This window comes from Bradyrhizobium sp. UNPA324 (assembly GCF_006658635.1).
GTDB lineage: Bacteria > Pseudomonadota > Alphaproteobacteria > Rhizobiales > Xanthobacteraceae > Bradyrhizobium > Bradyrhizobium nanningense.
Genome location: NZ_LFJD01000004.1, coordinates 6,087,772 through 6,145,280, shown reverse-complemented (window position 1 = coordinate 6,145,280; position 57,509 = coordinate 6,087,772). Strand labels below are relative to the sequence as shown.

The following is a 57,509-nucleotide window of genomic DNA, read 5'->3' as shown; positions in this document are numbered from 1 at the left end:
CGATCGGCCGGCTAGTGGCGGTCGCCTCACCCTTCCCAGAGGACCAGCGAATCTCCCCCGGACCGAGGTCTATGGATTTCAGCCGATTTGATGCCGCCCTACGTGTTCGTCGCAAGTCCCCTGCCATCTGCCAAGGAGGCTCATCGTCCAAAGCCCGCGCCGTTGCGCAGCCCCATGTCGCGCGCCGGATGGGCCTGCGCCGCGCTGATGCTGGGCAGCGCCTTGGCTGGCTGCGCGGTCGGCCCGGATTATGCCGGCCCGCCCAGGCTCGCCTTGCCCTCGCACTGGAGCACCAGCACCGCCCCGCATCGGGACGCCGGCAGGCTTGATCGCTGGTGGCTGCGCTTGCGCGATCCCCTGCTCAACCGACTGATCGAAGAGGCCGTCGAAGCCAATCCCGACGTCGCGAAGGCAAAAGCCGTCGTGCGCGAGGCGCGCGCCACGCTGCAACAGACGGCGGCAGGTCTGTTTCCGTCAGTGAGCGGCACGGCCTCGGTGACGAACAACAAGACCAGCGCCGGCTCCTCGTCCGTCCTCGTCGACAGCGCGCCCTACTCGCTTCACCAGGCCAGCTTCGATTCGAGCTGGGAGCTCGACCTGTTCGGCGGCACGCAGCGGGGCATCGAGGCGGCGCTGCGCAGCACGCAATCCGCCGAGGAGGATCTGCGCAACAGCCTCGTCACGCTGATCGGCGACGTCGCCGCCTATTACGTGGAGGCGCGCGGCTATCAGGCGCGGATCGCGCTGGCGCAGCGGACCGCGGTCTCGCAGCGCGACACCGAAAAGCTCACCCGCAGCAAATACGAAGCCGGCAGCGGCAACGCGGTCGATCTCGCCAAAGCCACTGCGCAAGCCGCGAGCACGGAAGCCAACGTTCCGACCTATCAGGCGGCGCTCGCGGCCGACATTCACCGGCTCGCAATCCTGCTCGGGCGGCCGCCCGACGGCGTCGCCTCGTTGCTAGCACGGTCCGCGCCCGTGCCGGCGCCGCGCATGCCCCTGCCCACGGGACTGCCCGCCGATCTCCTGATGAGCCGCCCCGATGTTGCAAGTGCCGAGCGCAAGCTGGCGCAGGCGACCGCCAAGATCGGCCAAGCGGAGGCCGACCGCTATCCGGCGGTGTCATTGACCGGTTCGGTCGGCACCTCCGCGATACGTGCCGGCGATCTCGCCAAATATTCGAGCCTGAGCTGGTCGGTGGGGCCCTCGATCACCGTGCCGGTGTTCGACGCGGGCAAGCGCCTGGCCACCGTCAGGATTGCGGAGGCGCAACGCGACCAGGCGTTCGCCACATTCCATTCGACCCTGCTCACCGCACTCGAAGACGTCGAGAACGCCCTGGTCTCGCTCTCGCGCGAACGCGTGCGTGCCACCAAGCTGTCGGAAGCGACCAAGAACTACCGCGAAGCCGCCCGGCTGTCGCGCTCGCTGTTCGAGACCGGCAGCGCCAGCTTCATCGACGTCCTGGACGCCGAACGTTCGCTTTATTCCGCCGAGGATTCGCTGATCCAGAGCAAGGTGTCGGCGGCCAAGGATTACGTTGCGCTGGCAAAGGCGCTCGGCGGCGGCTGGTCCGATCCGGTCGACGTGTCGAGGCCGATCATCGTGGACACCAACACGGGACCTCACTTGCGAGAGGCGCAGAAGTGACCGAGATCATCACCGCCAAACGCCTGAAGATCGCCGCGGCGATTATTGCCGTCGTGGCCACCGGCGTGGTCGCGGCCACGCGCTTTCCGGGAACGTCGAGCAAGGCGCAGTCCTACATCACGGCGCCGGTCGCCGTCAGCGATCTGCGCGAGGAGGTGCTCGCAAGCGGCACGCTGAAGCCGGCCCGACTGACCGCGGTCGGCGCACAGGTGTCGGGCCGGATCACCGCCCTCAACGTCCGCGTCGGCGATGCGGTCAAGGCCGGCGACGTCATCGCCCAGATCGACCCCGTCACCAAGCAGAACGATCTGCGCAACTCCGAGGCGTCGCTGAAGAACTACCGTGCGCAGAAAGTCGAGAAGGAGGCCACCCTGGTTCTGGCCGAGGCGAACCTCGCGCGCCAGCAGGCGACATTGGCGCAACGCGCCACCTCGCGCAGCGATTTCGACAGCGCCGATGCGACCGTGCGGCAGACCCGCGCCCAGATCGCCGCCCTCGAAGCCTTGATCGCGGGGGCGGAAGCCAGCGTCGAGACCGCGCGCGTGAACCTCGATTATACCCGCATTACCGCGCCGATCGACGGCACGGTGCTTGCCACCGTGGTGCAGGAAGGGCAGACGGTCAACGCGGTCCAGTCCGCGCCGACCATCGTCGTGCTCGGCCAACTCGAGACCATGACGGTACGGGCGGAGATCTCCGAGGCCGACATCGTCAAGGTCAAGCCGGGGCAATCGCTCTACTTCACCATCCTCGGCGACCAGGACCATCGCTATGAAGCCCGGCTGGAACAGATCGAGCCGGCACCCGAGTCGATCAAGAGCGACGCCAGCTTCTCCTCGACCACCACCAGCTCGACGTCGAGCACGAGTTCGTCGAGCTCGACCAGCACGGCGATCTATTACATCGGCGTCTTCAACGTCCCGAACAAGCAGCTTTCGCTACGAACCTACATGACCGCCGAGGTTCACATCGTCACTGGCGAAGCGAAACGCGTGAAGGTGGTTCCCGCCCTCGCCGTCATGCGCAAATCGGATGGCCGCAGCACCGTCCGCATCCTCGACGCGTCGGGTGACGTGCGCGAGCGCGAGGTCAAGACCGGCCTCAATGACCGCACTACAGTCGAGATCAGGTCCGGCCTTGACGAGGGCGAGCGGGTCGTCACCGGAGAGGCCAACGAGCAGACCGCATCGCGCGGCATGCCAGATGGGCCGCCCGGAGGTCCCTGACATGGTCGATCCGATCATCGCACTCGAAAACGTTCGGCGGGAGTTCGCGGCCGGCGACGTCAGCGTGATCGCGCTCGACGATGTCTCGCTGAGCATCCAGCCCGGCGAGATGGTGGCGATCATCGGCTCGTCCGGATCGGGCAAATCGACGCTGCTCAATGTCCTCGGGTGTCTCGACCGCCCGACATCCGGCGCCTATCGCGTCGCCGGCCAGAACGTCTCCGAGCTCGATGCTGATGCGCTGGCAGCGCTGCGCCGCGAGCATTTCGGTTTCATCTTCCAGCGCTATCATCTGCTCGGCGACCTCTCGGCCGGCGAGAATGTCGAGATCCCCGCGATCTATGCCGGGATGAAGGCCCGCGATCGCCGCGCGCGCGCCGAGCAGTTGCTCGCAAGACTCGGCGTCAACGAGCGGCGCGGCCATCGCCCGAACCAGCTTTCGGGCGGCCAGCAGCAACGTGTCTCGATCGCACGTGCGCTGATCAACGGCGCCGAGGTCATCCTCGCGGACGAGCCCACCGGCGCGCTCGACCGGCGCAGCGGCGAGGAGGTCCTGAAGATCCTGAAGGAGTTGCACCGCGAGGGGCGGACGATCATCATCGTCACCCACGATGCCGACGTCGCCGCACGGGCCGAGCGCATCATCGAGCTGCGGGACGGTAACATCGTCTCCGATCGCCGCACCGGGACGACGGACGCTCCGGAGCCGCCTGTCGCCGTATCCCGGAAGCCGTGGGACGACGTCCCCGGCTGGTCCGGCGCCTTGCGGCGCCTGCGCGAGGCCTCGCGGATGGCGCTGGTGGCGATGGCCGCGCACCGGCTGCGCGCCTTCCTCACCATGCTCGGCATCATCATCGGCATCGCTGCGGTGTCGTCCGTGGTGGCGCTCGGCAACGCGTCCCAGCGCAAGGTGCTGTCCGACATTTCGAGCCTCGGCACCAACACGATCGAGGTGTTTCCAGGCAAGGATTTCGGCGACGCGCGGGCGAGCAAGATCAAGACGCTGGTGCTGGACGACGCCCGCGCGCTCGACCGGCAGGCCTTCATTGCAGGGGTCACCCCGACGGTTTCGACCAGCACGACGGTGCGATATCGCGGCAACGAGTCCAACGTGCTGGTGAACGGCGTCGGTCAGAGCTATTTCCAGGTCAAGGGTGCCAAGCTCGCGAAGGGCCGCCTGTTCGACACCGACGCGATCCGCAACATCGAGCGGCAGGCCGTCATCGACGACAATACCCGCAAGACGTTCTTCGCCGACGACCAGACCTCCGGGATCGGGCGCGTGATCTGGCTCGGCAAGGTGCCGTGCCGCATCGTCGGCGTGATCGCCCAGCAGCAGGGCGGCTTCGGCTCGAACCAGAACCTGTCGGTCTACCTGCCTTACACCACCGTGCAGGCCCAGTTCACGGGCGATCGTTCGCTGCGCAGTATCCTGCTGCGGATCAGCGACGATGTCTCGACCAATCTGGCGCAGGACGCGGTGACGACGTTGCTGACGCAGCGGCATAACACCAGGGATTTCGTCATCCTCAACACCGACGACATCCGCCGCACCATCACCAGCACGACGCAGACGCTGGCATTCCTGGTGGCGGCGATCGCGGTGATCTCGCTGGTCGTCGGCGGTATTGGCGTCATGAACATCATGCTGGTCTCCGTGTCGGAACGGATCAGCGAGATCGGCGTGCGCATGGCGGTTGGCGCCAGACGCAGCGACATCCTCCAGCAGTTCCTGGTGGAGGCGACCCTGATTTCGTCCATCGGCGGCATCGCCGGCATTCTTGTCGCGGTGCTGCTCGGCTTCGCCATCAACCTGGCCGTGCCGGGGTTCGAGGTCAGCTATTCGACGTTCTCGATCGGGGCTGCGTTCCTGACCTCGACCGGGATCGGGGTCGCCTTCGGCTTCTTCCCCGCCCGCCGCGCCGCGTTCCTCGACCCCGTGGTGGCGCTGAGCCGCGACTGACCCTAGGATTGCCATGACCATCGTGCTTCGTACGGGAAATTCGTCCGCAAATCGACCAACGATCGGCGCCCCCGATGCGATTTCAATCATGACCAACGGCAGCCCGAACGTCCTGATCGTCGAGGACGACAAGCCGACCCGCGAACTCATCTCGCGTTATCTGCACGATCACAACTTCTCGGTCGACGCGGTCGCGAACGGCAAAGAGATGGACCGCCATCTCTCCCACGAACGGGTCGACCTGATCGTCCTCGACCTGATGCTGCCGGGGGAGGACGGCCTCAGCCTCTGCCGCCGCCTGCGGATGGACGCCACGACACCAGTCATCATCCTCACCGCGAAGGGCGAGGATCTCGACCGGATCCTCGGTCTCGAGATGGGCGCCGACGACTATCTGGCAAAGCCGTTCAACCCGCGCGAGCTTCTCGCCAGGATCAATGCGGTGCTGCGCCGGCGATCGAGCGGCCTCGCCGCCGGCTCCGCCCCTGCGCGTCTCAAATTCCAGGGCTGGACCATCGATCTCCGCCTGCGCGAGTTGCGCGACCCGCAGGGCGCGCAGGTGCCGCTGACCAGTGCCGAGTTCGATCTGCTGCAGGCCTTCTGCGAGCGGGCAGGACGCGTTCTCACCCGCGACAACCTGCTGAGCATGACGCGCGGTCGTCCCGGCGGAGGCTTTGGCCGCAGCATCGACGTGCTGGTCAGCCGGCTGCGCCGCAAGCTCGACCGGACGGAAGGCACTTCCGTGATCAAGACCGTCCGCATCGGCGGTTACGTCTTCACGCCGGTGGTGGAGGAAGCATGAGCCGCGCCGCCGATATCGTCGCGCTGTTCAGCTTCAGGCGGATCAGCGGCCAGATCGCCGCCTTGATCCTGGGATCGCTGATTCTGATCCATGTCCTGATTGCCGGGTATTTTCTCCTCAACCAGCCAAAGCTGCTGGCGGACACGCCGCTGGAGCAGATCGAACTGATCGTGCGGATCGTCGCCAACACGCCGAAAGCCGAGCGCGCGCTCGTCCTCGACAGCGTCAGCCGAACCTTTCCAGCGCTCAAGCTCCAATTGCGAGGAGGCGGCTCGGCCTCCCCCACGCCGCAGTCGATGCGAACATCCCTGACCATCCCTTCCGCGCTCGGGGTCAGGGCCGAGCTCGTTCGCGGCAGCGGCGCGGGCGACGAGCGCGTCTGGTTCTACCTTCCGGGCGACGAGGTGCTCGAAGCCACGATCGGATCGCCCAAGATGCCGGCCTTCGTCAGCGGCCTCTGGACCTCGACGCTGCTGTTCCTCGTGGCGAGCCTGACGCTGCTCGGCGTCTGGGCCGGCCGCGCGCTCTCCTCGCCCTTGTCGGCCTTCGCGCGCGCGGCGGAGGACTTCAGCCTGAGCCGGTCCTCCGCGCCGCTGCCCGAGACCGGACCGGAGGAGATCAGGTCCGCGGCGAGAGCGCTCAACCGGATGCGCGATCGCATCACCACGCTGATGAACGACAGAACCCGCATGCTGGCGGCCATCAGCCATGATCTGCGCACGCCGATCACGCGTCTGCGGCTGCGTTCGGAATATATCGAGGATCCGGCACAACGCACGCAGACCGTGCGCGACCTCGACCAGATGCAGTCGATGCTGGAATCGGTGCTGTCGCTCCTGCGCAGCGAAAGCCCGGTCAAGCCGACGCTGGTGGACGTCGCGGCGCTGCTGCAAATGGTTTGCGAGCAGTTTTCGGATTCAGGATTTGCCGTGACCTATTCCGGCCCCGACAAGGCCGCCTTCATCCTGCGGCCCGACGAAATCACCCGCGCGGTCACCAACCTCGTCGAGAACGCAACGCGCTTCGGAACCCAAATCGACGTCGCGCTGCTGACGGTCGAGGACCGGCTCGTCATCGACGTCTCCGACGACGGGCCCGGCATTCCCGACGAAAGCAAGGCGGCGATGCTGGAGCCCTTTGTGCGTGGCGAGGAAGCCCGCACCATGGACGAGACGGCCGGATTTGGTCTCGGCCTCTCGATCGCGCAGGCGATCGTGACCGCGCATGACGGAACGCTCGAGCTGCTCGACAATGCGCCAAAGGGCCTGCGCGTCCGCTTGCGGCTTGCGCGGGCTGCCCGCGACAATGCAGAATCGCCTCGGACATAAAGCTGCGGCATTTGTCGGGCTTGTCGGCCGTCCTGCCCTGCTTCCCCCGGAGATTCCATGTCTTCTGCCGACCGGCCCTCGACCCGCCTTGCGACCCGGCTTGCCTTCCTCGTCGCGGGCTTCGGCATCGCGTGCTGGGCGCCGCTGGTGCCGTTCGCGAAGGCGCGGCTCGGCGTCGATGACGGCGTGCTCGGACTGCTCCTGCTCAGCCTCGGTATCGGCTCCGTCGTCGCGATGCTGCTGACGGGAATCGTGAGCGCGCGCTACGGCAGCAGGCCGATCATCCTAGCGGGCGGGTTCGGTCTGGCGCTGGTCCTGCCCCTGCTCGCGATCGCAAGCTCGCCCGCAACGCTGGCGCTGGCACTGTTCGCATTCGGCGCGGCGCTCGGCTCGATCGACGTCGCCATGAACATCCATGCCGTGGAGGTGGAGCGCGCCGCGAGACGCCCGCTGATGTCCGGCTTCCACGCGCTGTTCAGCATCGGGGGCTTTGCCGGATCCGCGCTGATGACGGCGCTGCTCTCGCTGCAATTCGGCACGCTCGCCTGCACGCTGATCTGCTCCGCCCTGATGCTGATCGCGATGCTCGTGACTTGGCCGCTCCTGCTCCGCAACGTGCAGGCGCAGGACGGTCCGCTGTTCGTGCTGCCGCACGGATCGGTGCTGCTGCTCGCCCTGCTCGGCGCCATCACCTTCCTGGTCGAGGGCGCGATGCTCGATTGGGGCGCGCTGCTCGTGATCGGCGCGGGTCTCGTCACCGAGGCGCAGGGCGGAGCCGGCTACATCGTGTTCTCGATCGCGATGACCGCGGGCCGGCTCGGCGGCGACGCCGTCGTTGCGCGCATCGGGGACCGCGCGACATTGCTGTGGGGCAGCCTAATTGCGATCGCGGGTTTTGCGGTCCTGCTCACGGCGCCGGTTGCGGCAGTCGCCATCGCCGGATTCCTGCTGATCGGGCTCGGCGCGTCCAACCTCGTGCCGGTGCTTTTCCGCCGGGCGGCCCGGCAAACAATGATGCCGACGGGCCTCGCGGTCGCGGCGATCACGACCGCAGGCTATGCAGGAATCCTGATTGGCCCTGCCGGCGTCGGCTTTGTCGCACGTCTTGCCGGATTGCCAACGGCGTTCTGGCTGCTCGCTGCGCTGATGGGCCTCGTCACGCTGTCGGCGCGCATCGTCACAAGGAAGGCGCCTCAGACCATGGCGACCTAACCCTTTCCGTCTCAAGGGGTATTTCTCTGGCCGCAGCCGGCCCAAGCCATCCACGCAGGTCTGTCAGCCATGCGGCTTTCGGCCAGTTTACCGGACGCCTCGTTCTGCTAGACCAGAATAAAATACCTTTTGACTCCCGTCGCGGGGGCAATGGCACGTGCCAGCTCACAACACTCAAGACTCGGTCATTTCATTCGGGCCATTTCGGCTGTTTCCAAAGTCCCGGCTCCTGGAGAAGGAGGGGGAGCCGCTTCATGTCGGCGGCCGCGCGCTCGATATTCTCATCCTGCTTGCCGGGCGCGCCGGGGAAGTCGTCGACAAGCGAGAGCTGGTCAAGCGCATCTGGGCCGACGTGAATGTCGACGAGGGCAGCCTGCGCTTTCATGTCGCAGCGTTGCGCAAGGTGCTCGGCGATACCGGCAAGTCGGCCCGCTATGTCCTCAACGTGCCGGGCCGTGGCTATTGCTTCGTCGCCCCGTTCGCTCAAGCGGCGCCGCAGGTCGCGCCAGCCTCCGTCGAAATCGCCCCTCCCCGCTCCCTGCCCGCTCCACTCGCGAAGATGATCGGCCGCGAGGAGATCGTCGAGAAGATCTCGCACGACCTGACGCTCCATCGCTTCATGACCGTGGTCGGTCCAGGCGGCATCGGCAAGACCGCCGTCGCCGTCACGGTCGGGCATCGCCGCTCGGCGGATTTCGGCGGCCGCGTCTTCTTCGTCGATTTCGGTCCGCTACGCGACGCCAGCCATGTCACGACCACCATCGCCTCCGTCCTCGGACTGACCGTCAGCTCGGAGGATCCGACCCCGGCGTTCCTGACATTTCTGAAGACCGGACCGGCCCTGCTGATCTTCGACAGTTGCGAGCATGTGCTGGACACGCTGGCTCCGATCGTGGAGCGCCTCGTTCGCGAGGCACCGCAGCTTCGTGTTCTCGCAACCAGCCGCGAGTCGTTCCGCAGCGAAGGCGAACGGATTTTCCGGCTGTTTCCGCTGGATTGTCCGCCCGAGCGCGAGGACCTCGACGTCGCCGAGGTCCTCGCCTATCCCGCCGCCCAGCTCTTCGTCGAGCGCATCGCGCAGAGCTCCGGACCGTTCCAGCTCAGCGCCGAAGAGGCACCACTCGTCGCCAACATCTGCCGGCGCCTCGACGGCATTGCGCTGGCGATCGAGCTCGCGGCGGGCCGTGTCAATGCCTATGGCATCGCCGGCACGGCCTCCCTGCTCGACAGCCGCTTTTCGCTGCAATGGCGCGGGCGGCGCACGGCCGTTCCGCGGCACCAGACGCTCGCCGCCGCCCTCGACTGGAGCTACGACCTGCTGCCTCCGGCGGAAAGCGCCACCTTGCGACGATTGTCGGTGTTCGCCGGGCCGTTCGCGCCCGAGGCCGCCGCCGCGGTCGCGTCCGGCGACGGTCTTGGCACCTCGGAGACGCTGGCGGCGATCGACAGCCTGGTCGCCAAATCGCTGATCTCGCCATCCGGTTCGCGGACGCTGCGCTATCGCCTGCTCGACACCACGCGCACCTACGCACTCGGCAAGCTGCGTGAGCTCGGTGAAGTCGGGCAGTTCGCGCGGCGCCATGCCGAGCATTTTTGCGACTTCTTCGAGCGCGCGGGGGCCGACAATTCGACGCCGCTTCCCGAATGGCTGAGCACCTATGGTGGCGAGCTGGACAATGTGCGCGCAGCGCTGGACTGGGCCTTCACGCCCGACGGCGATGCGAGGCTCGGCATCGCGCTGACGGCGACTGCGGTGACGCTGTGGGTGCGTCTTTCGCTGTTCGCCGAATGCCGCGAGCGCTGTAAAGCGGCGCTGGCGGCACTCGGAGACGACCGCGACGACGACCGCATCCGCATGCAGTTGCTCTCGGCACTCGGCTGGTCGCTGATGTATGGCGAGGGCCGCGCGCGCGAGGCGCGCCCGATCCTCGAGACGACGCTCGAGCTCGCCGAGAGCCTCGACGACAAGGATTTCCGGCTGCGCGCGCTCTGGGGCTTGTGCATCGACCAGTTCAACAACGGGCAATTCGGCAAGGCCCGCGCGCTCGCCGACCGTTTTGCCAACGCCGCGGCGAATTCATCGGATCAGACCGATCTCATGCTGGGCGACCGGTTGATGGCCGTCGCGCTGCATTATCTGGGGGACCAGAACGAGGCGCGCCAGCGGATCGACCGGGTGAACGCCTCGCTGCATGTGTTGGTCGAGAAGCCCAAAATCTTCCCGCTCGATCTCAGGATATCGACGCAATATTTCCGGGCCCGGATCCTGTGGCTGCAGGGCTTCGCCGATCAGGCCCAGGCGCTCGCCGCCAACAACATCGAGGAAGGCCGTGCCAACGGCCATGCGCTGACATTCTGCAGCGTGCTGGGACAGGCCGCCTGCCCGATCGCATTCTGGTCCGGCGATTTCGATGCCGCCGAGCGCCACGGCACCGAGCTGCTCGAGCACACCGAACGCCATGCGATCCGGCTGTGGGGCCTCTGGGCACGGACATTCAACGCCGCAGTCATGGCCAGGCGCGGCGACGTCGCGACGGGCCTGCCGTTGCTGCGCGAAGAGCTCAATCGCGCCGGCGACGCGCGCTTCCTGCCGCGCTTTCTCCCGCTGCTCGGCGAGCTCGCCGCGTGCTTCCTGGAGGCCGGCCAGGTGGACCGTGGCCTCGACGTGATCGAGGACGCCCTCGCCCGCTGCAACGACCGGCAGGAACTCTGGTATCTGCCGGAGCTGATCCGCATCAAGGGAGAATTGATGCTCAGAAGCGCGCGGCATTCGGGGGACGCCGAGGCGCGCTTTCGCGAGGCGATCGACATTGCCGTCCGGCAGGGCGCCCGCTTCTGGCAGCTGCGCTGTGCAACTAGTCTCTCGCGGCTCTTGATCGGCGCAGGCCAGCGCGCGGACGCCCTGGCGGTTCTGAAGGATGCCACCGGATCCTTCGCCGAAGGATCCGATATCTCCGATATGCGCATGGCCCGCGAGCTGATAGCGCAATTGCGCGGCTGACAGGCCGCGACCCGATCTACCCTCCCACCGCGGCCGCGCGGCGCGGCAGCTTCCAGCCGGGCCGGATGAAGTGGCAGGTGTAGCCGTCCGGATAGCGTTCGAGATAGTCCTGATGCTCAGGCTCGGCCTCCCAGAATTCGCGAGCGGGGGCGAGCTCCGTCACCACCTTGCCCGGCCAAAGGCCCGACGCCTCGACGTCGGCGATGGTGTCTTCGGCGATCCGCTTCTGCTCTTCGCTGGTATAGAAGATCGCGGAGCGATAGCTCGTGCCGAGATCATTGCCCTGGCGATTGAGCGTGGTGGGATCGTGGATCTGGAAGAAGAACTCCAGCATGGTCCGGAAGCTGGTCCTTGCGGGATCGAACATGATCTCGATCGCCTCGGCGTGTCCTTCGTGATTGCGATAGGTCGCGTTCTTGACGTGCCCTCCGGTGTAGCCGACGCGGGTGGAGATCACGCCCGGCTGCTTGCGGATCAGATCCTGCATGCCCCAGAAGCAGCCCCCGGCCAAAACTGCGCGCTCTGTCGTCATCTGATGTGCTCCCAGTTCATTAAGCGGCCCGCCCTCAACCTGCCGCTCGCGATCACAGGGCGGGAGCTCGGTATTGTCATTGATGTCCGCTCGCTACCAAAGCCCGGACGGCCTCAGTGTTCCCGATCTCGACCGGATCGGCAACGCGCGAGGCCGGCAGCCGGATCAATTCTGCGTCGGCTGTGCCAGTTTCGCAAATCGTCCTGGCTTCGCCCGGAATTGAGAGCATCCTCAATGAGGTAACGTCACGGGCCCGCTCGCAAGTCCTAACAACTTCTAACACGCCAAGCCCCGTACGCCCCGCCATGGTGAAGGCACTGGACGGTGGATATGGCGGGACATGGCGCTTCTTGATGATGTGATCGATGCCAGCGGCGGAATGGCCCGCTGGAATAGCTTGAACCGGTTCACGCTTCACCTTTCCGTTGGCGGGTCGCTGTTATCCACTGCCGGACATGCCAGCGAGTTCAAGGACGTGACCGCGGAGGGCACGATCCGGACGCAGTCGGTCCGCTTCACCGGCATTACCGGCGGCGCGTACTCCGGCTCCTTTCAGCCGGACGCGGTCACCATCGAGAGCCTCGATGGTGAAGTCCTGCGAACCTGGCGGAGCCCGAGCCTCACATTCCGCGAACTCAGCTCGCCTGCCCTTGCGGACGAACTGCAGCTCGTTTTCTTCTGCGGCGCGGCGATCTGGAACTACCTGACAAACCCGTTCCTGCTCGCCCATCAGGACGTCATGGTGGAAGAGCTGCCGCCTTGGCGAGAGGGTACCGAAACGTGGCGGCGCCTGCGGGCGCGATTCCCCTCGCACATCGTCACGCTCGCGCCCGAACAGATCTTCTATTTCGACGAGAGCGCCCTGCAGCGGCGCACGGATCACGAGTTGTTCGGGATGAAGATCGCGCACTCCTCCTGGGCCCATGACAGTTTTGGCGGCATCGTCGTGCCAACGCTTCGACGCATCCAGACCTTGCGGCCAGATGGAACCGTGATCGCCAAACCCGTGCTCATGGATGTCGAGATTTTCGATGCCGTCTTCGAATAGCGCGATGACTTCGAGGGTGGATCGGTGTTGCGAGCAGCCACCGCGCGCTGCTGCGGCGAGCTGCCGCATCCGACGCAGTCGCACAAAATCTAACAGAACCTCATCACCCCTAACGGGCGTCCTGGCCGGCTCACGCCTATCGTCCGACCATGGAAAGCATTGGTTTGCGCGTTTGCCGGGCGTCGCAAACCGCGGCAAAGCCAGGAGAGGATGAGCGATGTCGAACAATTTGCAGACGGCGCATACCGACGGTCCGGCCGGCGCGCGGGATCACGAGGTGCTTCGCCCAACACCGGTCATCGCCCGTGAAAGCCAACGTGCGGGAATGGCGTTGTCGCGCGTCAGGGTCAATGCCTTGCCGAAATGGCGGCTGCGGCGCGTCGAGCAATATATCGCGGATCATTTCGGCCGTTGCATCAGCCTGGCGGAGCTCGCCAATGTCGCCGGCCTGTCCAGGATGCATTTTGCGGCACAGTTCCGCGCCGCGACCGGCTACCGTCCTCGCGAATATCTGCTCCGTCGCCGGACCGAGCATGCGAAGACGCTGCTCGCGACCACAGAGCGTCCATTGGCGGAGATCGCGCTGGCCGTCGGCTTCAGCACACAGGCGCATTTTTCGACCGTCTTCAAGCGCATCAGCGGCGAGTCCCCGGCGCGCTGGCGCCTCGCCAGCAAGGGCGAACGGCGCGCGGTCGGGGCGCCTCCACCGCACCGTCCTTCTCCGGAGAGAAACTGGATCGCCAGCGCTGCCGCATGATCGATCTGCCCGGCTCGCGCCCTCCTCCTCCCGGCCCTGCGAGCCTCTCGGGGCCGTCCTGCGCCCACACAGGACGGCCCCTTCTTCCTAGCGCGCGATGCGCGTTGTCGCGTCAGATCCAGCCCTACATGTCCCCGGTCAAGCCGCAGCGCGCGAGCGTTGCGGCGCAGAGCCGGGACCCAGAAGGCGACTGCATCCAGTGCGGAGAGATGGACCCCGGCTCTGCAGCGCAGCGCTGCGCTGCGTCCGGGGCAAGGCGCAATACTGCCGCTCCCTACGCCGGATCGAACGTGCGGATCGGCGGCAGATTGCCGGTGAACTTCTCCACCTCGATCGTCGTCAGCTGACCGGTGCAGCCCTGCGCCAGGGACGAGGTGCCGACGTCGCGGGTGAGCACGTTGGGATTGCCGTGAACGCAGAGCGGCGCCTCGTCTTCGGGATCCATCGGATCGTACCAGGCGCCGGTCGGAAGCTGCACGACGCCAGGCGCGATGCCGTCGGTGACGTGGACCGCGGCAAGGCAGGCGCCGCGCGCGTTGAACAGGCGGATGATGTCGCCATCCCTGATGCCGCGCGCGTCCGCATCAACCGGGTTCATTCGCGCGACCTCGCGGCCGCGATGCTTGGCGGCAAGCGAATGGCCGCCGAAATCGAGCTGGCTGTGCAGGCGCGTCACCGGCTGGTTGGCGACGAGGAAGCAGGGCGAGCCCGGCTTCGGCATGTCGGTCTTCTCCAGCCAGACCGGATGTCCCGGACAATCCGCATCGCCATGGGCCGCGATCTTGGCCGAGAAAATCTCGATGCGCCCGCTCGGCGTCGGCAGGGCGTGGTTGACGGGATCCTCACGGAAGCGACGCAGCCGGCCGCCGTCATCGGGCTGCTGCGGCACAACCAGGCTGCCGCGCGCCCAGAATTCGTCGAAACTCGGGGCCTCCAGACCACGCTTCGCGAGCGAGGCGCGGGTCGGCTCGTAGAGATGCTCCAGCCATTGCCGCGACGTGCGTCCCTCGGTGAAGGGCTCGCGAGCCCCTAAGCGCTCGGCGAGATCGGCGAAGATATCGTAATCGTCGCGTGCAAGCCCGAACGGTTCGGCGATCTGGTGCATGGCGACCATGAGGGGATCGTTGGTGGAATAGCCGATGTCCTCACGCTCGAGCGTCATTGTCGCGGGCAGTACGATGTCGGCATGCCGCGCCGTGGCGGTCCAGGCCAGCTCGTGCACGACGAACGTGTCGAGTTGCGCAAAGGCCTTGCGCAGGCGGTTGATGTCCTGGTGATGATGGAAGGGATTGCCGCCGGCCCAATAGACCAGGCGGATGTCCGGATAGGTGCGCGTCTCGCCATTGTAGCGATAGGTCGTGCCGGGACCCAGCAGCATGTCGGCGATGCGCGCCACCGGAATGAAATCGGCGACGCCGTTGCGGCCCTGCCCGAGCGTCGGCCCCGGCACGTCGTTGACGCGGCGGCCGTAATAGCCGATCGCACCTAACGAATAGGCGTAGCCGCCGCCGGGAAGGCCGATCTGGCCGAGGGCTGCCGCCAGCACCATGCCCATCCACACCGGTTGCTCGCCATGCTCGGCGCGCTGCAGCGAATGCGAGACGGTGATCAGCGCGCGCTTTCCGGCGAGCCGTCGCGCCAGCTTTCGAATGGTCCCGGCATCAACGCCTGAGATCGCGGCGGCCCAGTCGGCGTGCTTGGGCTGGCCATCGCTTTCGCCCATGAGATAGCGCAGGAAGACCGGCCAGCCCTCGGTGTAGCGATCGAGGAAGGCCTGGTCGTGCAGACCTTCGCTGACCAGCGTGTGGACGATGCCGAGCATCAGCGCGGTGTCGGTGCCGGGCACGCAGCTCATCCATTCCGCGCCGGCTTCCACCGGCAGGTCGTCACGCAGCGGGCTGACCAGGACGAATTCGCAGCCTCGCCGGCGCGCCGTCGCCATGGCGCAGCGCTCGACGTGCTTGCTGATCGAGCCGCCGGCCACCATGGAGTTCTTCAGCGCCATGCCGCCGAAGGCCAGCACGATCTCGGTCTCGGCCGCGATCTGCTCCCAGGTGACGTTGCGCTTGGTGATGTCCTCGTAGCCCGCCAGAATCTGCGGCAGCAGCACCGAGGACGCCCCCGAAGAGTAGGTATTCACCGAGCGCACGTAGCCGCCCATCGCGATGTTGAGGAAGCGATGCACCTGGCTCTGGGCGTGATGAAAACGCCCCGCGCTCGACCAGCCATAGGACCCACCGAACACGGCGCCCGGCCCGCGCGTATCGCGGATGCGGCCGAGCTCGTCGCCGAGCAAGTCGAGCGCCTTCTCCCAGCTGACCGGGACGAACTCGTCGCGGCCGCGGCGATTGTCGGGGCCCGGCCCGCGCTCGAGCCAGCCGCGGCGGATCGCCGGCTGAGCGATGCGGGCCTGGTGGCGCAGCGCGCCGGGGAAATTGTCGATGATGCCGTTCGGATCGGGATCGCCCGCATAGGCCCTGACCTCGAGGCCAGCCGCGCCCTGACGCGCCGAAAACACGCCCCAATGCGAGGTGTGCGGCCTGAAGCCGTCGGACAGGTCAAGACCGGGGTCCGGGAAGCCAATCGTATCGTCCATCGTGTGTTCCTTGTTCCGGCACGTGGCGGCAGTATACCGATCTGCGCCGGGATGTCGCCGAGATCAGCGCCGACAGAAACGCCGGGCTGTCGTGCGCACGCAAGGGATGGCAACCATCGCCGGATCAGGCGGCGATTCGCAGACAAAGCGCTAGAAATGTGCGATATGCCGCTCTCTCATAGCGACAACGGACCCCTCATGATCAAACGCGATTTGCCGTACGAAGGTCTGCTTCACGAAGTGGTCGAGCACAATGGCGTGCTTTACATCGGAGGCATCGTCCCGGAGGACACCAGCCTCGATATGTCGGGCCAGGCCAAGGACGTGCTCACCCAATTGACGCAGCTGTTGAAGACCCTCGGATCCGATCCAGCCAACGTCTTGCAGGTGACGATCTACATGATAGATCTGAAGGAGAAGGCAGAGTTCAACGCGGTCTGGAAAGCGCACTTCGCAGAAGTTGATCTGCCGGCTCGCGCCGCAATCGGCGTGGCCGATCTCGGTCCGGGCGTCAAGCTCGAGATGACCGCCATTGCTGCCATGCAATAGTGCGACCAAAGGATTCGCTGCTTGCTGCGTCGACGACGCGAGAGGGTCTCATCATCTCCAATCGCCGTTGCCTTCGCAGTCAGTCATCGCGCGATGACACAATGCATGGTCACGGGGCGCGCCCGACTTTGGAACGGCATCATCCACGCGCGCAGCAATCGACCAGCAGCTGCCAGATCCGCTGCACCTCGCCCTTCTGGCGCCCCTCCGGCACCTTCTCGCCGCCGGACTGACCATATCCGGCGATGGTGTGCGCTTGGCGCGGCACGATCCATCGTTCCGAGATCGGGTCGTACCATTTTCCGATGTTCACCTCAGTCACGATCAACTCACAGATTCGACAACGGTTGGCGATGCGCCTGCCGCGGCTTCATTCGAGCCATTCGGCGACGCACCAGTCAGTTTACCAATCATGAGCTCGCGCGATCGTTCCGCTTCCCTGCATCATCCCGGTCGGGCCGGATGAAGCGTGCGCGGATGCCGCTCGTGCAGCAGCCGAGCGAGCTCCTCGCGCTCGGTCTCGCGTCCCTTCATGGCAGTCTCGAACAGCGCTTCCTGGATGTCGCGAGGCATGTCGCCCCACACGTCCATCGCGGCCCGTCCGAGCAGGCCCGCAAGATGATCGATTCCATCGTTCATTCGGCTCTCCTGGTCTGCACACGGGAATGGAACAGCTGCGGCCGCGCAGCGTTCCACTGCCATCATTGTGAAAAGGAGGCGTCGTTTATGGGATTCTTCACCAAGGATATCAAATCGATGGAAGACCTGCTGCTGCACGGCCTGCAGGACATCTATTACGCGGAGCAGCAGATCCTGAAAGCGCTGCCCAAGATGATCGACAAGGCGACCAACCGGGATCTCGCCGCCGGCCTGAAAGCGCATCTGGACGAGACCAATAAGCAGGTCGAACGGCTCAACAAGGTGTTCGCCAAGCTCGGCAAGGAGCCCAGCGGCACGCAATGTCCTGCCATCGACGGCCTCATCGAGGAAACCGACGCGACCGCCGGCGAGATCGAGGACAAGGCCGTGCTCGATGCCGCGATCGTGGCCAACGCGCAGGCTGTGGAGCACTATGAAATGTGCCGCTACGGCACGCTGATCGCCTGGGCCGAAGAGCTCGGCCACGACGACATCGTGCGCTTCCTCACCACCAATTTGAACGAAGAGAAGGCCGCCAACACCAAGCTGAACACCGTGGCGCTTCGCAAGGGCGTCAACGCCAAGGCCTCCAACGCCGCCTGATCGATCTGCCGACCAAGACTGGCGGCCCGGCCTCCGGCGCTGCCACGATCCTCGTGCTAGTGCAGAATGCGAAGCATCGTCCCTGCGCGCCGCAGGGCTGTCGCGTATGGAGCGATCACGCCTGTGGCCATCCTTCGAGACGCCCGCCGTTGGCGGGCCCTCAGGATGAGGACTGAGTGGCGTGGCGCTCGTTTCGACAAGTCACGAATGCTGCTTAGCCTCATCCTGAGGAGGCCGCAAAGCGGTCGTCTCGAAGGAGAGGCGCGCGCTCGGATCTCACCACGCTCTAGGCACGTTCGATCAGATGAACGGCTTGCCGCCGGTGACGGCGAGCGTAGCCCCCGAGGTGTAGCTCGAGCGCGGATCGGCCAGCATGACATAGGCGGTTGCAAGTTCGGCCGGCTGGCCGGCGCGCTGCATCGGGACCTGCTTGCCGAAGTTCTTGACCCTTTCCTCCGACATGGTCGAGGGTATGAGCGGCGTCCAGATCGGACCGGGGGCAACGGCGTTGACCCGAATGCCCTTCTCGGCCAGCATCTGCGCAAGCCCGCCGGTAAAATTCTGGATGGCCCCTTTGGTCGTGGCGTAAGCCAGCAGGCTCGGGTTTGGCATGTCCGAGTTCACCGACGCCGTGTTGATGATCGCAGCGCCCGGCCGCATATGAGGGACCGCGGCCTTGGTCAGATAGAACATGGCGTGGATGTTGGTCTCGAACGTGCGCTGCCATTCCTCGTCGCTGATGTCCCCGATGTCCTTGAACGTGGCCTGATGCGCCGCATTGTTGACGAGGATATCGATGCCGCCGAACTCTTCGACGGTGCGACGCACGATGGACCGGCAGTGATCGGGATTACTGATGTCGCCGGGAATGAGGACGACCTTGCGTCCCTCCCGCTCCACCAGCGCCTTGACCTCGGCTGCATCCTCGTCCTCGTTCAAATAAGAGACGACGATGTCGGCACCTTCACGCGCATAGGCGATCGCGACCGCACGGCCGATGCCGCTGTCGCCTCCGGTGATCAGCGCCCTTTTTCCGGCCAGGCGCCCGGCGCCCTTGTAACTCTCCTCGCCGTGATCCGGCCGAGGCTGCATCGCCCGCGTCGAACCGGGCATCGGTTGCTGCTGCGGCGGAAAGGGAGGCTTTGGATAATCGGTCATGGACAACTCCCGGGAAGCTCGCTGCGCTAACGGAGCGCCGCCGAAACTGTTCCTGGGATTGTCCGGACACTGCCGTAACTCTATCCGGGTTAGACGGCCCCGATCTGCGACACCGAGCCTTGCGCATCGCCTGATCGGGCCTGGCGATAGAGGTGACCTGGCTCGGCCCACAGGAACCCATTCGAGAACGGCACACCAGGATAGGCCGCCGCAAGTCGGTGATTGCCGCTATCGACATCGTCACGACCGTCGAGCACGTCGCGAAAGGTCCTGACGATGGCGACCATGTCGCAATCCTGTGGCGACAGGCGCAGCGAGCCGACATTGCTCTCGCGCAATAGGCCGATCTCGCCCAGCAGATTGGCGCAGGTGTGAGACAGGGTCTGCACGCCGTTGACGGTGAGGAAATCCTGCTGCTCCAGCGTGTTCAGCAGCAGACCATCCGGATCCTTCTCACAGACGAAGCGGCAATTGTCTTTGGCCAGCTTGTGAAGGCGCGCATGATAACAACGGGCCGAGATGGCGAGCGGCACTCTGCCGAACGCGAACACCTCGGTCGTGACGATGGGAACAGCCTTCGCGATCGCCGCCACCGAGGTCAGCGGCAGCTCCGGAGGTAGACAGATTCGCCGCGCCCCCTGTGCGACGTGAAAGGCCGCGCTCGCCTCGTTGTAGATGTTGACGAAGGGCCCGATGGCGTGCGGCCGGCCTGCGAGCGCCCTGAGACAGGTCAGATCATTCACCTCGACCAGCACGCCTTCGGCTGCTGCGAGCTCTTCGGTCTGGCGGCGTTCGCGCCGCAGCGAGACCAGGATCAGCGAGCCCAGCAGCACCTGCTTGCCCGCCCTCTGCAGTCGTTCGACGACGGCCGGGATGTGGTCTGCGAAGAACGGCGATCGTTTCGAGCAGACGATCTCGCCGACGGATACGACGTCGACCGGCGCTTCGTCGGCGATACGGAAATAGAAGTCGCGCCAGCGTTCCGGCGCCCAATTGTACAGAACTGGACCGAGGCTGAGTTGCATCTTCCGGACCTCACACATTCGAAACGATTAACGCCAGGTCTTGCGATAGGCGCCGAGCGTGGAGGCCTGCCCTTCGGTGAACGGCTTCAGGCTCGCAATGTCCGCCTCGCTCCCGCTCTCGAGCGCCGCGAGCGCATGACGGAAATGGCGCACGACGCTTTCGACATAGGCGCGGCCGCGCTGACGGCCCTCGATCTTGAGCGCGGTGACTCCGGCATCGCGCAAACCCCTAAGCAGCGTCGTGGCGTCCAGGCTGACGGGGTCCTCGAAAATGTAGCCGGCGCCCTGCGCGGTCGAGAAGCGGCCCTTGCACAGCGTCGGATAGCCGGCGGGCTCGCTCACCCCGAACCGGTTGATAGTGAAGCCGCCCAGACTGGACTTCGTCCCCTCCGCCGTCTGTTCGTAGGTCACATGGCTCGGAGGGGAGCAGACGCCTTGCATGTTCGGCGATTTGCCGGTCGCATAGGACGACAGCGAACAGCGCCCCTCGGCCATCACGCAGAGGCCGCCGAACACGAAGACCTCGGTCTCGCAGGCCGACTCCCGGGTGATCTCGGCGATTTCAGGCACGCTGAGGACGCGCGGCAGCACGACGCGCCGCGCCCCGAAATTTTCGGCATAGAAGGCGATGGCATCCGGATTCGCGGCCGCGGCCTGAACCGAGACGTGCAAACGCTGGCTCGGATGGCGCCGCGCCGTGTAATCCATCAATCCGATGTCGGCAAGGATCAGCGCATCGGCTCCGGCATTCACGGCATCGTCCACCGCACGATGCCAGATGTCGACGGCGGAGGCGCGCGGAAAGGTGTTGATGGCCACCAGGATCTTCGCGCCGCGGTCATGCGCCAGCGCGATCCCCTTGCGCAGTTCGTCGCGGCTGAAATTCAGCCCGGGAAAGTTGCGCGCGTTGGTCTCATCGTTGAAGCCGCAATAGATCGCGTCGGCGCCGGCATCAATGGCGCTCTTCAGCGCCGCCGGCGTCCCGGCGGGACAGATCAGTTCCATCATCTCGATTGCTCGCCTTGCCCCGATGAGCCGATCACGTGTCCACGCGCGGCCTCGAAGGCGCGCCTCGCCGGCGCGCCCAGCGGGCCGAACAGCGAGGACAGTTCAGTGGCAAGATCGAGCTGGGCGTCGTCGATCGTATTGCGCAGCGCCAGCACCGCCTCGACATCGCCCTCGATGACGAGCTCGCGCGAGAACATCAAGGCATCGCCATCGACCCTGCCTTCGAGCAGAGCCAGGAGATTGGCGAGCGAGGCCGAGATCCGCGCGTCCAGCCCTGGCGTCAGCTCGCGCACGACGGACACGCGCGGCGGCTTCGCCTCGACCACGAAGGCAAACGGTAGATCAATCGGCTTGATACCGAACCGCGCGCGCGCGTGCGCGCCCAGCCGGTCGAATATGGCAGGGTTGCGCCGGTGGATCCGCTGCAGGACACCGCCGAGAACGAGCTGCAACGGCAGCAGAGGCAGAGGACGCATGGCAAGTGCGACAAGCGGCGGAATCGTCGGCAATGGGCCGGGCGATACGGCGGACGGATCATTCATGGCGACACATCTGGACGGATTGCACACCGCTGTATTTGAGCCGGAACAATGAAGACCAAAAACAGGCCGGCTAGCTGTGATTTTTTGGGAGCCTATCCAGTTGCAACGTGATGTGCCGCGCTTTCGCGACTTGACCGACTTTCTGCGCTTCATCGAAAGCCGGGGGCAGTTGCGACGCATTCGCGAGAAGGTCTCCGTCGTCCACGAGATCACGGAAATCCATCGGCGTGTGCTTGAGGCACACGGACCGGCATTATTGTTCGAGCAGCCCGTCAGAGCCGATGGCCGTCCCTCGGAGATGCCGCTCCTCACCAATCTGTTCGGAACGATCGAGCGGATCGCATGGGGAATGGGGATCGCACCCGATCGCCTCGGAGAGCTTGGCGAGCTCATGGCCGAGCTCCGCGCGCCGCGACCGCCGAACAGCATCAGGGACGCCTTCGACAAGCTCCCGCTCGCCCGCGCCGCGCTGGCGACGCGCCCGCGCACGCGCGCGGCGGCACCGGTGCAGGATTGCGTCACGATGGGGCCGGACATCGATCTCGCGAGATTGCCGGTCCAGATCTGCTGGCCCGGCGAACCGGCGCCGCTGATCACCTGGCCACTCGTGATCACCGTGCCGCCGGACTCCGCGACGGCCGACCAGGAGGAAAACGTCGGCGTCTACCGCATGCAGGTGCTCGGTCGCGACCGCGCCATCATCCGCTGGCTCGCGCATCGTGGCGGCGCCAAGCATCATCAGCAATGGAAGGCGATCGGGCGCGAAATGCCGGTCGCGATCGTCATCGGAGCCGATCCAGCCACCACCCTGGCCGCGGTGCTGCCGCTGCCCGAGACAATGTCGGAGCTGCGCTTCGCCGGAATTCTGCGCGGCGAACGGCCCGACCTCGCGCCCTGCCTCACCGTCCCGCTCGCGATCCCGGCGGAGGCCGAAATCGTCATCGAGGGCTTCGTCTCCGCGACCGAAACCGCGCCCGAGGGTCCGTATGGCGATCACACCGGGTACTATAATTCCGTCGAGCAATTCCCCGTGATGCGCGTGACGGCGATCACCAACAGGCGGCAGCCCGTCTACCTCTCGACCTTCACAGGCCGGCCGCCGGACGAGCCGTCGCGGATCGGCGAGGCGCTCAACCGTCTGTTCGTGCCGCTGATCCGACAGCAATTCCCCGAGGTGACCGACTGCTGGCTGCCGCCGGAGGCCTGCTCCTACCGCATCGCGGTCGCGGCGATCAAGAAGCGCTATCCCGGACAGGCGCGGCGGCTGATGCTGGGCCTGTGGTCGATGCTGCCGCAGTTCAGCTACACCAAACTCCTGATCGTGGTCGACGACGACATCGACGTCCGCGATTGGCAGGCCGTGATGTGGGCCGTCTCGACGCGCAGCGACTCTTCGCGCGACCTCGTGACCCTCACCGACACGCCGATCGACTATCTCGACTTCGCCTCGCCGAAATCGGGACTCGGCGGCAAGCTCGGCATCGACGCCACCACAAAGATTCCGCCGGAGACGGATCGCGAATGGGGCGTTCCGCTGACGATGGATCCCGCCGTGGTCGCACGTGTCGATGCGATGTGGTCAAGCCTCGGCCTTTCCGGCATGCCCGCACGCGCACCGGTCCTCACATGAGCGGGCGGCAAGGCATCATCGTCGGCATCAGCGGCGCCTCGGGCGCCGCGATCGGCATGCGCATCGTCGAAGTGCTGGCCGACAATCCGCACTACGCGGTGCACCTCGTGGTCTCGCCTGCGGCTGAGCGTACACTGAGCGAAGAAGTGGGGAGCGACGCGCTCGCGCGGCTGCGCGCGCTCGCCTTCCGCCACCATCTTCATTCGGACATCGGCGCCGCGATCGCCAGCGGCTCGTATCCGGTCGCGGGCATGATCGTGGCGCCGTGCTCGATCCGTACGCTCTCGGCCATCGCCTGGGGGCAGCTCGACAACCTCCTGACGCGCGCGGCCGACGTACAGCTCAAGGAGCGACGCCGGCTGGTGTTGCTGGTCCGCGAGAGCCCGCTGCATCTCGGCCATTTGCGCAGCATGCTGCAGGCGACCGAGATCGGCGCCATCATTGCCCCGCCGATGCCGGCCTTCTATCTGAGGCCACAGTCGCTGGATGAGGTGATCGACCAGATCGCCGCCCGGGCGATCAACCTGCTCGACCTGACGAAGCTTCGCGCACCCGCAAAGGTCTGGTCCGGCCAGGGCTCTGAGGGCGGTTAAAGCAATGATGGATGAGACTTGATCGCCGCAACGACGGAGGTGCGCTCCCTCTCCCGCTTGCGGGAGAGGGCTAGGAGAGGGTGTATCCTCAGTGGGACAATCCCCAAGAGGAGAAAGCCCTCTCCCGGCGCGCGGGACGATGCTTCGCATCGCCCGGAGCGCGCCGACCTCTCCCGCAAGCGGGAGAGGTGAACACCCCGCGGCATCGATTCAACCTGAAGCCATGCTGCTTTAGCCGCCGAGGCGTCGGTCACCGCGCTCGCCCGGATCAATTCACCTCGGCAAAGCCGAGCGACGACCTGACGCCCGGCGAGATCATCGAGGGCTGCCAGGGCGGCTCGAACGTCATGGTGACGTCGACCGATTCCACGCCTGGAACGAGGCACGCGCTGTTGGCGACCCCCTCCTTCAGAAAGGACGCGGCGGGGCAACCGCGTGTCGTCGCCGTCATGGTGATGTGCGCGGCGCCGTCGTCGACCGACACATCATAGATGAAGCCGAGGTCGACGATGTTGTGCCCGAGTTCCGGGTCGATCACGACCTTCAGCGCCTGCCTTATCTGGTCCACGAGATCACCATCGTCGATCGTCATTCGCGCACCCTCACCGTCAGTTGATAGGCATCCTTCTGCGACGTGAAGCCGCCGCGCCAGTGATGGCCGCGTTTGGTCAACTCCGGAAACAGGAAGACCGGCTCACGACTGAGTAAGGCGCAGAGTGTCTGCCCAGGCGCGAGCCGCTCCAAGGCAGCCAGAATGCGAACCATCGGCTCGGGCGGATCGAGGTCGCGGTTGTCCAGATGCAGCACCGGCTCCGGCCAATCGCCGTCGCTCAAGGCAGCGGAGGTCGGCTCAGCGGCTTCGACCGAACCATCGTTCGGCATGAAGCGGATTTCCCATTCGCCGCCTTCGAGCTCGGCTTCCCGATGGGCAAAGCCCCTTCGCGCCATGACGTCGAACAGAGGGACCGGCTTGAAGGGGGCGTACAGCCGCAGCCCCTCCCCGGGCACGAGCCGCTCGAGCGCGGCCATGATGATCGAGAACGGCTCGCCGCCTGCACGCAGGATCGGCCGGACGTCGACGTCGATGAATTCGGTCATTGCAGTCTCCTTTCAGTTCCGCGAGATCAGGAGATGGGGCGCAGCTGCTCCCGTAGGCAGGCGTAGCGGCTCCGCCACATCCGCAAGCCGCCGGGCCCTGATGAACTCCTCGCTCAGACCGAGCGTCGCAACCATCACGACCGCGACAGCGACGCGGAAGCCGAGGGGCGCCTCGATCAGGAGCATCAACGTTGCCGCCCAGCTTCCGGCAAAGAACAGCACGAACCACTTCAACGCGCGGCGCTCGGCAACGAGATCCTGTACGCGGGGCGTCGGCACTCTGCCCATCACCGGACCGTAAGTCTCGAGCCAGGTCAGGAACGGGACGATCTTGTAGAGATTGGCGAGCACGAGGCCAGTGAGCCAACCGAACGCGACGAGAAAGACCAGCGCCCCGACATGGGACGGGAACGAGCCGGTCGCGACAAACGCGGCGCCAAGGATTGCGGCGGCGACGAGGCTCGCCAGCGCAACGAGGCTCATGCGCGTGTTCAGCTCGAGCGCGCGACGTTTGCGGGTTCTGTACAAGCCGAGCACGTCACGGCCGTAGGCAGCCAGCGACAGCAGCGCCGCGGCGGCTGCGAGCAGAAGCGCGAGATTGAGCCCCGTCATGCGCCAGAGTGCGAGCACGCCACCAACAAGTCCGATCGCCAGCGCGATGATGCCGGCAAGCCAGGCGAGCCGGCCGAGCCGCACATCGCCGTCGGGCGCGAGCATGAACATGGCGAGCAGGCGATAGCTGACGCCCATGGCCGTGAATGTCAGCCAGCCGCCAAGGCCCGCAATCGCGTGGATCGGAACGCCCGAGACCAGCAGGTCCGGCCATTGCGCACCGACACCGGTTCCGGACAGCACCAGCGAGAACATGCCGCCGAATGCCGCCGTGACACAGATGCAGGCAAGCCCGCCCGCGACGAACCGAGCAGGCCCCGGCAGTGGGCGGGCCGACCAGAGCGTCATGCCGAGATTGGCAACGACCAGGGCGAAACCGGCAATCAGCAGGCCAGCTCCGACGGGAAGCAGCCAGGGCGGCCCGCTGATGTGCCCGCCCAAACCCAGAAAGCCTGCGAGCAGGACAGTCAGCCCCAGCGTCAGCAGCGCAAGAGCCGGCAGCGTCCAGCGCTCCGCATAGAGCGACCTTGCGGCCAGCACCGGCACGAACTGGAACAGCGCGCCGCACAGCACCGTGCTCAACCAGCCGATGCTAATCAAGTGAACGATGACGAGCGTGTCCGGGCCGCCGATGTCGTGATTCGGAAAACCGAATCCTGCGACGATCAGCACTTCCGCGAGCAGCAGCCACGCGATTGCGACCGCGAAGTAACTCATGGCCCATCTACAGAGGCTGGTTCCGATCACGGCCTGCTTCCCATCGCCTGCGCACGACATCCCATGTCTGCACTCGAGAACGGTAAGCGGCTGCAGTCACAGCCACTTTGTCGAGGCGCAAACTCCGGCGCCATTCACGACAATGGGAAACGAACGATGCCGGGGAGCGCGGAAGGGCTATCATATGTGGCATTTGCGCGAGCTGAGCGCGAGCCTCGTCCTTCGAGACGACCGCTTTCAGCGGTCTCCTCAGGATGAGGCTCAGCGGCATCGGTGCTCGCCAGAACTAGTGCAGCGCACGCGGTCCTCATCCTGAGGGCCCGCCAACGGCGGGCGTCTCGAAGGATGGCCGCAAGGAAAACGCTCCATATGCAACACCTCGGGTAGCGTGGGAGGATTGATTCAGCGCAAGAGCACGGCCCGCGGCGCTGATATTCAAGACGTTCAATCAGCAGGGAATGGTCGGATGACGCTGAAGAATTGGTGCGTGGTTCTCGCGATTTCGGTGGGCGCGATCACATCCGCGATTGCTCAGTCCGACTTTCCGCCGTCCGCGAGCGCGAAACAGGAGGCGCCTCGCCTCGTCGAGGTCATGGGCATGGCGCAGCTTGAGCATCTCAAGCTATGGTATGCAGGCAAGGCGAAGAACTGGGACCTCGCCGCTTACGAGTTGCGGCAGTTGACCAACAGCCTGGCCGAAGCAGCCATTTTCTACCCGGCGGTTCCCGTCAGCAACGTGACCACGATGAAGGAGCCACTGCTGTCGATCGCCGACGCGATCGCGGCGGGCGACGATCGCAAGTTCGCCGCTTCCATGCGCGTCCTGACCGACGGCTGCAACGCCTGTCACAGCTCGATGGGCCGCGGCTTCATTGCCATCGGCGTTCCGACCGGCGGGCAGCCCCCCGCCAATCAGATATTTTCGCCGCCGGGAAACAGCCGGAAGCATTGATGCGGCCAGGCCGCTCGGGATGATCGTTGCTTTCAGTGTCTGCCTCGTGACAGCGTGATCATGACAACCGGGGACTGGATTGCGTTGCATCAATCCGGAAGTCGAGCAGCCCCGTACCTTGGCCTCGCCCAAGTGTCAGCGACCGCCGAGCCCATCCATGATCGAACAATCGAGCCCAGCCAAGGCTTTGGCCGCGACGTTCTGGCAAATGCCAAAGGACGACCTCTACCGCGCGCTCGACTCCGGCCCGGACGGCCTGTCGCACATCGAAGCCGACCGACGGCTGGCGATCGTCGGCGCAAACCGCGTCGACGCCTCCCAAGGCCGGTCAGCCCTGCGCAAGCTCGGCCAACGTCTCTGGAATCCGCTGATTGCCATGCTGCTGGCGGCGGCGCTCGTATCCGGGTTGAGCGGCGACATCGGCAGCTTTGCCATCATCGCAACCGTGCTGTCCCTGTCCATCACGCTCGATATCGTCCAGGAGCATCGCGCCGAGCTCACCGCCGAAGCGTTGCGGGAATCGGTCGCCATCCAGGCTGACGTTGTCAGGGACGGCAAGGATGCGACGATTTCGGTGACGGCTCTCGTCCCGGGAGACGTCGTGAAGCTCCGTATCGGCGATTTGATACCGGCCGACGGCATCGTCCTCGATGCGCAGGATCTGCAGGTCAATGAAGCCCTGATGACGGGCGAGCCCTTTCCGGCCTTCAAGACGGACGGCCCCTGCTCCGCTTCATTGCCGGCGGACGCCACGAACGCCCTGTTCGCGGGAACCAGTACCGTCGGCGGAAGTGGCAGGATGTTGGTCGTGACGACTGGGGGCCGGACGCGCTTTGGCGCGATCGCCTCGGCAATGGCCGCCAGCGCGCCACCAACGGCTCTCGAACAAGGCGTCCGCAGGCTCGGATTTCTGATCCTTCGACTGACCCTTTTTCTCACTCTCTTTGTGCTGATGGCTCATCTCGTCGCACAACATAACGCAATGGAATCCTTCCTCTTCGCGGTCGCGCTCGCTGTCGGCTTGACGCCGGAACTGCTGCCGATGGTGATGACGGTGACCCTCGCCCGAGGCGCCCTGCGCATGGCGAAGCGAAAAGTCATCGTCAAGCGGTTGTCCGCGATTCACGATCTGGGCGCGATGGACACGCTTTGTGTCGATAAGACCGGCACGCTTACGGAGGCCAGGATCACACTGGAGGCGCATGTCGATCCCCAGGATCGGAGCTGCGATCGCGTCCTGAGCTTGGCGCGCCTGAACAGCACGTTCCAGGCCGGCGTCAGAAGCCCTCTCGACGACGCGATCCTGTCGGCGAACCATAACGGCCTCGACGGCTGGGTTCGGCTGGCGGAAGTCCCGTTCGACTTCGAGCGGCGGTGCTTGTCCGTCCTGGCCCAACGCAACGGCGAACACACGCTCATCGCCAAGGGCGCCCCGGAATCCGTCCTGTCGCGCTGCGTGGCCGTGGAGATCGATGGTCTGGCTCATCCGCTCGACTCCGCCTGGCAACAGAAGATGGCCGACATCCAGGCGCGCTACGCCCGCGACGGATTCCGGCTCCTTGCCGTCGCCATCAGGTCCATTCCGGCCGGGCAGCAGACCATTTCCGTCAGCGACGAGACCAATTTGACCATGATCGGCTTTTGCGTCTTCGCCGATCCGCCCAAGCAGGATGCCGCCTCGGCCATCGAGGCTCTCGGCTCACTCGGAGTGACGATGAGGATTCTCTCGGGTGATCATGGCGCCGTGGTCGCGCACGTTGCGCAATCTGTCGGTCTCAGGTCGGACCGGATCATGACCGGCGCCCAGATCTCTGAACTCACCGATGCCGCGCTCATCGCCCGGGTCGATGACATCGATCTGTTTGCCCGGATCGATCCAGATCAGAAGCGGCGGATCATTGCCGCGCTCCGACACCGCAATCACGTCGTCGGTTTCATGGGAGACGGCGTCAATGACGCCCCGGCGCTCCACGCCGCGCATGTCGGCATATCCGTCACGGGCGCGACCGAGGTCGCCCGCGCGGCCGCCGACATGATCTTGCTGGCGCCCGACCTTTCCGTGCTTGCGGCCGGCGTGCGCGAAGGCCGCAGGACGTTTGCCAACATCCTGAAATATGTTCGAATGGGAACGAGCTCGAATTTCGGCAACATGCTTTCGATGGCCCTGGCCTCGGTCGTTCTTCCATTCCTGCCGCTGCTGCCACTGCAGATCTTGCTGAACAATCTGATCTACGATCTCTCCGAAATCGGTATCCCCTTCGATGACGTCGATCGCGAAGACATTGCGCGGCCCGAATCCTGGGACATGGCAGGCATCCTTCGCTTCACCATCATCATGGGAATGGTGTCGTCCCTGTTCGACGCGATTACCTTCGCCGTTCTCCTCAAGCTGTTCGATGCGGATGCCGCACTCTTTCAAACCGGCTGGTTCGTGGAATCGATCGCGACCCAGATTCTGGTGATCTTCGTGATCCGGTCTCGCAAATGGCCATGGCGGGCGAACCGCCCGCACAACATCTTGATCGCCACGTCCTTCGGCGCCCTGCTTGCCGGCGTGGCGCTTGCGCTCGGCCCGTGGAGAGCCGCGTTCGGCTTTACCGCGTTGTCTCCGGGACTGCTTGCGATGATCGTCGCCATCGCCGCGGCCTATCTGGTCTCGGCGACCATCGCGAAGCGGCTGGCGATTTCAGATCGGTGAGGTCTATCAAAGACTAGGTTCACCGAGCGCGCTGGCCAATGGTCAGGTCGCGTCTGGATAAATCTGCTCGCGGTGGACTTCGCGCCCGCTCTCGTCGATGACGACGATCCGGAGGTCGGGATGGCCTTTCGGTGTCTCTCGACGCGCCTGCTCGGCGAGATTCTTGCTGTGCGCGATGGCGGCGCCATCGCTCACAAGCTCCAGTCCGGATCTGTCCCGGAGGGGTACGCCGTCCTTCATGTCGAAATAGTATGTGGGCATGAACTCTTTCCCGCGTTCCACGCGGCTCTTTGACGTCATCCATCCCCAAGGAGGCTTGCCAAGGCGCGGGAGGAACCGCGGCCACTTGGGGAACTGCATTCTAATAAACAGGCGGGTCAAAATCTTGAGCCGGATCAAATGAAGGAACTTGGTTCAAGGGCCCGGCTTCAACCCATCCTTGCGATATCATGACAGCGACTTCATGCTATTGCACGCCATCCGATGTCGGCGATCTTCTCCCCGTCCGCCTCTGCGGCGGTAACATTCAACAGGTCTCCGCAGGCGACGCCCTGGGAGTCCGCCAGGTCGGTATATCGCTGAAGTAATCGAGCAAACTGAGCGCCACCAGCACCCACCGCTGTCACGCGGCAACCGGCTCGCCTTCTCCGCTGCGCTTGCCGAGCAATGGCGCAAACTGCTCGGACGTGACCGTCTCATTTGCGATCAACAGGTCAACTCCGGCATCGAGGTCCGCTCGCCTTTGCCGCAGGATGTCGCGGGCGCGGCGATCACCCTCCTCGATCAGGTTGCGTACGGCGAGATCGATCTCACGGCCGGTTGCCTCGGCAGCCCCGGCGATCTTGTCCTGGGCCGCCCCGAGAAACGCCTGCGGCTTAGGTGCATAGGTGCGTTGCCCCACCGTCTCGTCCATGCCGTACTTGGTCACCATTTCGATGGCGACTTCGGTCGCACGTTGAAGATCATCGGCGGCGCCCGTCGAGATCGCCCCGTCAAAGATCAGACGCTCCGATGCCCGTCCGCCCATCAGCACCGCGATGCGGTTCTTCAGCTCCTCGACCGTCAGCAGGAACCTGTCCTCGGTCGGTCGCTGGATGGTATACCCCAGCGCACCGATCCCGCGCGGAATGATCGAGACCTTCTGCACGGGGTCGACGCCGGGCAGGCTGGCCGCGACGAGCGCATGGCCCATCTCATGATAGGCAACCCTGCGCCGTTCGTCCTTGCTCAGCACCCTGCTCTTCTTCTCGATGCCGGCCACGATCCGCTCGATCGCCGTGGCGAAATCATCGAACGTGACCTCGTCTCGGCTCCGTCTCGTCGCCGCGATCGCCGCTTCGTTGATGAGGTTTGCAAGGTCAGCCCCGGTAAATCCGGTCGTGAGACCCGCCACCTTGTCGAGATCGACGTCGTTACGCATCCGAATCTTGGGGGCGTGCACCTTGAGAATCGCAACGCGCCCCCTCTTGTCGGGCCGGTCAACCAGGACCTGCCGGTCAAACCGGCCTGCGCGCAGCAGCGCGGGATCCAGGATCTCCGGCCGGTTGGTGGCCGCCAGCAGAATGACGCCGGCGCTCGGGTCGAAGCCGTCAAGCTCGGACAGGAGCTGGTTGAGGGTCTGCTCCTTCTCGTCGTAGCCCCCGAATGACAGCGGCCCGCGGCTGCGTCCCAGCGCGTCGAGCTCGTCGACAAAGATGATGCAGGGTGCGGCCTTGCGGGCCTGCTCAAACAGATCCCGAACCCGCGCTGCGCCGACACCCACGAACATCTCCACGAATTCCGAGCCGGAGATCGAGAAGAATGGAACGCCGGCCTCTCCTGCCACCGCGCGGGCCAGCAGGGTCTTTCCCGTTCCCGGCGGTCCGACGAGCAGGATACCCTTAGGGACGTGCGCCCCCAAGCGACCATAGCTCTTGGGATCCCTGAGGAACGACACCACTTCCTGGAGCTCGAACTTCGCCTCGTCCACGCCCGCGACATCGGCGAAGGTGACCTTGATGTCCTTTTCGACATACACTTTTGCGCGGGATTTGCCGATCGCCATCAGCCCGCCCAGGCCCTGGCCGCCTCCCATACTGCGGCCGATCCAGAGCCAGATCACGAAGAAGGCGATGACCGGAAAGATCCAGGACAGCAAGGTCTGCAACACGCCATTGCCGGGGACGCCGGTCACGCTCGCGCCCTTTGCCGCGAGCTTCTCAGCCAGAGCCATATCAACCCGCGCGGTCACGAACGCGGACTTTCCGCTCGGAAGCGGCTCCTTCAATTTTCCTTGAATCGTATCCGAGCCGACGGACACCTGGGCAATCTTGTCCTGTGCGAGCAACTGCTCGAACTGGCTGTAGGGAATGGTTTCGACTGAATTGTACGTCGAGAGCCCGAACTGCAGCATGGCCAGCAGCATGCCACCCGCCAGGATGGCAGCCATTGCGATGCCGTGCTTCCGTGAAACTTGATCGGACTCCACTCTGCTTCTCCCATCACCGTCGAGCGCAATGTGAACGGTAATGGGAAGCCGGCGGCCTCAGCTTGATTCAGCTCAATGTCGCAAGCACCTCGCCAGCGTGCCAAGCGCCGGAAACTGCTCGAAGAAGCTCGCTTCCCGCACGCTGGGTCGAGCTGGCGTTTCCAGCCGTGATTCATCCATTGGAGCCAACAGAGCCTTTATTCGGCAGCCAATGCTGGTCGCAATTCCGGCTTCTCGCGCGAAAAGTCATGTTGAAACGTCGGGTTGGGGCCATCGTCACTGAAGCTGAACGCCCGTTTGCGCCGACAGCCGCCGTTCCTCCCAAGCAAGAGCTTCCAGCAGGCCCCATTTTGCATGCTGCAATTCGCCGCAGTACGCCGTCAGCGAACCGCAGTGGAATGCCGACGTTCATCGAGGCTAAGTCGCGCCCCACAACTCAGGTCCCAGGATGTGGGAGCAAATGAGACTTCTCACCAAAGACTCCACTAAAACGCGCAACAGCACCTGATCACCCCACTCCCACTCGATTGTTCAAGCGACCGGAACACGCTGATTGGCAACGACAAGTCGGCGACGTCGACGCTCAAATGCCGATAGCTGGTCCGTCAAAATCCTTGCTCTTAAATCCGCAGGAAAATTTCGACGCTTTGGAGCGTCCATGGTTTCAGTAACTATCGCCGCAGACTGACTGAGCCAACTCCAGCGAGCGCTTGTCCTTGTCAGTACCCTGCTCAATGGCGCGCGATAGGCACAGGATCTCCGCCGCGCCATATGATTCTCAGGCTACGCATGCGCGCCATCGATTACGGGAACCATATCTGTGGTGGTCGGTTGGATTGCCGCTGGGCTGGCCTCTGCAGAGCAGGTCCGCTCTCCGGCCTGAGTTCTAGTGCCGAGTATCCGTCGGGAGAAAATCCCATGATGGACCACGCAACCAGTGTCGGTAATCTCTTGCTAACAGCGTTGCCGCCAGCGGATCTTGCTTTGCTTGCGCCTCATCTGCGGAAAGTTGTGATCGAACGCGATTCCGTGCTCGTCCGAGCGGGCGATCGGATCGAACATCTCTGTTTCCCGCTCAGCGGCGCGATCGCCGCTATCACGGAGCTGCCTAACGGGCAGACAGTTGCCACGGCGATAATCGGGCACGAGGGGGCCGTGGGCTTGACGTCATCGTTAGGCGCACCCGCCTCGCCCGCGACGGCGGTCGTTCGCATATCAGGGACCGCGCTGCAGATCTCTCGCGCGCAATTTCTGGCAGCGCAACATCGCAGCCCTGCAATCGCATCCATGGTGCAGGTCTTCATGATGTCGTTGTTGATCCAACTCCAGCAGGTGGCTGCTTGCAATGCACTGCATTCTGTCGAGGCCCGCCTAGCGCGTACGCTGCTTCACCTTCACGATCGAGCGAATGGCGGCGATGCGCTCCCGCTGACCCAGGAAACATTATCGGAATTACTGGGCGTCCGGCGCACCACAGTCACTCATGTCGTAAGCACACTGCGCGCATCAAGAGCGCTGAAATCCCATCGGCGCGGTCAGCTCGAGATTGATCGGCCGCGGCTCGAAGCGTTGGCATGCGAGTGCTACAAAGTCATGAGTCGCGAAATTGATCGGATAGTTTCACGGGGCGCGACCGGACTAGTTCATGGGGCGCCGGCGCGGGGCGCCTTCCCCTTGCCTAGCAGCCGAAGAGCCGGCACCAGCTCATAGAGCCAGTTTGTTTTTGCGAACCCAATCGTGCGTACCTTTGCAATTCCGCAACAGGTGCGCAAGATACCGTCGTTACGATCGCCCAATCCTGCGCGGAAGCGAGCTCAAGAACTTTGCAAGCTTTGGACTGGCTCTGGGCCGAAGCCAAACTATGGACATCAAGCCCGTCATCCATTCGCCTTGCGGCGCTCGTTACAACAACCGGACCTATTGAGACCACGCAGCGCAGGCACGAGCTTTGCCTCTGCGAAGCTACAACGACCGCTCACGGACCGAGCTGGGTTATGCGACCTACCCGCCTCGCGCAGCTCGCGCTGACGATTCTTCCTCTCGACTTACCCGCAGCTTCTCAAGCTCCGCCAGTTGGGAGACAAGCGCTTCGAGACGCTCTCGAAGCAGAGCCCTGGGATCGCCGGCTTGAACGGGGCTATTCATGACGCGCCTCCTGATCCGTTTGGCACTCCGGATCAGGAGCCCAGCCTTGCCTCGCCGTACAGCCGCCCAGGGACGCATACACTGCTGAGAAAGACTCCTACCGGCCCGATCCGGTTACACTGGAAATCCGAGTACTAGCTCCGGGGCAGTCGGCCTTGCGCCTTTCCTCGTTCTCTTCGTCGGCGCAATCGACCCCACCATCGGCGCTGGGAATTCCAGAGCCGCCACCGGTTGCGAAAGGCCCTTTGGCATTGCCTCCACCACCGGATCCGCCGCCACCACCGGATCCGCCATCACCGCCGGATGTCGCTGCGACGCGAGATGATCCAGCGGAGCCGCCGCCAGGCGCTCCCCCACCTCCTGATGACCCGCCGCTGGAACTTCCGCCGCTGGAACTCCCCGGCCCCGCCGCGGACGGCCGATCGTTCTCGAAGATCGACGGCCCCCGCTCGTTCTGCGTCACTCCACGCAGGCCGCCCGAACTTGCAATGGCTCTTGAGGTCAGAGACGTGGATAGAAGCACGGTCATCACTGGGGGTGTCACGGCCGCAAATCTTCCGCAGGTCTTTAAAAACGCTCGCCGGTCATCGTCTTCGTTGCCGTCCCGGGTCACGATTCGCACTCCTCGATTTAAAAATTCAATCCATGATATTATATATTAAACACCATTTCAACCAGTAATTTTCTTTACCTAAATGACGTTGCTGAACGTGCGCCGCAGTCAGATCGCCGGTAATTTCCGGGCTCGCCCCTCGACTTCCGGGCACTCCTGTCGCTCGCGCGCGATTTCGGGTTGCGCTCAGCATTTAATATAGTTATTCTGCATTTAATGCAATTGAACGCAGCTTCGACTATAATGGATCATTGCGATGCCGCTGCAATTCCACCGGTCCCTGGGCGAGATGGAGATCTGGAGCGCGAGCAGCGCCGGCTTCTCGTTCGTGATCAGTTTTGGAAGCCCCGGAGGTCCGGGCTTTCACGGCCGCACCGGCTACCTGGCGAGCTGGCGTCCGCTCTACAAGAACCAGGCCGCAATCAAGATTGGCGGTTCGCCCTTTCGAACGTTAGCCGAGGCCGAGGGGGCCTGCCGCAGCACAATTGAGCATCTGGCGCCGCGATAGCCCGCCGCTTGGCGCACGCTCCGGAAGCGCGAGCCGCCCCGTTACTCCCCGAGCAGATCCTGCTGTAACAGATCGGGAGGCTTCGGCTCACGTAACGCTGCATGCAGCTCGCTTCGCGAAATCGCCAATGCCGCAAGCAGTGTGCGATTGCTGATATCCAGCTTCTGGAAGATGTGATGGAGGTGGACCTTGATCGTACCATCGGCAAGGTTCAACCGACGCCCGATCGCTTTATTCGATAGACCCTCCGACACGAGCCGCACGATCTGACGCTCCCGGTCCGTGAGTTGTGTCAGGGCCTGGTCACCGGCGCGGGGCTCCTCGCTGGCCTGCCCGGCGCTCGGCGAGACCGCTGTTTGGCCCTGCGCAGCCTCCCGCAGGGTCGCGACCAGCATCTCCGGAATTGCGTCTTTCGGAAGGACGATGCAGGCGCCGTCCAAGGCCAGCCGTTGTAAGTCACGGTCGCGCGTGGTCCCGGCGAAGAAGATTATCGGCATCCCTGGATTTACAGCGTTTGCAGGAGCAAGAATCTGCTGTCGACTGACGTCTGGCAGTGCAGCATCGACAAGCGCGACGTCCGGCACAAGGAATTGGATTGCCTCGATGCAGCTTGCACCATCGCTGCACGACGCAACGACCGTAAAATCACGATGCATCGCAAGAACGCTCCTGATGCCTTGCAAGACGATCGGATGTCGATCCGCAATGACAATTCTGATGCGGCGCATGTTGCCCCTGCCTATTGCTGACACCCCCGTGCAGCCGTTTAATCCAAGACTCTCTTTTCAAATACGCGAGGAAAACCAGTCCGCTCGACTATAACGCCGCGCCGTCAAGTCTTGGACTGTCCGGCAACGTCGCGCTACCGTAACTTGGGCAGCGAATGCGCGCAGCACCGTAAGAATGCGGTGCTTCCCGCAAAATTGAGGTCCGGAAATCCCGAATGCAAGAACCGCGCCTTAGTCGACTTTGGGCAGATTAGATCGAGAGATTCGCTCAGAAAATGTCATCGCCGTGCCGATTGGTCGCCTAGCATTATGGTCACATCCAATTAACCTCGTTCGCGTCGTTATTACGAATGATATATTGGGACCTTCACGATTCAAATCTAACATTCGACGCAGTTTTAGCAAAAGCGAGGCGATTGGGAGACCCCTCGCTTCTGAAAGGGAGAAAAGTAATACTATTCATCAAAGCAAAGCTGGGCAAATAACTCCGAAAATAGCTGCTGCGTCTGTTCGCAGCTCGTCTAGCACCGATGAAAGCTGCTCACCCACGTTGGAGGTGTATCTTCCTCAATTCAGCACCTTCAATGAACGGGTCGCAGGAGGCATCGTTGGCAATGAGTAGGTGTTCACATGTATTCTTCGGCTGTATTGCGTCAAACTCATCAAGCCCTCATCGTTCAATTTACTGAATTGCAGAACCTACGTAGCCGCGTGTTGAAGGCCGAGCAGCGATTGCTCGCGCCTAGGCGACCACGAGCCCACAGGCGGAGGGCGCTTGGGAGGCGGCCACTTGTTCGAATGTACGGGCTCAGCCCGTAACTCCGACCACCACGTTGCAGATCGCTGCAGGCGCGCGAGTGGATCTTGCTTGCCGGACCCCGGTTTGACCTGATAATCCCCCTCCTGTTTCGGTTCGGAGGTAATTGGGGACGGCTTCCATGGAGAACGAGGATTGGGCATCCATGCCCACAGCCGAGCTGTGGCGACTCTACGATGAGGTCACGACCGTTCTTGGTCGGCGGATGACCGCGGAGAAGGCCAAGCTTGAAGAGCGGCTGCGCAAGATTGAGGGGACGGCCGCTGCGACCGAGGACCAGGAACGTCCTCGCCGCCCCTACCCCCCCGTGCTGCCGAAATATAAGAACCCGAAGAATCCCTCCGAGACTTGGTCCGGTCGCGGCAAGCAGCCCCGATGGCTGAAAGCTCAACTTCGAGCCGGGAAGAAGCTAAATGATCTCCTTATCGATCGATCGTCCGCACCAAGGCGCCGCCGGGCCGGCTGAACCCCGGCCCCGCTGCGGCGGCCTATATACCTGCGGCTGCCCGTTGGACCGCAGAATTAGCGGTCACGATCCTCTTTCCCGTTAGGGCTGCCGTCACCGCCGTCATTGCCGAAACCATTGTTGCCGCGCACAATGCGGCCGCCTGAACTGGCTATCGCGGCTGAGGTCAGCGAGGTGGAGAGCAACAGCGTCATGGTCGGCGGGGTAACGGCGGCAAATTTTCCGCAGCTCTTCAAGAATTCACGACGATCATCGCCTTCATCGAGATGGGTCATTGGCTCGTCCTGCTAATCCAGCCCTCGTTCAAGGTAATGCTGCAATTGCCACCCTTCAAATTAAATATGATAATTTCGGACTTTTAATTTTGCGGCACCAGATTTCGACCGGGGGTGGAACAGCAGATTCATTGTTGTCGCGCCAAACTGCAGGAACCTGCAAGTTCGTTGAGCTATTTATTTTGACATTTAATTTTTGGAGCGATAATATTAAATTTAATTTAGAGCCAGTTGGCGGGCCGGATAATGTCCCAGGCACTGCGGGAATCTGCGGAATTGCATGCTGATCTCCAGCTTCACTCGTTGGGCGGCCTCTTTGCCCGAGCCAGCACCCTGCGCGCCGAATACGTAGGTGCAAAACCCTGGCCACACATTGTCGTCAATGACGCCTTTCCCGAGAAGCTGTTGGATATGGTCGCGGCCGAATGCGCTGCCCTCCAAGAGACCCATCTGATTACCACGAACACCGATCGCCTGGTGAAGCAAGAGGTATCGGATGGATTGGGGCCGGCCACCCAGCATCTGCTGAACCTGGTGGACAGTGCCCGCTTCCGAGAATTCATTTCGGCAGTCACCGGCGTTCACGATCTCCATTCCGATCCGACGCACAAATTTGCGGGGGTGCATCGAACGCCTCCGGGCGGCTTCACGAAGATTCACCGCGATTTCGAGGTTCACCCGACGACCGGGCTGTTCCACCGGGTCAATTTGCTCATCTATCTCAATCGGGATTGGCCCGAAGCTTACGGCGGCAGCCTGGAATTGTGGCCTGCGGACATGTCAGCGCTTGGATGCCGTATCTTCCCGCGGTTCAACACCATGATCCTCTGGGAGACGCACGGCGCCACCCTCCACGGCCTTCCGGATCCGGTCAGCTGCCCGCCTGGTCGAATGCGCCTATCGGTCGCATCCTATTACTACACGACGACGCGCCGCGTTGCGGCATCGGGCGAGCGCCGCGTGCGGTATTGGGCCGCGCGCCCCGGCGAAGATCAATGGATCGAGCGAATGAGTTGGCCTGATCACCTGCGCGCGCTCATACCCGATCCGCTCTATAACATGCTTCGGTCTGCGCGCGACTGGATATCCAGCGCGCACCGGTCGAGAACACCATGAAGCCGGCATCGTTCAGCGACAACAGCGAGACCCATCAATGACCGCGACCAAGACCTCAGTCGCGCAACTGCGATCTGTCGATGCGAATGCGAGCGCACTTCGCAGTCCAGGCTTCTCGCCCATTCGACTGCGAATGCTGATGAAGCGCGCGCTCGCTGAAACGGGACTGGACATGTCGGGAATGACTGTGCTGACCGAAGCCGCGACCGGCGCGTATGCCGTGACCCCGGTCCTTGCTGCAATGGCCGGAGCCAAGCACGTCTACGCGTTCACCAAATCTGGCCGCCATGGGACCGTGTCCGATGCCAAACGGGAGACTTTGGAGCTCGCGGCCCCTCTTGGGGTCGCTGATCGCATCGAGTTTCTGGAGAAGGTCAGTCCTGAGGTACTTCATAACGTCGACATCGTGACCAATAGTGGCCACCTTCGTCCTCTCACGGCTGGGCTGATCGCCCAGCTGCGCGACGACGCCGTGATTGCCTTGATGTTCGAGGCTTGGGAATTTCGTCGTGAGGACCTGGATATCGAAGCGTGTGCCCGGCGCAAGATCCCAGTGGTCGGCGTCAACGAGCGGCACCCCGCCGTCGATGTCTTCTCATTCCTTGGCCCGCTTGCCGTCAAGCAGCTGCACGACTGTGGTCTGGCGGTCTTTGGCAACAGAATCGGCTTACTCTGCGACAATGACTTCCTCTCCCCGCTGCACAACGGGCTGGCGAGCCTGGGGGCGAACGTCGAGACGTTCAACAACGTTGCGGCGGTCCTTCCCGGCGCATGGGACGCCTTCGTTGTCGCCTTGCAGCCTGCAGACATGCCGCGCGTCGGCGAGGCGGAGGCCGCGCATCTGGCCGCTTGCGCCCCACCCGGCACCGTAGCCGTGCAGTTCTGGGGCGACATCGATCGGGCAGCGTTGGCCGCCAATGGCCTCGCGGTCTGGCCCACGCAATCGGTCGGACAGGGCCATATGGGCATTCTGCTGTCGGAGATTGGTCCCGAGCCGATCGTACGGCTGCAGACTGGCGGCTTGCGCGCGGCCGAATGGGTTTCCCGCGGCGGTGCCGTTACACGGGATGGCTTCGCCCAGCTCGTACCATGGCCGGCGGTGACATGACGGAGCCACTGCAGCCCGACGTCGTGCTCCTCGCGGACGGACCGACCGGCTTCACGGCGCTTCGCTCGTTGGCGGCGCGGTGCCGCGTGGTCCAGATCTTCCGGAAGCCGGACCAGCCCGACGCGGGCGCACTGAGGTCATTTGCGAACAACCGCGGCATCCCAGTCGCGGAGCTCAAGGAATTGGCCCAACTGCAGAAAGCAATCGCGGACGCACGCCCGGCGGCCGTTGTGATTTCTTCGTTCGATCGGATCATTCCGCCGCACATTCTCACATTGTGTCGCTTCGTCAACGTTCACTATTCTCTTCTGCCGCATTATCGCGGTCGCGCCAACGTCAACTGGGCGATCATCAATGGCGAGACGACTGCCGGCATCAGCATTCATCTCGTGATCCCGGAGCTTGACGGTGGCAATCTGCTGTTTCAGCAGGCGATCCCGATCGGCGCGAACGACACGGTCACCGCGCTCTACGAGCGGCTTAACGCTATTCAGGAACGTGAGCTCGGCGGGGTCGTTGTACGTGCGATCACCGGCTACCAAGGCACGTCCCAAGATTCCGACCATGTCTCCTATGGCTGTGCCCGTGTTGCGGAAGATGGAGAAATAGATTGGCGGCAGCCTACCGACGCCATTGATCGGCTGATCCGCGGCTTGACGCCGCCATTTCCCGGTGCCTTCACCCACCTTGACGGGCAGCGGCTCGTCATCACCAACGCCTCGCCGCGGCGTGATGCTCCCTGCTATATCGGCCGCGTACCAGGCCGGATCGTAGGACGGTCACCTTCCGAAGGCTGGGTGGATGTGCTGACCGGTGACGGCGTCCTGCGCATGCTCAGCGTCCTTCCTCCCAATTCCGAGCAACCATGTCCTGCCGCTGCCGTCATCGGATCGACGCGCGCCACCCTGGGTCTATCTCGGCTCGATCTTCTTCGCCGGATCGTCGCGCTTGAAGAGAGGCTCGCCTCGCTCGAGCAGCTCGAATACGCTCACGAGTGAGCGCAACCGTTCTTGCCAAAGGCGGATCGAGGCTTTAGCGCTAGTGCCTCACACCCCTTCTCGTCCAATCGTGACCCACAGCCCGTCGCGCCCCGGGCTTTGCACGCGAACCCAGCGATAGGGCGTCCGCAGCCACGGCTTGATCTGTGGCGTGAGATTGTCGAGGACGAGATCGCCGCTCTTGGTACGCACGAGGAGTACCAGATGATGTTCGCCGGAACTGACGACGACTTCGCTCAATAGCAGGACACGCGCGGGCCATCCGCGCCGAAGCAGCTCATGGCGCTTGCTCACCGCGTAATCGTTGCAGTCGCCACGTGCGGGGTTGAGTGTCCAAGCCTCGCCCGCGATACCGAGTTCGTTGCGAACCGGCTCGATCGCCAGATTGACGGAACGGTTGATGTCCCACAGGTCCGCCCATCGCTTCTCAGTCAACCGGATCGGTCCGCCGCGGAAGAAGCGTCGTGGGCGACATTCGGCCTCATAGCGCAGGCAAAACACCGTATAAGTGAGGGGCGGAAGAGCGGGACGCCCCGGCTCGATGTGTGCAAGGTCCGCTCGGGGAGCCCTTGGCATGACCAGCAATGCCGCACGCGCCAACTGAACGCCCCCGATCACGATCGCTATGGCGGCGGCGATGACCGGACCCGAGGTTCGCTGCATACCGCCCCCTCCGTACGCCAGCCGGCGAGCCGCCTGACCATCCAAAACACTATTTAATGATTTATTTGTAAATCCAGTTTATTTAAATGGCAATAAATATTAAATAGGCAGCCGGTTGCAAAAGATACGACCGCGACGCCTTGAGGGCCCTGCAAGGACAGGTGGGAACGAATAGGAGGGATGGAGCCGAGACAGGTCGATGGGCGCTCGGAGAAAGCCGCTGCAGCACGGCGCGACGCTGGCCCCGCACCACGCGACGGACAATTAATTTGTCCCCGATATATTTTTGTGTTGATTTAAATATTCACGGGAGCCAAACAGTCCAATAGGCTTTCTCGGGCAGGACCTATCTCAAATGCCGGTCGAGCTACTCGTCATTCTCGGAGCTGAAGCTTCAATACTCGGCTTCGTCGTCGCAATGAGCCTGCATACCAAGCGAACGGACGTATTGAGCGGACGATCGTTCGAACACCCCGTCGTCCCTCCTGGAGGAAACAGCCGTGCAGCGCGGTCGCCCAATCAAAAGGCGCGCGATTTACTGCGGTTCACCGCGAGGTGGGCGGTCTCATCACGTTCGCTCCACCCGATTTCTCACGGCGTACCGATAACCAGGATGCTGCGGCGGATACTTCAAATCAGGCCGCAGACGCCGGTCCGGATTGAGACGCCTGCTCGTTGGACCGGCACGTCCGCTTCCGGCGCTTGTGACCGCCCGGCCGTGCTTTCCGGAGCTGGTCGCGACGCCGACGCCCAGGGAAAGGGCGCCGGTCCAGAACACATGCAATCGAGCGCTGCTGCCATCTTGCACCAACTCAGCGCTCCTTGAACGCTCGCCCCGCCTGATCCTGCAGCGGCTTGAGCAAGTATGAAAGCGCGGTCCGACCTGCCGTCTTAATGAAGACCTCGACCGGCATGCCTGGCAGCAGCTTGGCCGAGCCGAGCTTCGCCAGCTCTTCCGGCTTCAGCAGGACGCGGCCGGTATAGTAACTCGTGCCGGCGCGCTGATCCTGCGTGATATCTGCCGAGACCATGCTGACCTCGCCGTCGATTTCGGGCGTGGTTTTTTGGTTGAACGCAGCAAAGCGCATCGTCGCCGTCTGCCCCATATAGACTTGGTCGATATCCTTCGGTGCGATCTTGACCTCGACCGCAAGCGAGTCAGCATCAGGGACGATCAGCATGATTTGCTCTCCGGGAGAGATCACACCTCCGACCGTGTGGACGCTGAGCTCGTGGACCCGACCAGATTGTGGCGCCCTGATATCAACGCGATTTAACTGATCGACCGCTGCTGTCTTGCGCTCGCCTAGCTCGGAGAGTTTCGAGCGCGTTTCGATCAGGTCCTTGCCGACCTCCGTTCGCAGGTCCTGGTCGATCTGAATGACCTGGAGTCCAATTTCGGAGATCTTGCCCTTCGACTGCGCGATCATGCCGGCCAACTGGCTGCGCTCGCCTTCAATACGCGCGGAGTCACGCTCGAGGGAATTGAGCCGCGTGATCGGCACCAGATTCTTCTGCCAGAGGCTGCGCACGCCCTCCAGCTCCTGGCGGATGAATTCGACTTCCTTCTGCTTGGCCTCGGTCTGCCCCGTATAGCCCTTGATCTCGTTTTCCAGCTGCGCGCTTTTCTCCTGCAACTGCGCTTTCTGGCCGCTCCTCGCTTGACGGCGAAGGTCGAACAGCTTCCGCTCCGCAGTGATCGCGCGGCTCGCTTCGGAGTTGCTCTCCTTGGCCCGGTCGAGCAGCAATTTTGGAAACACGACCTGCTCGGCACCATCGCGCTCGGCCTCGAGACGCGCCTGCCGCGCCAGCAGCTCATCGATGCTATTGGTGACGATCGTCGCATTCGCGAGCGTCTGCGTCTCGTCGAGGCGGATCAAGACGTCGCCTGCATTGACCCGGTCGCCCTGGCGCACGCGCAACTCTCCCACGATTCCACCAGTGGCGTGCTGAACCTTCTTGACGCTGGAATCCACCACGACCACGCCCTGAGCGATCACCGCGCCCGACAATTGGCTCGTCGTTGCCCAGCCGCCGATCCCAAAAGTAACCAGACCCAACATGATCATACCGACGATCATGTAGCGCTGGATGGATTGCATCGCCGGCTCCACCTGGCCGCTCATCGGTTGCCTCCTTGAGCTTCCGCGACCACCTTGAGCGGCACGGGATTCCGCAAGACCTTCCTGAGGACCTCCTCTCTCTTTCCGAAGGACTGAACCCTGCCCTCACCGAGGCACAAGACATGGTCGACGGCTTCAAGCGCCTTCGGACGATGGGCAACAACGACGACAATCCCGCCGCGGCGACGCACGTTCAGGATCGCCTCTGTCAGCGCCTCCTCGCCCTCGGCGTCGAGATTTGAGGAGGGCTCGTCGAGCACCACCAGGAACGGTTTGCCGTAGAAGGCACGTGCGAGCCCGATACGCTGCCGCTGCCCCGCCGACAGCGCCAATCCTCCCTCGCCGATTTTCGTGCCGTAGCCCTCGGGAAGCGAAAGGATGAGATCGTGCGCGCCCGCGGCATGCGCGGCCTCCAGAACAGCGGCGGCGGTCGCCTGCGGATCGAACCGCGCGATGTTCATCGCAATGCTGCCGTCGAACAATTCGACATCCTGAGGCAGGTAACCGATGTGCTTGCCGAGGGCGTCAGAAGACCAGTGCTCAAGCGCGGCGTTGTCCAGCCGTATCCGGCCTCGAATGCACGGCCATACACCCACCAGCGCTCGTACGAGCGTCGATTTTCCGGATCCGCTCGGCCCAATGATTCCGACCGCCTGCCCGCTCTGCAGCTGGAACGACACTTCATTGACGGTGGGCCTCTCCGAGTTCGGAGCGCCAATATAGAGATGCTCGACGGTGAGAGCTTCAACTGGAGGAGGCAATGCCAGCCGCTCTTCCTCGCTGGGCAGAAGCTTCAGCAAAGCATCGAGCCGTTGTCCCGACTGCCGCGCGGCGACGAACCCTTTCCAGTTCGCAATGGCCAGTTCGACGGGCGCCAACGCCCGCGCGCTGAGGATCGATCCGGCAATGATGATGCCGGCCGTCGATTCCTGGTTGATGACAAGGACTGCGCCAACGGCAAGAACCAGCGATTGCAGGATCGCTCGGAAGATCTTGGAGGCGCCTCCGAGGCTGTTTGCGACATCACTGGCGCGCTCATGGGCCGCGAGATACTTCGCGTTGACATCCCGCCACCGCAACGCCGCCTGCTGCCGCATGCCCATGGCCTGCAGAACTTCGGCATTTCGTCGGCCCTCGAGCGCCAATGCCGTTCGCGAGACTGCGAGACGAGAGGATGCCTTTGCCGGCCCCCGCGTCCGGGTCTCCGTGAGCATCGTAATGCCGACGAGCACCAGCGCGCCGGTCAGCGCGGCGACGCCGATCCAAAAGTGAAAGAGAAAGCAAACGCCGAGATAGATCGGCATCCACGGCAGATCGAAGAGCGCCGTCGGCCCGCCGCTCGACAGGAAGCTGCGGACCTGGTCAAGATCTCGCACCGGCTGCAAGCCGTCGCCATCGGCCCTGGTCTTCAAAGGCAGGCGAACAAGCGCGTCGAATATGCGAATGCCGAGCCGTTCATCAAAATACCGGCCGACCCGCGCGCTGATCCTGCTCCTGACGAAGTCGAGCCCACCCTGAAAGAGGTAGAGGACTGTGGCCAGAACCATCAACGCGATCAGTGTCGGTATGCTGCGCCCCGGCAGCACCCGGTCATACACTTGCAGCATGAAGAACGAGCCGGTGAGCATGAGGAGATTGCTCATCCCGCTGAAGGCCGCGAGCGCCCAGAATATCCGGCGGCAAGACCGCAGAAATGCCGACATTTCCGAGTGCGGCTCCTCATAGTCCTCCGTCGGCCGGAAACGGCCGACGAAGATCCGTTGCCGAAGGGCTTCAACTACGCGTCTTGCCCAGCCGACGAGCCGCGACGTCGGCAGTTCGGCATCGTCCGCCAGCCGGCGCCCGGCCGACCATAGCCCAGACAAATGCATAATCGAGATTCGATAAAGATTCACGGGCGGGGGGATCATCCCCCGCCGTCCAACGTCAGTCATGGCACCTGCCCTTTAGTCATGCCTATGTCGGGGGATCCCCCGAAGAGATCCCCCGAGACAGCTGTTGAGTACCAGTTGGTGGCCGACCCGTCCCCTACGCGAAGTGGAAATCGTGGCTGTTCAGCTTGTCGAGCTGCGTGTTCTTCAGCGTGAGGGTGTCGCTCCCCGTCGCGATGACGACGTCGTGGCCCGACTGGGCCGCATGGGAGAGAACGCTCGCAAAGCTGTCGAACACGCTTTTGCTGAACTCGATCGTGTCGTGAGCAGGTCCACGGACAGCGAAGTCCTTGATCACGTCCTGGCCGAAGTTCGACGCGAACTGGAACGTATCCGCCCCCGCCTTGCCCACCATGACGTCGTTGCCGGTGGTGCCGGTCAACGTGTCGCTGCGGCCCGAGCCGATGATCGCCTCGCCCGAGCTGGTTCCGACCACGTGGCCTGTGGTGTCGACCTGCTCCGCGGTAAAGGCGTGGCCCTTGCCCGACAGATCGGACGTCTGGAAGCTCCACTTGCCGTCGGCACTCGCCGTGGCCGAACCGACCGAGGTCGTGCCGTCATACAGCTTGATCTCGCTGCTGGGATCGGCCGTGCCCTTGATCGTCGCGGTGTGATCCCAATGCTGGCGTACATTAGTGACTTCGACGGTTGAGGCGTCCTTGGTGCCGCCACCACTGTGCGAGCCGATCGGCGGATCGATCGGCTGCGACAAGGCGCTGGTGTTGCCGGCGGCGTCGGTCGCCGTCGCGGTGAAGGTGTGTGACCCATGCTTGAGATTCGGGGTCGTCACGCTCCAGCCACCGTCACTTGCAACGGTCGTCGTGCCGAGCAGGGTCGTGCCCTCGTAGAGCTTGATCAAGCTGCCGGCTTCCGCCGTCCCGGAGACCGTGGCGCGGTTATGCGTGGTCGGATCGCTCAACAGCACCGGAGCATCGGGGGCAGCGGTATCCACCGTGACATCCAGCGCAGTCGATGCCTTGCTGGTGACGCCAGAGACCGTGTCCGTCGCAGTGAAGCTGTGCTTGCCGTCCGGTAGCGCGGCGGTGGTGTAGTGCCACGCTCCGTTCGCGTCCGCCGTGGCCGTGCCGAGCTGGGTGGTGCCGTCGAACACCTTGACCGTGCTGTTGGCGACCGCACTCCCCGCCAGGGTCAGCGTATTGTCGCTGGTGATGTGATCACCGGCAGTGCCGGTATCGTTTGAGAACGAGGCGATCTTCGGCGCGGCGGGCGGCGTGGTGCCCGTGCCCGACGTGCCCGTGCCCGACGTACCGGACCCAGATGAGCCAGAGGATCCGATGACCGGATCAAAAGGCGCTGACGCGGCGCTCACGTTGCCCGCAACATCGGTCGCCGTGGCTGTCAGAGCATGCGTGCCGACCGCCAGAGCAGCCGTCGTCACCGTCCATGCCCCGGAAGCGTTCGTCGAAGCGGTACCGACCTGAGTCGTGCCGTCATACACGTTGATCGTGCTGTTGGCCTCGGCGGTCCCGGACGCCACCACCTGATTGGCGCTGTTGACCGTGTCGCTGGTGATCGTCGGCGCAGACGGCGCCTTGGTGTCGACGGTGACGGTGAGCGCAGCCGATGCGGCGCTGATCTGGCCCGACGCGTTGGTCGCGGTGGCCGTTAGCGTGTGCTTCGCATCGGTCAGGATCGCCGTGATGTAGTCCCAGCTGCCGGTGGAGGTCGCAGTCGCCGAACCGATCTGGGTCGTGCCGTCATAGATCTTCACCGTGCTGCCGGCCGCGGCAGTCCCGTGCAGGGTGACCTTGTTGGCATCGGTGATTCCATCGCTCGGAACGCCGGTATCAGGGGACCATGACGTGATGGCAGGCGCGCTTGGGGCCGTGCTCGTCGTTGTCGTCGTGCCGCTATTCGCCGACGTATTCAGCGTCGCAGCGAGGGTCCCGCCATCATTGACGTTCCCGGTATAGGTCGGGGAATTCAAGTTGAAATCCGTTACACCCCAATAACCCGATCCCATGTGATTGTTGGTGAAGGACACGCCGGTAATCGAGCCGCCGTTGAACTGAGCGTCGGAATAGACCGTGAACCCGCCCCCAACGAGCAGGTTGTTGTCGACACTAACATTCGAAATCGGGCCGAAGTAGTTGTCGACCATGACCGCCGAGGTCTGGCTGTAGTCGTTGATGACGGTGTTGTGACTGATGGTCACATTTGATACGCCGCCATCAATCTGGATGCCGTCATAGTGCGGCGCCCCGGAGGCGTTCAGGTCATGGATGTAGTTGTCCTTGATGATCGAGCTGCCCTGTACATTGATGCCGTTCTCGACGTTGTAGATGTTGTTGCCGATGAATGTGCCCTGACCGCTAATGCCGTTTGAGCCGTCGTTGTTGCTGCCGACGCCATTGATTTCGCAGTTCTGGACAACGGCTCCCGTCACGCCTTGCGCGATTTGCACGACCGCAAAGCTTGCCGCAGTGATTTTGCAGTTTTCGATCGTCACATTGGCAGCGTCGATATAAACCGTCCCGGTGATATTCAGACCGGAGATCACAGTCCCCGGCTGAGTGATGACCAGGTCGCCCGATGGCGTAAGAGTCACGCCTGCCGGCACCCCCGTGTTCGATGAATCCGGCCATCCCGTTGTTGTCGTCGCCAAATCGAAGTCTCCTGTGTGTTTCAGCATTAATGGCTTCGAATAATTGCGATCCGCAATATCCGAAGCATTCAATCCCACTCGCCAAGCTGGAGTGGGCCCCCATTTGCGGAAAGCGTAATGGCCGATTTGGCACGGCTTTTTTTGGACGAGACAACGGCCTCGCCAAGGTCATTTCTTTGCAACGGACGCCCGATTCGAGCAACAGGCAAAACTACAGCTATTTTATCTGCGCATATTATTCGAATTAATTTCGCGCCAATCGAAAATGCAGATCGTTGAAAGATGCGAACTTCGGCAATGAGAATGCGTGTTCTAAGTTCTTAGACGCACGGGCATTTCAATCTCGGATCGATCCCCGAGTGCGCTTCGGGATTTATTTTCCCACATTAGTACGGCTGCAACACGTCTATGAAATCATCGCAATTGGGGCGCCATATTTTAACACGACTAACACGATCGTATTCTTCGCCCATACTTCTGTATGGCAGATCACGAACTCAAATTGGTGGCGTGCTCTCGGCTGGGCCGAGATCAGGGGTGCAACCGCGCCCGCCGAAGCGCAAGCCATAGGCGGGTTCATCGATGCCAAGCCGGTTGCCCTCTCTCGCCCCGAAGGCCAGCGAACAAGCCCTCCAGCGTCGCCACGGAATTACGCGGTGCACCGTGCATCAAGAAGCGAAGAGCGTGAAGTAGCGAAAGGACCACGCGGATCGGCAACGTCCACGGACGATGCTTCCGGACAAAATGGATCGCATTTCGATGCTCCAGGTAGACGGACAGCTGGGATAGCCCAGCCAAGGTGCCGCTCGATCCCGTGGTCGTTCCACCCCTGTGCGCCACGATCGAATCGCTCGCATATCCCAAACCGAGTTCTTTTGCCCGCGCGCCCCAGTCCAGATCCTCGAAAAAGAGGAAGTAGCTGTCTTCCATGAAGCCGATCCGCTCAACGCATTGCCGCGTTGCGTATGTCGACGCGCCGGATAGAGCATCGAGAGCCTCCTCGATTGCGCGAAGATCGAACGGATCTCCGAGCTTGTCATGCAACCCGATCGCCGTCCCTCTCGCCGCGAACGTCTGCCAGTGCAGCCCTCCACGAAAGCGGATGAGGCCCTCACTTCCGGCTTCCAGGATGGTGCTTCCGACCATCGCCTTTCCACCTTTCTCTGCCCGCTCGACAAGGGCCGCTAACGCATTCGGCCTCGGCTCGGTATCCGGATTAAGTATCCATATTCCCTTCCATCCGGAAACCGACTTAAGGGGTTTCAGCCACGCATTGACCCCTCCCGCGTAGCCAAGGTTGTCCTTGGCACAGCCTATCCAGACATTCGAAGCTCTTCTCTTGAACCGCAGCCGTCGTACATCCGTGAAGGGAGCGATGTGACCTGCGTCTGCAGGATCACATTCCGCGTACAAGCACGGCAAACAAATCAATGCCTCGACGAGTTCGTCGTAAGCTTCTCGTCCGCCGTTCTCGCAAATGAATACGTCGAACGCCGGATAATGTTCGGTGCGAGCGAGAGCTATGAAGCAATTCCGGATGTCCTCTGGATTGCGGAAGCCAACTATCAAGACAGCAACATCAAACTGGCACGTCGAACTGAGGGAGCCGGAGCGTTCGTCGAGGCTCGACTGCAACGAATTGCACATGAATGTCCCTCTTGGTTGATTGACTGCAGTCAAACGCGAAACTACGCTGCCTCATCACGACCGCAATGGGATGTCGTCAGCCGACCAGTTTTTCCGAGGTCTTTGGGATCGTGGGGCCGTTGAGAAGGATTCGGCCATGTTGCTGCTCTCGCGACGCGCCTTCCTCATAATCGTAGCTGCGATCGATGCCCCGCAGAGGAGCCAACGCGATCCCATCGACACATTCTGGGCAGACGCAAGCCGTGGTGGCTCTTCCGAGAGAGGAGCGGCCGCCGCCGACACGCGCAGGGCTGGCGTGAGATATCCGGACGAGACCAGTACGGGCTTTTCCGAGAAGACGAACCTGCGTCCCTCGGGCCCCGTCGCCACGAGCAGCTCCGGACAGCTCATTCGCGGACTCGACATATCAGGAGCCGTCCAGATCAACCACGGCGCGGTCACACTCGAGAACTGCAGGATCACGGCGGCAGCCTCCGCCGTCGTGAACGTGGCGGAGAATTTGAGCGTGCCGCCAATCATCCAGGACTGCGAGATCGACGGTCTCGGCCTCGACGGTGCCCAGGGCTCGAATGGCATCAACGGGTACGGAACGGTCCGTCGGTGCAATATCCATGGCGTCGAGAATGGCATCAATGTCACCGCTCCCCTCCTGTTCGAAGACAATTACGTGCATGATCTCGCCGCTCCAGGCGCCCCGCACTACGACGGGGTGCAGATCGACGGCGGACATGACATTAGCATCCGTCACAACACGATCGTTAACCGCCACGCCCAGACGTCGGCTGTCATGATCGACAATGCGTTCAACGCTGTCTCCAGCATCGTCGTCGAGAACAACCGCCTGATCGGCGGCGGCTACACCGTCTATTCGGATGGAAGGCAAGGCAACGGACCAATCTCGAGCGTTTCCTTCGCGAACAACCGAATGGGCAGGGGGCGTTGGGGGTATGCGGCATTCAGCAAAAACAGGCCGGTCTGGCGCGGCAATGTGGACGATATAACCGGGCGCCCGATCTGACATCAGTCACAGCCGGCAATCGGAATGCTGCATTGCAAGAAGCGCCCCGTGCCTGGAGGTTCCGCAAGCAGGCCCGCTGGCCGGCACGCGCCGGCACCGGTCGGAAACCGCGAAATGATCTTATCTATCAGTCCAATCCGGCCCGGAACCAACTATAACCCCCCTGCGCTGACCTGGACTTTCATAATATATTATTTTGCCCGACACGCATTTAAATTGCAATTACAATTAAATATAGATTTAATCTAGATCGCGCCATCCGGTCATCATTGAAGGGGTCGTGAGTGAGCATGACGATGGAATGGGGGCCAAAGAATGCGAAGGCGTTCGCACGCTTTCTTTATGCCCACGTTCCGGGTGCAGCGCAGGTTAGATTCGCCGTCAAGGACGTCGTTGCGCGCTACGTCTCGAAACCTGAATTCGGCGGTCTTTCCCTGATCGGAAATGATGGCGGGTTAATTGTCGACGTGGGTGCCAACCGAGGGCAAAGCATCGCTGCGTTCAGGCGACTGCGACCCGATTGCGAGGTGGTCGCCTTCGAACCGGAGCCTCGATCGGCCGCTCGCCTGGTCTTGCGATATCAGGGCGACCGCAGGGTCACGATTCACGATTGCGCTCTGGGGCAGCGCACCGGCCAATTGATCTTCTTTATCCCGCAATACGGGAGATGGGACTGCGATGGCATGGCCGCTACCAGCCGGGAGGAAGCCACGCAATGGCTACGCGATCGCGGCCGGATGTTTCGCTTCGATGAATCCAGGCTGACAGTCGCGGAGCACGCGGTGCAATGCAGGACACTCGATTCCTTCCGCATGCTCCCGATGCTGATCAAGCTCCACGCGCAAGGCGCCGAGCTCGAAATACTGAAGGGCGCTCAGGAGACGCTGCGCCGATGCACGCCAGCACTGATGTGTGCATTCCCCGTACGTGAACTGATCGATTTCTTGCGGCAGTTCCACTACGAGCCCTATTTCGAGGACCGTCGTATTCTTACGCAAGGTCTTGCCCGGCCAGGCATGACTTTCACGTGGTTTCTAACCAGAACCCACGTGGACGACCTCTATCGCCACGCATCGCACCGTCATTAATAACAAAGGATTTCGCGCAGCGATGCCTTTATACCGATGCATAGTCCCCAGAAGATCCAGATATAGTTCCAGAAATGGACAGTGATGCCGGTGAAGAAGAATAACAGGATGACCATTGTGAAAGCCAAGTTCATCCGCTCACAAAAATCATCAAACTCCAGCCCACTGTGTCTCCTGACAGGCCAGATCGCCATTAAATTCGTCGCGAGCAGACATGCCATCGCCGGTAAGCCGAACCGGAGCGCCTCGACGAGCCAAACGCAATCGACGGTCGAATCAAGGATATTTTCGTCGAATAGCTGAAACGAGTATCCCGTCAGGGGACTTTGCCCAATTCGTTCGAAAGCCGCATCCCAAATCAGGATGCGATAATAGCCTGTTACGGGGTCCAGCGTGAGGTGCGAAATCAACCAACCGATTGGGTGCTCGGCGAGGGTAATGAGAGCGCCGATCGCGACGCCCAGGACTGTCCAGAAAATCATCCATCGTCCAGGGAGCCGCCGCATAAGGCGATCGTAGGAATAAGCCGCCACTCCCAAAACATAGGCCATCAACGCGGCCGAAGACTGCGAGAGAACGCACCCCGCGAGGCAGACCCCCGAGAGCAGAATTTTTCGACCCACCGCTCGTTCGGAAAGCAAGACTATCGGATTGACGAGCGCGCAGAACACGCCGAACAGGATAGGATGATCGAGAGTTGAGGTCGCGCGGATGACACCGCTCCGGGTTACTGCACCCAACGGCGTTGTGCCAAAGATCGCCGCCGCAGCTTCGTGCGCGATCCAGCGTCCGGAGACGTATTCAACCGCCCCGACAAGAACGACCGCAACCGTCAGGATCTTTAAAGCTCGTACGAAGGTGTCGAGCGCAGCCGGAGAGAAAAAATAGCCCCTGGCAACGATATAGCTGAAGAGAAACTGCAGGCTCTCTGCTGCAGGCGAGGACAAGGATCCGAAGCCTGCTGTCGATGCTGCCGCCCCAAGCATCCAGGCGGCGGTCAGGAAGGCAAAAAGATCGCAAACAACCGCGTGCCGCCCCCGGCGCGTGAGCAGCACGAGTGCGGGCCCAACCAACAGCGTCACGGCCAGACGTCCCACCGTGAACTTTGCACCAGCGATCGAGACCTGCGCTTCCCAGGCTGGAATGATCAAGCCGGCAAGGACGAACCAAGCGGCGAACTGGTGGCGCGAGACTGCCAAAGCTTCTCGCGGATCTGACGGCGCCCAGTCATAGGGTGCCGCGGCGCCGATCGCCTCGAGACGCGTTCGGGTCAAGTTCGGAGGCCTCCGCAAGATGGTATCGGTGCGACAAACAGTGCGGCCCTTTGATCTCGCCAGTAGGCACTCTGCTGCAGTTGGTTCACTGCTCTCTCCTGGCAATGCAGATCATGTCCGAAGAGAGAGCGAGCTTTGCGATCGCCGGCGCAATGCCCTCAAATGCCGCCGCACGTCGGTGGGGCACCCCCACAGTTCGCACAGAGCTCAAACCAGCCTTCCTGCACCACCTTTCGACGTTGCCCCTGTGGCTGAAATGAGCGCTTGCGACCTCAAACGTTCGGGCCACCTCGATGCGGCGGTTGCGCAATTGTCTCCAGATCGCGGGCAGACCCGACATGTTCGGGCTCTGGATGATGATCGGGGCGTCCCCCGCTAGCAGATCGCCGAACGACGATAGAACGTCCACCGGCTTCGGGAACAGATGAAGCATGTTCAGCAACAGGATGCAGTCGAACTGCCGGCCTTCAAGGCGCCTTCTGGCCGCCCGGAGATCGCCCTCGATGATCTCGACCCCCTTCTCGGCGGCGCTGCGACAGATGACAGGATCGAGGGGAATTGCCGTCACGGAGATTCCCTTTTGGATCAGCCAGCTTTCCGTGGCACCCGAACCGCAACCGACCGACAGCACGCTGCGCGAGGCGTAGGGAATGCACTCGAGGACCTGCGGCATCGCTGGTTCGTAGTAGTCCTTCGAATAGGCAGCACGCGGCAGCTTGGTCTCGCTCGCGAGGAGCGATGGAGGACGGCCCGTCTGCTCGGCGATCTGCAGCAAGGCGACTGTCTGCCTGTCGAACTCCTCGGAGGTCGCCCCCATCCTTCCCACGTATTTGTTGGACATGTGGTGGACGGTGAATTCCTCAAGATGCGATACGGGAATCAATTTCGTGAACCCGCATTGCGTATAGGGATCAGTTGCCGCGGTGCAGAGCAGATCGTATTTGCCTTCGTGCGGAGCGACATCGAAACGCCCCGACTGCAGAGCGCCGCGGAGCTGCTCGCGCGTCAAGATGAAGCAGGCGGCGTGCTCATTGGTAAAGTGCGCTAGGACATAGTCTCCTCGCCGCCTGACTGATGTGGCATCCCAGTGGAAATGGGCGTGAACGTCCGGATAATTCCGCTGGCCATCTTCTCCGTACTCAATCCGCAGAAAACCAGCGATTTCGTTCTCGGGCAGGACCCGCATCACCTCGAGCCAGGCACTGATGTTCCGCTCGGTGACCAGAATGTCGTCCTCCGAGTAGATGAACAGGTCGTACTGGTCACGACGCTCGGCGAACAGCTTCTTGTGCGCAAACGGCAGCGACCATGGATTTCTGGTTGGCGTGCCGACAATGCAGTCAATTCCCAATATGGCCCGTTTATCGATGTTCGACAGCACGACGATATCCACCGCGAATGCCATGGACCTATATTCTCTGATGACCCGCTCGAGATAGCGATCATTCGAGGTTCCATGGCTTGCAATCGCGACCAGCATGCGAGGCACGCTACGATCGTCTTGGCTCGTTATATGCCGGGCAGCATGCTGGTTCATCGCGCGATCCCAGTGGAGGCATTTAGCCCAATTTAATGTATGCGCAGAGTATATAATAAAATTGGCGCAGTCGAGATTATTATGATTTAATTTTCAATTATATAACGGTATATTCCAAAGCCCAAAGCCGGCCTCACCGTTAGGCGAGACACTCGGAGAATCCCATCGCATGAAGGTGCTGGTCTATCCCCATTCCATGGAAATGGGAGGGTCGCAGCTCAACGCAATCCAGCTTGCCGAGGCGGTTCGGGCCCTCGGTCATGATGTCACCGTCGCGTCGGAGACCGGGCCGCTTCTGGACAGGGTAAGGGAGACGGGTCTCAGGCACATTGAAATTCCCCGGCATCGGGCCCGGCCCTCGCCTCGCGTCAGCCAGATGCTCCGCAGCATCGTTAACGAAGGCGCGGTTGACGTGGTGCACGGTCATGAATGGCCCCCCATTGTCGAGGCTTTTCTGAGCGTTGGGCTATCGACCAGAGCTGCCGTGGTGGGAACCGTCATGTCGATGTCAGTCCCTTCCTTCCTGCCGCGCAGCCTTCCTCTGACCGTGGGAACGGAGATGATCCGTCGTGCTGCGATCGCTGCAGGACATCAGGATGTCACCTTGCTCGAGCCGCCAGTCGATACGAGCTCCGACCATCCCCTCGTGAATGGAGCGAACTTTCGCGCGGCCCGGAATATTGGTCCGGACGAAGTCGTCATTGCGATGGTCTGCCGGCTTGTGCCGGACCTTAAACTGGAGGGTCTGCTATCCGCGTGCGACGCCGTTGGCGAAATAGCGCTTGGCGGTCCGCCGGTGCGGCTGCTGATCATTGGTGATGGACCCGCGCGCCCTAGCGTCGAAGCGCGCGCGGCCAGAACGAACTCGCTGGTCGGCCGGAACGTCGTCGTATTGGTGGGAGAGATGTCCGATCCGCGGCCTGGCTATGCCGCCGCGGACGTGATCATTGGCCAGGGCGGTTCGGCGCTGCGCGGTATGGCTTTTGGTAAGCCGCTGGTGGTCGTTGGCGAGGACGGGTTCAGCGAGCTGTTGACGCCCGAGAGTGCATCGACCTTCCTGCAACAAGGCTGGTATGGATTGGGCAAGGGCTCGCGCGGAGCCGGCGCCAGCGCACTCCGATCGGCTCTCGAGACCATTCTCGCTTCCGCGTCGCTCCGTCAGGAACTCGGCGGATTCGGCCGGCGACTGGTGGAGCACCGCTTCAGCCTCGCGCACGCGGCGAAAACGATAGAGCAAACCTATCTGCATGCCCTGCGCAGCAAGTCCTCAACCAGCCAACGATTGGCAGATGCCGGCCGATGCGCGGCCAGGCTTGCCAGCTATAAGGTGCAGCGAAAATATCAGCGTTGGATGGGTTTGGCTTCCACCGAAGACGACAACCATCGGGCGCGAATCTCTGCGGTGCTGTCCGCAACAGCCATCGCCCCTCGATCAGACGGAGCCGCGCCGGATTCGCTTCGCAAGGTATCCCGGCAAACCGATTCTTGACCCGCCACGGCAGCACCGCGATTTCAGCGGGCAAGTTCACGCTTGACCGCATCCACGATACGGTCCTGGTCTGCGCTATCCATCTGCGCATAGAGTGGAAGCAGGATCGCGTGATCCTGAGCGATTTCGGACTGCCGCAGATCATGGCGCGACACCGTGCCGGCATAGGGCGGCTCGCGATGCGAGCACATGATGCCCCTGCGCGTAGCGATGCCCTGGTCGAGCAGCGATTGCATCATCGCCCGCTGATCCAGGCGATCGGGCAAGCGTACGCAGTAACTCTGCCAGTTCGATCGCGCCCACGCCGGCTCGAACGGCAGCCGCAATCCCTCAATATTGCCGAGCAGTTCAGCGTAGCGGGATGCCAGCGCGCGTCGCTGCGCAATTAACTGCGGAAGCCGCTCGAGCTGTTTGCGTCCGATCGCAGCCTGCATATCCGTCATTCGATAATTGTAGCCGACGAGGAGGTACTCCTCGAAAATGACGCGCTGCGACCCGTGACGCACGATGTCCGGAACGCTCATCCCGTGTTGACGCAGAAGCCTGAACTTGCGATCGAGCTCGGCATCGGAGGTGGTGAGCATTCCCCCTTCACCTGTCGTGATCACCTTTCGGGGATGAAAGGAAAAGCAGGCAATGTCTCCGTGCGGCTTGCCGATCGCTTCCCACTTCCCGTTCATGCAGATCTGCGATCCCGCCGCACAGGCCGCATCCTCGATCACAGCGATCCCGTGGCGACGCGCCACAGCCATGAGCGCGGCCATGTCGCACGGCATGCCCATCTGATGGACCGCGATGATGGCGCGCGTGCGCTCGGTGATGGCTTCGGCCAACCGAGCGCAATCCAAATTGTATGTCTCGGGCTCGATATCGACAAAAACAGGGGTGGCGCCCTGATATCGGATCACGTTCGCCGTTGCTATGAAGGAATGG

General features: G+C 63.0%; 47 protein-coding genes and 2 pseudogenes (1 of these 49 running past the window's edge). 25 read left to right on the top strand and 24 right to left on the bottom strand.

All coding sequences use genetic code 11. The features are described 5' to 3' along the window. Positions 1-174 precede the first annotated feature (174 nt). The 7 genes from UNPA324_RS29420 to UNPA324_RS29390 all read left to right on the top strand — a co-directional run bounded on the left by UNPA324_RS29420 (position 175) and on the right by UNPA324_RS29390 (position 11,182). Complete coding sequence (locus UNPA324_RS29420) at positions 175-1,650, top strand: efflux transporter outer membrane subunit (protein WP_246667242.1); 1,476 nt, start codon at positions 175-177, stop codon at positions 1,648-1,650. Then, entirely contained in the window at positions 1,647-2,876 is a 1,230-nt protein-coding gene (locus tag UNPA324_RS29415; RefSeq protein ID WP_141937420.1) for an efflux RND transporter periplasmic adaptor subunit, read from the top strand. Before UNPA324_RS29420 ends, UNPA324_RS29415 begins: the two co-directional genes overlap by 4 nt. A gap of 1 nt (position 2,877) precedes the next feature. After that, complete coding sequence (locus tag UNPA324_RS29410; RefSeq protein ID WP_141937418.1) at positions 2,878-4,839, top strand: MacB family efflux pump subunit; 1,962 nt, start codon at positions 2,878-2,880, stop codon at positions 4,837-4,839. A gap of 88 nt (positions 4,840-4,927) precedes the next feature. Then, positions 4,928-5,641 (top strand): response regulator, encoded by a 714-nt coding sequence (locus tag UNPA324_RS29405; RefSeq protein ID WP_141937417.1) that lies wholly within the window; start codon positions 4,928-4,930, stop codon positions 5,639-5,641. Beyond that, on the top strand, positions 5,638-6,969 hold the full coding sequence (locus UNPA324_RS29400; protein ID WP_141937415.1) for an ATP-binding protein: 1,332 nt from the start codon (positions 5,638-5,640) through the stop codon (positions 6,967-6,969). The genes UNPA324_RS29405 and UNPA324_RS29400 overlap by 4 nt, the downstream gene beginning before the upstream one ends. A 57-nt stretch (positions 6,970-7,026) precedes the next feature. Further along, positions 7,027-8,181: an MFS transporter gene (locus UNPA324_RS29395; protein WP_141937413.1), complete on the top strand. Its 1,155-nt coding sequence runs from the start codon at positions 7,027-7,029 to the stop codon at positions 8,179-8,181. A 157-nt stretch (positions 8,182-8,338) separates the two neighbouring features. Further along, a complete protein-coding gene (locus UNPA324_RS29390) occupies positions 8,339-11,182 on the top strand; it encodes an ATP-binding protein (RefSeq protein WP_141937411.1) in 2,844 nt (947 codons plus the stop codon). A gap of 16 nt (positions 11,183-11,198) precedes the next feature. On the opposite strand, the gene msrA is transcribed toward UNPA324_RS29390, so the two are convergent. Next, the gene (gene msrA, locus UNPA324_RS29385; protein ID WP_141937408.1) at positions 11,199-11,714 is read right to left on the bottom strand and encodes a peptide-methionine (S)-S-oxide reductase MsrA; all 516 of its coding nucleotides are present in this window, start codon (positions 11,712-11,714) and stop codon (positions 11,199-11,201) included. Between the two features lie 340 nt (positions 11,715-12,054). Here msrA and UNPA324_RS29380 point away from each other — a divergent pair, with 340 nt between their 5' ends. Next, positions 12,055-12,762: a hypothetical protein gene (locus UNPA324_RS29380; RefSeq protein WP_128916131.1), complete on the top strand. Its 708-nt coding sequence runs from the start codon at positions 12,055-12,057 to the stop codon at positions 12,760-12,762. Positions 12,763-13,093: 331 nt separating this feature from the next. After that, positions 13,094-13,519: pseudogene (locus UNPA324_RS29375) on the top strand (helix-turn-helix domain-containing protein); the annotation flags it as partial. Positions 13,520-13,793: 274 nt separating this feature from the next. On the opposite strand, the gene UNPA324_RS29365 reads toward UNPA324_RS29375, so the two are convergent. Further along, positions 13,794-16,115, bottom strand: a complete 2,322-nt coding sequence (locus UNPA324_RS29365) for a molybdopterin guanine dinucleotide-containing S/N-oxide reductase (protein WP_141937405.1) — start codon at positions 16,113-16,115, stop codon at positions 13,794-13,796. A 198-nt stretch (positions 16,116-16,313) separates the two neighbouring features. Here UNPA324_RS29365 and UNPA324_RS29360 point away from each other — a divergent pair, with 198 nt between their 5' ends. Further along, the gene (locus tag UNPA324_RS29360; RefSeq protein ID WP_141937403.1) at positions 16,314-16,664 is read left to right on the top strand and encodes a RidA family protein; all 351 of its coding nucleotides are present in this window, start codon (positions 16,314-16,316) and stop codon (positions 16,662-16,664) included. Between the two features lie 139 nt (positions 16,665-16,803). Here UNPA324_RS29360 and UNPA324_RS29355 read toward each other — a convergent pair whose 3' ends face one another. Both UNPA324_RS29355 and UNPA324_RS29350 read right to left on the bottom strand, forming a co-directional pair. Continuing rightward, on the bottom strand, positions 16,804-16,986 hold the full coding sequence (locus tag UNPA324_RS29355; RefSeq protein ID WP_128916129.1) for a hypothetical protein: 183 nt from the start codon (positions 16,984-16,986) through the stop codon (positions 16,804-16,806). A gap of 122 nt (positions 16,987-17,108) precedes the next feature. After that, positions 17,109-17,303 carry a hypothetical protein gene (locus UNPA324_RS29350; RefSeq protein ID WP_128916128.1) on the bottom strand — a complete coding sequence of 65 codons (195 nt, stop codon included), beginning with the start codon at positions 17,301-17,303 and terminating at the stop codon, positions 17,109-17,111. Positions 17,304-17,390: 87 nt separating this feature from the next. On the opposite strand from UNPA324_RS29350, the gene UNPA324_RS29345 reads away from it, so the two are divergent. Continuing rightward, on the top strand, positions 17,391-17,906 hold the full coding sequence (locus tag UNPA324_RS29345; protein WP_141937401.1) for a YciE/YciF ferroxidase family protein: 516 nt from the start codon (positions 17,391-17,393) through the stop codon (positions 17,904-17,906). Positions 17,907-18,206: 300 nt separating this feature from the next. Here UNPA324_RS29345 and UNPA324_RS29340 read toward each other — a convergent pair whose 3' ends face one another. From UNPA324_RS29340 to ubiT, 4 genes are all read right to left on the bottom strand, one after another. Beyond that, entirely contained in the window at positions 18,207-19,064 is an 858-nt protein-coding gene (locus UNPA324_RS29340; protein ID WP_128916126.1) for an SDR family oxidoreductase, read from the bottom strand. 89 nt (positions 19,065-19,153) lie between these two features. Then, positions 19,154-20,089 (bottom strand): ubiquinone anaerobic biosynthesis protein UbiV, encoded by a 936-nt coding sequence (gene ubiV / locus UNPA324_RS29335; RefSeq protein WP_141937398.1) that lies wholly within the window; start codon positions 20,087-20,089, stop codon positions 19,154-19,156. Positions 20,090-20,116: 27 nt separating this feature from the next. Further along, entirely contained in the window at positions 20,117-21,094 is a 978-nt protein-coding gene (gene ubiU, locus UNPA324_RS29330) for a ubiquinone anaerobic biosynthesis protein UbiU (RefSeq protein WP_164935836.1), read from the bottom strand. After that, entirely contained in the window at positions 21,094-21,639 is a 546-nt protein-coding gene (gene ubiT, locus UNPA324_RS29325) for a ubiquinone anaerobic biosynthesis accessory factor UbiT (protein WP_128916123.1), read from the bottom strand. Before ubiT ends, ubiU begins: the two co-directional genes overlap by 1 nt. Before the next feature lie 100 nt (positions 21,640-21,739). On the opposite strand from ubiT, the gene UNPA324_RS29320 reads away from it, so the two are divergent. Together UNPA324_RS29320 and UNPA324_RS29315 are read left to right on the top strand one after the other, a co-directional pair. Beyond that, complete coding sequence (locus UNPA324_RS29320) at positions 21,740-23,269, top strand: UbiD family decarboxylase (protein ID WP_141937395.1); 1,530 nt, start codon at positions 21,740-21,742, stop codon at positions 23,267-23,269. Continuing rightward, entirely contained in the window at positions 23,266-23,862 is a 597-nt protein-coding gene (locus UNPA324_RS29315) for a UbiX family flavin prenyltransferase (RefSeq protein ID WP_128916121.1), read from the top strand. Before UNPA324_RS29320 ends, UNPA324_RS29315 begins: the two co-directional genes overlap by 4 nt. 268 nt (positions 23,863-24,130) lie before the next feature. Here UNPA324_RS29315 and UNPA324_RS29310 read toward each other — a convergent pair whose 3' ends face one another. From UNPA324_RS29310 to UNPA324_RS29300, 3 genes are read right to left on the bottom strand one after another with little or no spacing between them, the layout of a single operon-like run. Then, positions 24,131-24,454, bottom strand: a complete 324-nt coding sequence (locus tag UNPA324_RS29310) for a metal-sulfur cluster assembly factor (protein WP_141937392.1) — start codon at positions 24,452-24,454, stop codon at positions 24,131-24,133. Then, positions 24,451-24,960: a DUF2249 domain-containing protein gene (locus tag UNPA324_RS29305; protein ID WP_141937389.1), complete on the bottom strand. Its 510-nt coding sequence runs from the start codon at positions 24,958-24,960 to the stop codon at positions 24,451-24,453. The genes UNPA324_RS29310 and UNPA324_RS29305 overlap by 4 nt, the downstream gene beginning before the upstream one ends. A gap of 12 nt (positions 24,961-24,972) precedes the next feature. Beyond that, on the bottom strand, positions 24,973-26,319 hold the full coding sequence (locus tag UNPA324_RS29300; protein ID WP_181769559.1) for a hypothetical protein: 1,347 nt from the start codon (positions 26,317-26,319) through the stop codon (positions 24,973-24,975). A 436-nt stretch (positions 26,320-26,755) separates the two neighbouring features. On the opposite strand from UNPA324_RS29300, the gene UNPA324_RS29295 reads away from it, so the two are divergent. Beyond that, the gene (locus tag UNPA324_RS29295) at positions 26,756-27,241 is read left to right on the top strand and encodes a hypothetical protein (protein ID WP_128916229.1); all 486 of its coding nucleotides are present in this window, start codon (positions 26,756-26,758) and stop codon (positions 27,239-27,241) included. A 157-nt stretch (positions 27,242-27,398) separates the two neighbouring features. Then, a complete protein-coding gene (mgtA, locus tag UNPA324_RS29290) occupies positions 27,399-29,939 on the top strand; it encodes a magnesium-translocating P-type ATPase (RefSeq protein WP_141937385.1) in 2,541 nt (846 codons plus the stop codon). Positions 29,940-29,981: 42 nt separating this feature from the next. Here mgtA and UNPA324_RS29285 read toward each other — a convergent pair whose 3' ends face one another. Together UNPA324_RS29285 and ftsH are read right to left on the bottom strand one after the other, a co-directional pair. Then, entirely contained in the window at positions 29,982-30,200 is a 219-nt protein-coding gene (locus tag UNPA324_RS29285; protein ID WP_141937382.1) for a DUF6894 family protein, read from the bottom strand. 361 nt (positions 30,201-30,561) lie between these two features. Next, a complete protein-coding gene (gene ftsH, locus UNPA324_RS29280; RefSeq protein WP_141937380.1) occupies positions 30,562-32,406 on the bottom strand; it encodes an ATP-dependent zinc metalloprotease FtsH in 1,845 nt (614 codons plus the stop codon). 918 nt (positions 32,407-33,324) lie between these two features. Here ftsH and UNPA324_RS29275 point away from each other — a divergent pair. Beyond that, complete coding sequence (locus UNPA324_RS29275; RefSeq protein ID WP_141937375.1) at positions 33,325-34,116, top strand: Crp/Fnr family transcriptional regulator; 792 nt, start codon at positions 33,325-33,327, stop codon at positions 34,114-34,116. A gap of 760 nt (positions 34,117-34,876) precedes the next feature. Here the strand turns inward: UNPA324_RS29275 and UNPA324_RS36225 are convergent. Further along, positions 34,877-35,080 (bottom strand): annotated as a pseudogene (locus UNPA324_RS36225) (hypothetical protein); the annotation flags it as partial. Positions 35,081-35,420: 340 nt separating this feature from the next. Here UNPA324_RS36225 and UNPA324_RS29265 point away from each other — a divergent pair. Further along, entirely contained in the window at positions 35,421-35,672 is a 252-nt protein-coding gene (locus UNPA324_RS29265) for a hypothetical protein (RefSeq protein ID WP_128918329.1), read from the top strand. A 41-nt stretch (positions 35,673-35,713) separates the two neighbouring features. On the opposite strand, the gene UNPA324_RS29260 is transcribed toward UNPA324_RS29265, so the two are convergent. After that, a complete protein-coding gene (locus tag UNPA324_RS29260; protein ID WP_141937373.1) occupies positions 35,714-36,400 on the bottom strand; it encodes a LuxR C-terminal-related transcriptional regulator in 687 nt (228 codons plus the stop codon). A 938-nt stretch (positions 36,401-37,338) separates the two neighbouring features. On the opposite strand from UNPA324_RS29260, the gene UNPA324_RS29255 reads away from it, so the two are divergent. Further along, positions 37,339-37,683, top strand: a complete 345-nt coding sequence (locus UNPA324_RS29255; protein ID WP_128918327.1) for an H-NS histone family protein — start codon at positions 37,339-37,341, stop codon at positions 37,681-37,683. Positions 37,684-37,739: 56 nt separating this feature from the next. Here the strand turns inward: UNPA324_RS29255 and UNPA324_RS29250 are convergent, their stop codons facing one another. Next, positions 37,740-37,958 carry a hypothetical protein gene (locus UNPA324_RS29250; RefSeq protein ID WP_128918326.1) on the bottom strand — a complete coding sequence of 73 codons (219 nt, stop codon included), beginning with the start codon at positions 37,956-37,958 and terminating at the stop codon, positions 37,740-37,742. Between UNPA324_RS29250 and UNPA324_RS35390 the strand changes: the two genes are divergently transcribed. From UNPA324_RS35390 to UNPA324_RS29235, 4 genes are read left to right on the top strand one after another with little or no spacing between them, the layout of a single operon-like run. After that, positions 37,958-38,245: a hypothetical protein gene (locus UNPA324_RS35390; protein WP_181769558.1), complete on the top strand. Its 288-nt coding sequence runs from the start codon at positions 37,958-37,960 to the stop codon at positions 38,243-38,245. The two genes, UNPA324_RS29250 and UNPA324_RS35390, sit on opposite strands and share 1 nt — an antisense overlap. After that, positions 38,205-39,074, top strand: coding sequence for a 2OG-Fe(II) oxygenase (locus UNPA324_RS29245; RefSeq protein ID WP_141937372.1), 870 nt, complete (start codon positions 38,205-38,207; stop codon positions 39,072-39,074). The genes UNPA324_RS35390 and UNPA324_RS29245 overlap by 41 nt, the downstream gene beginning before the upstream one ends. A gap of 37 nt (positions 39,075-39,111) precedes the next feature. Continuing rightward, positions 39,112-40,182, top strand: coding sequence for a hypothetical protein (locus tag UNPA324_RS29240; RefSeq protein WP_246667241.1), 1,071 nt, complete (start codon positions 39,112-39,114; stop codon positions 40,180-40,182). Next, positions 40,179-41,180, top strand: coding sequence for a methionyl-tRNA formyltransferase (locus UNPA324_RS29235; RefSeq protein ID WP_181769557.1), 1,002 nt, complete (start codon positions 40,179-40,181; stop codon positions 41,178-41,180). Before UNPA324_RS29240 ends, UNPA324_RS29235 begins: the two co-directional genes overlap by 4 nt. Before the next feature lie 48 nt (positions 41,181-41,228). Here the strand turns inward: UNPA324_RS29235 and UNPA324_RS29230 are convergent, their stop codons facing one another. The 5 genes from UNPA324_RS29230 to UNPA324_RS29210 all read right to left on the bottom strand — a co-directional run bounded on the left by UNPA324_RS29230 (position 41,229) and on the right by UNPA324_RS29210 (position 50,170). Further along, a complete protein-coding gene (locus UNPA324_RS29230; RefSeq protein WP_141937368.1) occupies positions 41,229-41,843 on the bottom strand; it encodes a transglutaminase-like cysteine peptidase in 615 nt (204 codons plus the stop codon). A gap of 812 nt (positions 41,844-42,655) precedes the next feature. Next, positions 42,656-43,969, bottom strand: a complete 1,314-nt coding sequence (locus UNPA324_RS29225) for an HlyD family type I secretion periplasmic adaptor subunit (protein ID WP_128918322.1) — start codon at positions 43,967-43,969, stop codon at positions 42,656-42,658. After that, positions 43,966-45,669, bottom strand: coding sequence for a type I secretion system permease/ATPase (locus UNPA324_RS29220; protein WP_502705472.1), 1,704 nt, complete (start codon positions 45,667-45,669; stop codon positions 43,966-43,968). The genes UNPA324_RS29225 and UNPA324_RS29220 overlap by 4 nt, the downstream gene beginning before the upstream one ends. A gap of 325 nt (positions 45,670-45,994) precedes the next feature. After that, positions 45,995-48,595, bottom strand: coding sequence for an Ig-like domain-containing protein (locus UNPA324_RS29215; RefSeq protein ID WP_141937364.1), 2,601 nt, complete (start codon positions 48,593-48,595; stop codon positions 45,995-45,997). A gap of 504 nt (positions 48,596-49,099) precedes the next feature. Next, positions 49,100-50,170: a glycosyltransferase family protein gene (locus UNPA324_RS29210; RefSeq protein ID WP_141937362.1), complete on the bottom strand. Its 1,071-nt coding sequence runs from the start codon at positions 50,168-50,170 to the stop codon at positions 49,100-49,102. 136 nt (positions 50,171-50,306) lie between these two features. On the opposite strand from UNPA324_RS29210, the gene UNPA324_RS29205 reads away from it, so the two are divergent. Continuing rightward, positions 50,307-51,188, top strand: a complete 882-nt coding sequence (locus UNPA324_RS29205) for a right-handed parallel beta-helix repeat-containing protein (RefSeq protein ID WP_181769556.1) — start codon at positions 50,307-50,309, stop codon at positions 51,186-51,188. A gap of 290 nt (positions 51,189-51,478) precedes the next feature. Further along, entirely contained in the window at positions 51,479-52,276 is a 798-nt protein-coding gene (locus UNPA324_RS29200) for an FkbM family methyltransferase (RefSeq protein ID WP_246667306.1), read from the top strand. On the opposite strand, the gene UNPA324_RS29195 is transcribed toward UNPA324_RS29200, so the two are convergent. Both UNPA324_RS29195 and UNPA324_RS29190 read right to left on the bottom strand, forming a co-directional pair. Then, complete coding sequence (locus UNPA324_RS29195; RefSeq protein WP_141937356.1) at positions 52,273-53,550, bottom strand: O-antigen ligase family protein; 1,278 nt, start codon at positions 53,548-53,550, stop codon at positions 52,273-52,275. The genes UNPA324_RS29200 and UNPA324_RS29195 overlap by 4 nt on opposite strands. Positions 53,551-53,635: 85 nt before the next feature. After that, a complete protein-coding gene (locus tag UNPA324_RS29190) occupies positions 53,636-54,955 on the bottom strand; it encodes a class I SAM-dependent methyltransferase (RefSeq protein ID WP_181769555.1) in 1,320 nt (439 codons plus the stop codon). A gap of 301 nt (positions 54,956-55,256) precedes the next feature. Between UNPA324_RS29190 and UNPA324_RS29185 the strand changes: the two genes are divergently transcribed. After that, positions 55,257-56,576 carry a glycosyltransferase family 4 protein gene (locus tag UNPA324_RS29185; protein WP_128918313.1) on the top strand — a complete coding sequence of 440 codons (1,320 nt, stop codon included), beginning with the start codon at positions 55,257-55,259 and terminating at the stop codon, positions 56,574-56,576. A 23-nt stretch (positions 56,577-56,599) separates the two neighbouring features. Here the strand turns inward: UNPA324_RS29185 and UNPA324_RS29180 are convergent, their stop codons facing one another. Continuing rightward, a protein-coding gene (locus UNPA324_RS29180) for a DegT/DnrJ/EryC1/StrS family aminotransferase (protein ID WP_128918312.1) crosses the window boundary here: on the bottom strand, positions 56,600-57,509 show its 3' portion. Its footprint extends 287 nt past the window's final position; only the last 910 of its 1,197 coding nucleotides appear in the window; its start codon lies off the right edge, out of view; the stop codon is at positions 56,600-56,602.

Excerpts from the sequence above, each read along its gene's own strand:
- UNPA324_RS29315 (WP_128916121.1), top strand. The coding sequence starts at position 23,266 with ATGAGCGGGCGGCAAGGCATCATCGTCGGCATCAGCGGCGCCTCGGGC.
- UNPA324_RS29235 (WP_181769557.1), top strand. The coding sequence starts at position 40,179 with ATGACGGAGCCACTGCAGCCCGACGTCGTGCTCCTCGCGGACGGACCG.
- UNPA324_RS29240 (WP_246667241.1), top strand. The coding sequence starts at position 39,112 with ATGACCGCGACCAAGACCTCAGTCGCGCAACTGCGATCTGTCGATGCG.
- UNPA324_RS29250 (WP_128918326.1), bottom strand. The coding sequence starts at position 37,958 with ATGACCCATCTCGATGAAGGCGATGATCGTCGTGAATTCTTGAAGAGC.
- UNPA324_RS29245 (WP_141937372.1), top strand. The coding sequence starts at position 38,205 with ATGTCCCAGGCACTGCGGGAATCTGCGGAATTGCATGCTGATCTCCAG.
- UNPA324_RS29255 (WP_128918327.1), top strand. The coding sequence starts at position 37,339 with ATGGAGAACGAGGATTGGGCATCCATGCCCACAGCCGAGCTGTGGCGA.
- ubiT (WP_128916123.1), bottom strand. The coding sequence starts at position 21,639 with ATGAATGATCCGTCCGCCGTATCGCCCGGCCCATTGCCGACGATTCCG.
- UNPA324_RS29260 (WP_141937373.1), bottom strand. The coding sequence starts at position 36,400 with ATGCGCCGCATCAGAATTGTCATTGCGGATCGACATCCGATCGTCTTG.
- UNPA324_RS29340 (WP_128916126.1), bottom strand. The coding sequence starts at position 19,064 with ATGACCGATTATCCAAAGCCTCCCTTTCCGCCGCAGCAGCAACCGATG.
- UNPA324_RS29350 (WP_128916128.1), bottom strand. The coding sequence starts at position 17,303 with ATGAACGATGGAATCGATCATCTTGCGGGCCTGCTCGGACGGGCCGCG.
- UNPA324_RS29380 (WP_128916131.1), top strand. The coding sequence starts at position 12,055 with ATGGCGCTTCTTGATGATGTGATCGATGCCAGCGGCGGAATGGCCCGC.
- UNPA324_RS29410 (WP_141937418.1), top strand. The coding sequence starts at position 2,878 with ATGGTCGATCCGATCATCGCACTCGAAAACGTTCGGCGGGAGTTCGCG.
- UNPA324_RS29220 (WP_502705472.1), bottom strand. The coding sequence starts at position 45,669 with ATGTCGGCATTTCTGCGGTCTTGCCGCCGGATATTCTGGGCGCTCGCG.
- UNPA324_RS29200 (WP_246667306.1), top strand. The coding sequence starts at position 51,479 with ATGACGATGGAATGGGGGCCAAAGAATGCGAAGGCGTTCGCACGCTTT.
- UNPA324_RS29230 (WP_141937368.1), bottom strand. The coding sequence starts at position 41,843 with ATGCAGCGAACCTCGGGTCCGGTCATCGCCGCCGCCATAGCGATCGTG.
- UNPA324_RS29185 (WP_128918313.1), top strand. The coding sequence starts at position 55,257 with ATGAAGGTGCTGGTCTATCCCCATTCCATGGAAATGGGAGGGTCGCAG.
- UNPA324_RS29365 (WP_141937405.1), bottom strand. The coding sequence starts at position 16,115 with ATGGACGATACGATTGGCTTCCCGGACCCCGGTCTTGACCTGTCCGAC.
- UNPA324_RS29295 (WP_128916229.1), top strand. The coding sequence starts at position 26,756 with ATGACGCTGAAGAATTGGTGCGTGGTTCTCGCGATTTCGGTGGGCGCG.
- UNPA324_RS29400 (WP_141937415.1), top strand. The coding sequence starts at position 5,638 with ATGAGCCGCGCCGCCGATATCGTCGCGCTGTTCAGCTTCAGGCGGATC.
- UNPA324_RS29225 (WP_128918322.1), bottom strand. The coding sequence starts at position 43,969 with ATGAGCGGCCAGGTGGAGCCGGCGATGCAATCCATCCAGCGCTACATG.
- UNPA324_RS29205 (WP_181769556.1), top strand. The coding sequence starts at position 50,307 with ATGTTGCTGCTCTCGCGACGCGCCTTCCTCATAATCGTAGCTGCGATC.
- UNPA324_RS29345 (WP_141937401.1), top strand. The coding sequence starts at position 17,391 with ATGGGATTCTTCACCAAGGATATCAAATCGATGGAAGACCTGCTGCTG.
- UNPA324_RS29405 (WP_141937417.1), top strand. The coding sequence starts at position 4,928 with ATGACCAACGGCAGCCCGAACGTCCTGATCGTCGAGGACGACAAGCCG.
- UNPA324_RS29395 (WP_141937413.1), top strand. The coding sequence starts at position 7,027 with ATGTCTTCTGCCGACCGGCCCTCGACCCGCCTTGCGACCCGGCTTGCC.
- UNPA324_RS29190 (WP_181769555.1), bottom strand. The coding sequence starts at position 54,955 with ATGGCATTCGCGGTGGATATCGTCGTGCTGTCGAACATCGATAAACGG.
- UNPA324_RS29210 (WP_141937362.1), bottom strand. The coding sequence starts at position 50,170 with ATGTGCAATTCGTTGCAGTCGAGCCTCGACGAACGCTCCGGCTCCCTC.
- msrA (WP_141937408.1), bottom strand. The coding sequence starts at position 11,714 with ATGACGACAGAGCGCGCAGTTTTGGCCGGGGGCTGCTTCTGGGGCATG.
- mgtA (WP_141937385.1), top strand. The coding sequence starts at position 27,399 with ATGATCGAACAATCGAGCCCAGCCAAGGCTTTGGCCGCGACGTTCTGG.
- ubiV (WP_141937398.1), bottom strand. The coding sequence starts at position 20,089 with ATGCAACTCAGCCTCGGTCCAGTTCTGTACAATTGGGCGCCGGAACGC.
- UNPA324_RS29285 (WP_141937382.1), bottom strand. The coding sequence starts at position 30,200 with ATGCCCACATACTATTTCGACATGAAGGACGGCGTACCCCTCCGGGAC.
- ubiU (WP_164935836.1), bottom strand. The coding sequence starts at position 21,094 with ATGGAACTGATCTGTCCCGCCGGGACGCCGGCGGCGCTGAAGAGCGCC.
- UNPA324_RS29420 (WP_246667242.1), top strand. The coding sequence starts at position 175 with ATGTCGCGCGCCGGATGGGCCTGCGCCGCGCTGATGCTGGGCAGCGCC.
- UNPA324_RS29360 (WP_141937403.1), top strand. The coding sequence starts at position 16,314 with ATGATCAAACGCGATTTGCCGTACGAAGGTCTGCTTCACGAAGTGGTC.
- UNPA324_RS29275 (WP_141937375.1), top strand. The coding sequence starts at position 33,325 with ATGATGGACCACGCAACCAGTGTCGGTAATCTCTTGCTAACAGCGTTG.
- UNPA324_RS29305 (WP_141937389.1), bottom strand. The coding sequence starts at position 24,960 with ATGACCGAATTCATCGACGTCGACGTCCGGCCGATCCTGCGTGCAGGC.
- UNPA324_RS29310 (WP_141937392.1), bottom strand. The coding sequence starts at position 24,454 with ATGACGATCGACGATGGTGATCTCGTGGACCAGATAAGGCAGGCGCTG.
- UNPA324_RS29265 (WP_128918329.1), top strand. The coding sequence starts at position 35,421 with ATGCCGCTGCAATTCCACCGGTCCCTGGGCGAGATGGAGATCTGGAGC.